General features: G+C 67.8%; 47 protein-coding genes and 1 other RNA gene (1 of these 48 running past the window's edge). 20 read left to right on the forward strand and 28 right to left on the reverse strand.

The genetic code is table 11. The features are described from left to right. Together CHB64_RS13780 and CHB64_RS13785 are read right to left on the reverse strand one after the other, a co-directional pair. Positions 1–826, reverse strand: the 5' portion of a protein-coding gene (locus CHB64_RS13780; protein ID WP_089413199.1) for a sulfite exporter TauE/SafE family protein. Its footprint begins 86 nt before the window's first position; the window shows 826 of its 912 coding nt (coding positions 1–826); its start codon is at positions 824–826; the stop codon falls past the left edge of the window. Positions 827–902: 76 nt separating this feature from the next. Next, the gene (locus CHB64_RS13785; RefSeq protein WP_089413200.1) at positions 903–3626 is read right to left on the reverse strand and encodes a tetratricopeptide repeat protein; all 2724 of its coding nucleotides are present in this window, start codon (positions 3624–3626) and stop codon (positions 903–905) included. Between the two features lie 337 nt (positions 3627–3963). Here CHB64_RS13785 and CHB64_RS13790 point away from each other — a divergent pair, with 337 nt between their 5' ends. Further along, positions 3964–5751, forward strand: coding sequence for an acyl-CoA dehydrogenase C-terminal domain-containing protein (locus CHB64_RS13790; protein ID WP_089413201.1), 1788 nt, complete (start codon positions 3964–3966; stop codon positions 5749–5751). Here the strand turns inward: CHB64_RS13790 and CHB64_RS13795 are convergent. Both CHB64_RS13795 and CHB64_RS13800 read right to left on the reverse strand, forming a co-directional pair. After that, positions 5702–6166, reverse strand: coding sequence for a very short patch repair endonuclease (locus tag CHB64_RS13795; RefSeq protein WP_089413202.1), 465 nt, complete (start codon positions 6164–6166; stop codon positions 5702–5704). The genes CHB64_RS13790 and CHB64_RS13795 overlap by 50 nt on opposite strands. Beyond that, positions 6163–7281, reverse strand: a complete 1119-nt coding sequence (locus CHB64_RS13800; protein ID WP_089413256.1) for a DNA cytosine methyltransferase — start codon at positions 7279–7281, stop codon at positions 6163–6165. The genes CHB64_RS13795 and CHB64_RS13800 overlap by 4 nt, the downstream gene beginning before the upstream one ends. A 212-nt stretch (positions 7282–7493) precedes the next feature. Here CHB64_RS13800 and CHB64_RS13805 point away from each other — a divergent pair, with 212 nt between their 5' ends. Together CHB64_RS13805 and CHB64_RS13810 are read left to right on the forward strand one after the other, a co-directional pair. Then, positions 7494–8264, forward strand: coding sequence for a hypothetical protein (locus CHB64_RS13805; protein ID WP_089413203.1), 771 nt, complete (start codon positions 7494–7496; stop codon positions 8262–8264). Between the two features lie 112 nt (positions 8265–8376). Further along, a complete protein-coding gene (locus CHB64_RS13810) occupies positions 8377–9609 on the forward strand; it encodes a tetratricopeptide repeat protein (RefSeq protein ID WP_089413204.1) in 1233 nt (410 codons plus the stop codon). A 6-nt stretch (positions 9610–9615) separates the two neighbouring features. Here the strand turns inward: CHB64_RS13810 and CHB64_RS13815 are convergent, their stop codons facing one another. Continuing rightward, positions 9616–11070: an alanine/glycine:cation symporter family protein gene (locus CHB64_RS13815; protein ID WP_089413205.1), complete on the reverse strand. Its 1455-nt coding sequence runs from the start codon at positions 11068–11070 to the stop codon at positions 9616–9618. A 168-nt stretch (positions 11071–11238) separates the two neighbouring features. On the opposite strand from CHB64_RS13815, the gene CHB64_RS13820 reads away from it, so the two are divergent. The 5 genes from CHB64_RS13820 to CHB64_RS13840 all read left to right on the forward strand — a co-directional run bounded on the left by CHB64_RS13820 (position 11239) and on the right by CHB64_RS13840 (position 14826). Next, entirely contained in the window at positions 11239–11916 is a 678-nt protein-coding gene (locus CHB64_RS13820; RefSeq protein ID WP_089413206.1) for a protein-L-isoaspartate(D-aspartate) O-methyltransferase, read from the forward strand. 78 nt (positions 11917–11994) lie between these two features. Beyond that, positions 11995–12936, forward strand: coding sequence for a glycine--tRNA ligase subunit alpha (locus tag CHB64_RS13825; protein WP_089413207.1), 942 nt, complete (start codon positions 11995–11997; stop codon positions 12934–12936). Positions 12937–13066: 130 nt separating this feature from the next. Beyond that, positions 13067–13483, forward strand: coding sequence for a DUF1761 domain-containing protein (locus CHB64_RS13830; RefSeq protein ID WP_159462512.1), 417 nt, complete (start codon positions 13067–13069; stop codon positions 13481–13483). Positions 13484–13562: 79 nt separating this feature from the next. After that, on the forward strand, positions 13563–14291 hold the full coding sequence (mtgA, locus tag CHB64_RS13835) for a monofunctional biosynthetic peptidoglycan transglycosylase (protein WP_089413209.1): 729 nt from the start codon (positions 13563–13565) through the stop codon (positions 14289–14291). A 76-nt stretch (positions 14292–14367) separates the two neighbouring features. Continuing rightward, positions 14368–14826, forward strand: a complete 459-nt coding sequence (locus tag CHB64_RS13840) for a PaaI family thioesterase (protein ID WP_089413210.1) — start codon at positions 14368–14370, stop codon at positions 14824–14826. A 17-nt stretch (positions 14827–14843) separates the two neighbouring features. Here the strand turns inward: CHB64_RS13840 and CHB64_RS13845 are convergent, their stop codons facing one another. Continuing rightward, positions 14844–15095: a DUF6356 family protein gene (locus CHB64_RS13845; protein ID WP_183233989.1), complete on the reverse strand. Its 252-nt coding sequence runs from the start codon at positions 15093–15095 to the stop codon at positions 14844–14846. 109 nt (positions 15096–15204) lie between these two features. On the opposite strand from CHB64_RS13845, the gene glyS reads away from it, so the two are divergent. Then, a complete protein-coding gene (glyS, locus tag CHB64_RS13850) occupies positions 15205–17535 on the forward strand; it encodes a glycine--tRNA ligase subunit beta (RefSeq protein ID WP_089413211.1) in 2331 nt (776 codons plus the stop codon). A 56-nt stretch (positions 17536–17591) separates the two neighbouring features. On the opposite strand, the gene CHB64_RS13855 is transcribed toward glyS, so the two are convergent. Beyond that, positions 17592–19004, reverse strand: a complete 1413-nt coding sequence (locus CHB64_RS13855) for a hypothetical protein (RefSeq protein ID WP_089413212.1) — start codon at positions 19002–19004, stop codon at positions 17592–17594. A gap of 705 nt (positions 19005–19709) precedes the next feature. Here CHB64_RS13855 and ppdK point away from each other — a divergent pair. Both ppdK and CHB64_RS13865 read left to right on the forward strand, forming a co-directional pair. Continuing rightward, on the forward strand, positions 19710–22325 hold the full coding sequence (gene ppdK / locus CHB64_RS13860; protein ID WP_375790373.1) for a pyruvate, phosphate dikinase: 2616 nt from the start codon (positions 19710–19712) through the stop codon (positions 22323–22325). 355 nt (positions 22326–22680) lie between these two features. Continuing rightward, positions 22681–23517: a cell wall hydrolase gene (locus tag CHB64_RS13865; protein WP_089413214.1), complete on the forward strand. Its 837-nt coding sequence runs from the start codon at positions 22681–22683 to the stop codon at positions 23515–23517. Positions 23518–23583: 66 nt separating this feature from the next. On the opposite strand, the gene nadC is transcribed toward CHB64_RS13865, so the two are convergent. The 6 genes from nadC to CHB64_RS13895 all read right to left on the reverse strand — a co-directional run bounded on the left by nadC (position 23584) and on the right by CHB64_RS13895 (position 29682). Then, the gene (gene nadC / locus CHB64_RS13870; RefSeq protein WP_089413215.1) at positions 23584–24432 is read right to left on the reverse strand and encodes a carboxylating nicotinate-nucleotide diphosphorylase; all 849 of its coding nucleotides are present in this window, start codon (positions 24430–24432) and stop codon (positions 23584–23586) included. Beyond that, complete coding sequence (locus CHB64_RS13875) at positions 24429–25976, reverse strand: L-aspartate oxidase (protein WP_089413216.1); 1548 nt, start codon at positions 25974–25976, stop codon at positions 24429–24431. Before CHB64_RS13875 ends, nadC begins: the two co-directional genes overlap by 4 nt. A gap of 165 nt (positions 25977–26141) precedes the next feature. Continuing rightward, positions 26142–27242 carry a quinolinate synthase NadA gene (gene nadA, locus CHB64_RS13880; protein ID WP_089413217.1) on the reverse strand — a complete coding sequence of 367 codons (1101 nt, stop codon included), beginning with the start codon at positions 27240–27242 and terminating at the stop codon, positions 26142–26144. 145 nt (positions 27243–27387) lie between these two features. Then, positions 27388–28398, reverse strand: coding sequence for an NUDIX hydrolase (locus CHB64_RS13885; RefSeq protein ID WP_089413258.1), 1011 nt, complete (start codon positions 28396–28398; stop codon positions 27388–27390). Positions 28399–28533: 135 nt separating this feature from the next. After that, positions 28534–29037 (reverse strand): protein-tyrosine phosphatase family protein, encoded by a 504-nt coding sequence (locus tag CHB64_RS13890; RefSeq protein WP_089413218.1) that lies wholly within the window; start codon positions 29035–29037, stop codon positions 28534–28536. A gap of 69 nt (positions 29038–29106) precedes the next feature. After that, the gene (locus CHB64_RS13895; protein ID WP_089413219.1) at positions 29107–29682 is read right to left on the reverse strand and encodes a YfbR-like 5'-deoxynucleotidase; all 576 of its coding nucleotides are present in this window, start codon (positions 29680–29682) and stop codon (positions 29107–29109) included. Positions 29683–29972: 290 nt separating this feature from the next. Here CHB64_RS13895 and CHB64_RS13900 point away from each other — a divergent pair, with 290 nt between their 5' ends. Continuing rightward, positions 29973–30353, forward strand: a complete 381-nt coding sequence (locus CHB64_RS13900) for a hypothetical protein (RefSeq protein ID WP_089413220.1) — start codon at positions 29973–29975, stop codon at positions 30351–30353. A gap of 429 nt (positions 30354–30782) precedes the next feature. Here the strand turns inward: CHB64_RS13900 and CHB64_RS13905 are convergent, their stop codons facing one another. Then, a complete protein-coding gene (locus CHB64_RS13905; protein ID WP_159462513.1) occupies positions 30783–31502 on the reverse strand; it encodes a carbohydrate binding family 9 domain-containing protein in 720 nt (239 codons plus the stop codon). A 268-nt stretch (positions 31503–31770) separates the two neighbouring features. Here CHB64_RS13905 and CHB64_RS13910 point away from each other — a divergent pair, with 268 nt between their 5' ends. Further along, positions 31771–34065 carry a response regulator gene (locus CHB64_RS13910; protein WP_089413222.1) on the forward strand — a complete coding sequence of 765 codons (2295 nt, stop codon included), beginning with the start codon at positions 31771–31773 and terminating at the stop codon, positions 34063–34065. 73 nt (positions 34066–34138) lie between these two features. Here CHB64_RS13910 and CHB64_RS13915 read toward each other — a convergent pair whose 3' ends face one another. Together CHB64_RS13915 and CHB64_RS13920 are read right to left on the reverse strand one after the other, a co-directional pair. Then, on the reverse strand, positions 34139–34336 hold the full coding sequence (locus CHB64_RS13915) for a hypothetical protein (RefSeq protein ID WP_089413223.1): 198 nt from the start codon (positions 34334–34336) through the stop codon (positions 34139–34141). A 135-nt stretch (positions 34337–34471) separates the two neighbouring features. Continuing rightward, complete coding sequence (locus CHB64_RS13920; RefSeq protein WP_089413224.1) at positions 34472–35218, reverse strand: YebC/PmpR family DNA-binding transcriptional regulator; 747 nt, start codon at positions 35216–35218, stop codon at positions 34472–34474. 104 nt (positions 35219–35322) lie between these two features. Here CHB64_RS13920 and CHB64_RS13925 point away from each other — a divergent pair, with 104 nt between their 5' ends. Beyond that, on the forward strand, positions 35323–36078 hold the full coding sequence (locus CHB64_RS13925; protein ID WP_089413225.1) for an SDR family NAD(P)-dependent oxidoreductase: 756 nt from the start codon (positions 35323–35325) through the stop codon (positions 36076–36078). A 20-nt stretch (positions 36079–36098) separates the two neighbouring features. On the opposite strand, the gene CHB64_RS13930 is transcribed toward CHB64_RS13925, so the two are convergent. From CHB64_RS13930 to CHB64_RS13965, 8 genes are all read right to left on the reverse strand, one after another. After that, positions 36099–36917, reverse strand: a complete 819-nt coding sequence (locus tag CHB64_RS13930; protein WP_089413226.1) for a TIGR00282 family metallophosphoesterase — start codon at positions 36915–36917, stop codon at positions 36099–36101. Between the two features lie 8 nt (positions 36918–36925). Further along, positions 36926–37519 (reverse strand): 5-formyltetrahydrofolate cyclo-ligase, encoded by a 594-nt coding sequence (locus tag CHB64_RS13935; protein ID WP_200815396.1) that lies wholly within the window; start codon positions 37517–37519, stop codon positions 36926–36928. A 71-nt stretch (positions 37520–37590) separates the two neighbouring features. Beyond that, positions 37591–37747, reverse strand: a non-coding RNA gene (gene ssrS / locus CHB64_RS13940) — 6S RNA. A gap of 45 nt (positions 37748–37792) precedes the next feature. After that, on the reverse strand, positions 37793–39088 hold the full coding sequence (locus tag CHB64_RS13945) for a serine hydrolase domain-containing protein (RefSeq protein WP_089413227.1): 1296 nt from the start codon (positions 39086–39088) through the stop codon (positions 37793–37795). A gap of 78 nt (positions 39089–39166) precedes the next feature. Continuing rightward, on the reverse strand, positions 39167–39730 hold the full coding sequence (gene rsmD / locus CHB64_RS13950) for a 16S rRNA (guanine(966)-N(2))-methyltransferase RsmD (protein WP_089413228.1): 564 nt from the start codon (positions 39728–39730) through the stop codon (positions 39167–39169). 4 nt (positions 39731–39734) lie between these two features. Next, entirely contained in the window at positions 39735–40172 is a 438-nt protein-coding gene (locus CHB64_RS13955; RefSeq protein ID WP_089413229.1) for a VOC family protein, read from the reverse strand. Positions 40173–40177: 5 nt separating this feature from the next. After that, positions 40178–40360 carry a DUF4169 family protein gene (locus CHB64_RS13960; RefSeq protein WP_089413230.1) on the reverse strand — a complete coding sequence of 61 codons (183 nt, stop codon included), beginning with the start codon at positions 40358–40360 and terminating at the stop codon, positions 40178–40180. Beyond that, positions 40357–41121 (reverse strand): pseudouridine synthase, encoded by a 765-nt coding sequence (locus tag CHB64_RS13965; RefSeq protein ID WP_089413231.1) that lies wholly within the window; start codon positions 41119–41121, stop codon positions 40357–40359. The genes CHB64_RS13960 and CHB64_RS13965 overlap by 4 nt, the downstream gene beginning before the upstream one ends. Positions 41122–41308: 187 nt before the next feature. Here CHB64_RS13965 and CHB64_RS13970 point away from each other — a divergent pair, with 187 nt between their 5' ends. From CHB64_RS13970 to CHB64_RS13990, 5 genes are all read left to right on the forward strand, one after another. After that, entirely contained in the window at positions 41309–41626 is a 318-nt protein-coding gene (locus CHB64_RS13970; protein WP_089413232.1) for a BrnT family toxin, read from the forward strand. Then, a complete protein-coding gene (locus tag CHB64_RS13975; RefSeq protein WP_089413233.1) occupies positions 41601–41837 on the forward strand; it encodes a BrnA antitoxin family protein in 237 nt (78 codons plus the stop codon). Before CHB64_RS13970 ends, CHB64_RS13975 begins: the two co-directional genes overlap by 26 nt. A gap of 5 nt (positions 41838–41842) precedes the next feature. Next, a complete protein-coding gene (locus tag CHB64_RS13980) occupies positions 41843–42292 on the forward strand; it encodes a nucleoside deaminase (protein WP_089413234.1) in 450 nt (149 codons plus the stop codon). A gap of 68 nt (positions 42293–42360) precedes the next feature. Beyond that, positions 42361–43584 carry an acyl-CoA dehydrogenase family protein gene (locus CHB64_RS13985; protein WP_089413235.1) on the forward strand — a complete coding sequence of 408 codons (1224 nt, stop codon included), beginning with the start codon at positions 42361–42363 and terminating at the stop codon, positions 43582–43584. A 74-nt stretch (positions 43585–43658) separates the two neighbouring features. Beyond that, complete coding sequence (locus tag CHB64_RS13990) at positions 43659–43967, forward strand: hypothetical protein (RefSeq protein ID WP_089413236.1); 309 nt, start codon at positions 43659–43661, stop codon at positions 43965–43967. Between the two features lie 16 nt (positions 43968–43983). Here CHB64_RS13990 and CHB64_RS13995 read toward each other — a convergent pair whose 3' ends face one another. The 4 genes from CHB64_RS13995 to CHB64_RS14010 form a co-directional block, all read right to left on the reverse strand. Beyond that, complete coding sequence (locus CHB64_RS13995; RefSeq protein ID WP_089413237.1) at positions 43984–44805, reverse strand: isocitrate lyase/PEP mutase family protein; 822 nt, start codon at positions 44803–44805, stop codon at positions 43984–43986. Between the two features lie 99 nt (positions 44806–44904). Continuing rightward, entirely contained in the window at positions 44905–45576 is a 672-nt protein-coding gene (locus CHB64_RS14000) for a YceI family protein (protein ID WP_089413238.1), read from the reverse strand. Then, positions 45569–46486, reverse strand: coding sequence for an RNA polymerase sigma factor RpoH (gene rpoH, locus CHB64_RS14005; RefSeq protein WP_089413239.1), 918 nt, complete (start codon positions 46484–46486; stop codon positions 45569–45571). The genes CHB64_RS14000 and rpoH overlap by 8 nt, the downstream gene beginning before the upstream one ends. 193 nt (positions 46487–46679) lie before the next feature. Then, the gene (locus CHB64_RS14010) at positions 46680–47729 is read right to left on the reverse strand and encodes an RluA family pseudouridine synthase (RefSeq protein ID WP_089413240.1); all 1050 of its coding nucleotides are present in this window, start codon (positions 47727–47729) and stop codon (positions 46680–46682) included. A gap of 66 nt (positions 47730–47795) precedes the next feature. Between CHB64_RS14010 and CHB64_RS14015 the strand changes: the two genes are divergently transcribed. After that, positions 47796–48197 carry a hypothetical protein gene (locus tag CHB64_RS14015; protein ID WP_089413241.1) on the forward strand — a complete coding sequence of 134 codons (402 nt, stop codon included), beginning with the start codon at positions 47796–47798 and terminating at the stop codon, positions 48195–48197. The last annotated feature ends 180 nt before the right edge of the window (positions 48198–48377 follow it).

Consider the following 48377-nt stretch of genomic DNA (forward strand, 5'->3'; position numbering starts at 1 on the left):
CCAGGAGCGCGCGCAACTGCTCCGCCTTCAGAAGAACGCCGATGCGCGCGCCGAGCTGGGCGCCGATCACGCCGCCGGCCAGCAGCAGCAGCGCCAGCACGATGTCTACGGTGTAGTTCGCGGCTGCGTGCAGCACCGTCGTGACGGCGGTCACGAACATGATCTGAAACAGCGAGGTTCCGACGACCACATTGGTCGGCATCTGCAGCAGATAAATCATGGCCGGCACCATGATGAAGCCGCCGCCGACGCCCATGACCGCCGAGAGCACGCCCACGAAATAGCCGAGAACGAGCGGAGGCAGCGGGCTTATGTAAAGCTGCGAGCGGCGAAACCGCATCGCGAAGGGCAGGGCGGCCATCCACGCCGTGCGCCGCCTGCGGCGTTTCCTGGCGCCGGGTTCGGCGCTGCGCAAAAGCTTGCGCAGGCTTTCGGCGAGCATGAGCGCGCCGATCAGGCCCAGAAAGATCATGTAAGCCAGAGAAATGAAGACTTCGATCTGACCCGCCTCGCGCAGACTGCGGAAAATCGCGACGCCGGTGAGCGCGCCGGCCGCGCCGCCGGCGACCAGAATCCAGCCCATCTGGAAATCCACAGCCTTGCGCCTGAGATGCGCCGTCGCGCCGGATACGGACGAACCGACGATCTGCGCCGCTTCGGTGCCGACTGCGACGGCGGGCGGAATGCCGTAAAAGATCAGAAGCGGCGTCATCAGAAAGCCGCCTCCGACGCCGAACATGCCGGACAGAAAGCCGACCGCGCCGCCGAGCATGACGACGACGAAGGGATCGACCGGCATTTCGGCGATGGGCAAGTAAATCTGCATGAACGCGCGATCCCGGCGGGCGCTTCCGGCTAGGCGGGTCTCGGGGCGCTTGTCAACGCCAAACGGGCGCACCGCTTCAGGAGGCCGGCGCCGGTTCGTTGGCTTCCGGGTCCGGCGTTTGAGGAGTCCAGGCCGCGACCGACTGGTCGAGGGCGCGCCGCTGTTCCGCAGGCAGGCCGCTGGCGAGTCCGTCGGCGAGCGCGCGCGCCTGCTCGTCGCCGTTCCGAGCGGCCAGCGCGTACCAGAAATAGGCCTTGGCGGCGTCCTGATAGGGCGCGTTGGCTTCGTTTCCGCCGGGGTGGTAGAGGGCGCCGAGATTGTATTGGGAATCGACGAGGCCGAAACCCGCCGCCTTCTCGAACCAGGCGATGGCGGCCTCCGGGTCGGCCGGCCCGCCCTGGCCGCGCGCGGCCATTACGCCGGCGCGGTGCATGGCGAGCACGTTGCCGCCGTTGGCGGCCCGTTCGTACCAGGCGCGGGCCGCAGCGAGATCCTGGGGCGCGCCCTGGCCTAGCTTGTAGAGCTCGCCCAGCTGGAGCTGCGCCGGCGGATGGCCGAGCGCGGCCGCCTGTTCGAGGCCCTTCAGCGCCTCGCGCGTGTCGGCGTCATTGCGGGCGTTTTTGAGCCGGGCCGCGCTTTCGCGATAGAGGGCGCGCGGATCGATCGCCGGCGCAAGCGCGGCGGCTTCGTCCCCGTCCGCCGCCGCCTGGCTGCGCGCCTCCTCCGGTCCGCCGGCGGAGCCGCCGAGGATCGAATCCTTGACAAGAAAGAACAGCGCCGCGCCGGCGAGCACGATCGCCGCGGCGAGCGCGACGGGAACCGGCCGCGCGGCGGCCTGAGCGGCCAGACGGCGCAACCCGCCTGAAATGTCGGGCTCGGACGATCGGGGCGCGTCGTCCTCATGAGCGAGTTGATCTTCGTCTTCGGCGGCGAAAGTCGACGAAGCGCGGGGCCGATCTGTCGCGCGCGCGGCGAGCCGCGCCGTGCGGTCATCGGCGCCGCCGCGCTGCCCGGCGACAAGCCGGCGCTTCATCGCGCCGAGGGCGCCGGTCATGCGCGAGAACATGCCGGGCTCGCGATCGTCCTCGCGCGCTTCGTCGTCGTTCTCGGGCGCGTCCAGGGAGGGCATGTATTTCTGCGTCCGCGCCTCGGCGGGCTCGACCCTGGGCTTGGCTTCGGGCGCAGCGTCGTCGAGCGAGAGGCCTTGCCGGACGAGGCGGCGCCGGCGCAGCTTGGCGGCGAGGGCGGCGCGCTGCTTGGGGCTCAGCCGACGCAGCGCCGCGCTGCGGGGGTCGGCCTTGAGCAAGGGCTCGTCCGCAGCCGGATCGTCCTTCTTGTCGCCGTCGGCCTGTGCGGCCTGCGGCGCGTCGCGATTTGCGGCGAAAAGCGCCCCGTCCGTCGTCTCGCGGAGACGCGCGCGCTCGGCCCGCTTCTCCGCCTCGAAGGCGGCGAAAGCCGCGTCGAGCGCGTCGTCGTCTTCCCCGGCCGTCGCTTCGGCCTCGTCCGGTTCGGGCCGGCCGCGCGCGTCATCCGTGTCGGAGAGCATCGCTGCGGCGTACTCTTCGACGCTCTTGCCGCCGTGGTCTTCTCCGGCGTCGTCGTCGAGGTCGAAGGCGAAGGCGTCCTCGTCGTCCGCCGCTTCATCGCTTTGCAGCTTTTGCTGAGGGGGGCGGCGATAAACGCCGTCGGTCTCGCCCTCCGGGGCGACGCCAATCTCATCGTCATCCTCAATCGACAGTTCGAGGGGCTCGGCGGCGTCGTCGAAGAGCGCGGCGTCCTCGCCGGCCTCGTCGATATCGACGAGTTCCGCCTCGATGTCGGCGTCCGGCTCTGTCTCTTCGCGTCGGCCCGTCTCGGCGCGCGGCGCGGCCTCGATGCGGGCGGCGAGAGCCTCGACTGCGACCTGGAGGCTGGCGATTTTCGCGTCATCGCCTGCTGCGGGACGTTCGAGCCGGTCGCGCAGCGTTTCGACGGTCTCCGAAACTTTCTGAACGGCTTCGGCGCTGCGCCGTTCCGCCGCGTCGATATGATCGGAGAGTTTTCTGATCGCCGCTTCCAGCGTGCGGATCTGGTTGCCGCCGCGCTTTATTTCGTCGCCGAGCGCGCGCAGGCGCGCCCCGGTGCGCTCGACGAAATCGGAATCGCCCGCGCCGGCGGCCTCGGCCTTGAGCTGCGCGGCCTCTGCGGCGATGCGCTCGGCGCGGGCGATGCGCGCCGACATGCCTTCGAGCGCCTCTTTCAGCGGCGCGATCGCCGCGAGCGCGTCGCCCGCGCCGGCCGTCTCCATCTTGCGGGCGAGATCGTCGAGACGCTTTTCGGCCGCTTCGATGCGCGCCTGGGACGATTTATGCGCGGCGTCGAACTGCAGCGCGGCCTGGGCGACCGCCTTTTCGAGCGCCTTGAGCGCGTCGATGCGCTGACGGTCGAACGCCTTCTCTTCGAGCCGCGCAAGGCGCTCTTCGAGCGCCGGGCTGGCGCCCCCTTCGACCGGGCGCAGCCGCTCCAGCCGCTGCAGCCGCTCGACGACGCCGGCGAGATTGCGCGCAAGGTCGTCCACCGCCGCCGCGCTTTTCGATTCCGCCGCGACGATGCGCTTCTTCAGATGCTCCACGGCGGCGACGATGTCGGCGGCCTTGAGCCCTGCGATCGGCCCGCTCGCGCCTTCCGGCGCGCCGACGGCGTAGATCGCCTGATTGAGCCATTCGCCGACGGTCATGCCTTCGCGGCGCGCGGCTTCCTTGGCGGTCTCGCGCGCGTCGCGCTCGATGCCTTTGACGCTCCATGGCGCGTTCGATTTCATGTTCGCCACCGCTTTCGTTTGGTCATTGGAGCGGCCTCCCCCGACGACACCGCGAACGCGGCGCGGATGCCTCGCCGCGGGCGGCGAGGCATCCGGTCGAGCGGTAAGGCGCTTCGCCGCGTTCGCAAAGGGTGAATGCCCTGTCGTTGAGCCATCCGGATAAAGCCCTCCCGCCCATTAACGCCGATTCGGCGCTTCACGCGCCCGCTTCGCGTCTCCTGGGGCGCCGAAAAAGGCTGCGCCGGGCGCTTTACCCGGCTCTGCTCGGGGCTAGATTGGGGAAAAGTTTTCCGCGGCGCTTCTTCGCCGCCGCGCCAAGCCGGAAGGAGCCTGCGCCATGACCAGCTACGCCGCGCCGATTCGCGACATGCAGTTCGTGCTTCACGACGTTCTGCAGCTTTCGAAATATTCGAACCTGCCGGGCTTCGCCGATGCGAGCCCCGACGTGATCGACGCCATTCTCGAAGAGGGCGGCAAGCTCGCCGCGAACGTGCTGCACCCTCTCAACCAGTCCGGCGACCAGGAAGGCTGCAGGCGCGAGTCCGACGGGTCGGTGAAGACGCCCAAGGGCTTCAAGGAAGCCTATGACGCGTACGCGCAAGGCGGCTGGCAGGGCCTGTCGGCCGATCCTGACTATGGCGGGCAGGGGCTGCCTTACGTGCTGGCGATCGCGGTGGGCGAGATGGTCTCGGCGGCGAACATGGCGTTCGGCATGTATCCGGGACTGGCGCGCGGGGCGGCCGATACGATCTACGCGCATGGCACGGACGAGCAGAAGAAAACCTGGCTGCCCAAGCTCATCTCGGGCGAATGGGGCGGGACGATGAACCTCACCGAGCCCCATTGCGGCACCGATCTCGGCCTTCTGCGCACGAAAGCCGTTCCGCAGCCTGACGGAAGCTACAAGATCTCCGGCCAGAAGATCTTCATCTCCGCCGGCGAGCACGACCTTACCGAGAACATCGTCCACCTCGTGCTCGCGCGCATCGAGGGCGCGCCGGAGGGCACGAAAGGCATCTCGCTCTTCATCGTGCCGAAATTCCTGGCGAAGGAGGACGGCTCGCTGGGCGAACGCAACGGCGTCGTCTGCGGCAAGATCGAAGAGAAGATGGGCATTCACGCCAACTCGACCTGCGTGATGGATTACGACGAGGCCACGGGCTATCTTCTCGGCGAGGAGAACAAGGGCCTGCGCGCCATGTTCACCATGATGAACGAGGCGCGCATCGGCGTCGGCCTGCAGGGCCTCGCCGTCTCCGAGGTCGCCTATCAGAACGCGGCGGCCTATGCGAAGGACCGCCTGCAGGGGCGCGCGCTGACAGGCCCGGCCGCGCCCGACAAGCCGGCCGACCCGATCATCGTGCATCCGGACGTTCGCCGGATGCTGCTCGACCATCGCGCCTTCAACGAGGGCGCGCGCGCGCTCATGTACTGGTCGGCCCTGCACGGCGATCTCGCGCATCGTTCGGAAGACGCCGAGGAGCGTCAGAAGGCGGATGATTTCCTCGGCCTGATGACGCCGGTGCTCAAGGCCTATTTCACCGAAAAAGGCTACTGGCATGCGACCAACGCCCAGCAGGTGCTCGGCGGGCACGGATACATCCAGGAATGGGGGATGGAGCAGTTCGTGCGCGACGCGCGCATCGCCATGATCTATGAAGGCGCGAACGGCATTCAGGCGCTCGACCTCGTCGGGCGCAAGCTCGCCAGGGACGGCGGGCGCGCCGTGCAGGCCTGGTTCGCCGAGCTCGATCAGTTCGTGAAGGACAATCGCGGCGACGATCTGAAGCCGTTCATCGACGGGCTCGCGAACGTCAAGGCCGATCTCGCCGAAGCGACGCAGTGGCTCGCGATGAACGGCATGAAGGACCCGAACAACGCCGGGGCAGGGTCCATGGACTATCTTCATCTCTTCGCGCTGACGGGCCTGGCTTACGCCTGGGCGATGCTGGCGAAAGCGGCGATCGAGAAGAAGAAAGCCGGCGAGGCGGACGAGTTCCACGAGCGCAAGCTGACCACCGGACGTTATTTCCTGGCGCGGGTTCTGCCGGACGCCAAGGCCCACCTCGCCAAGCTCAAGAGCGGCGCCGAGCCCGTGATGGCTCTGCCGGCGGAGGCGTTCTGATCGCGCGGGCGAGGCGGCGGGCCGTCGCCTCGACGTCTTTCATCTCGCACTCCCACACGACGAAGACGCGCCAGCCCGCAACGGCGAGCTTTTCGGCCGCCGCGGCGTCGCGCGCCCGGTTGCGGGCGATCTTGGCCGTCCAGTAGGCGCGGTTCGACTTCGGCGCGCGACTTCCGCGCGCGCAATCGTGTCCGTGCCAGAAGCATCCGTGCACGAACAGAACGGCGCGACGGCCGGGAAAAACGAGATCCGGCCTGCCCGGCAGGTCCTTCGCGTGCAGCCGGTAGCGCAGGCCCAGACGGTGCAGCGCCCGGCGCAGCGCCATCTCGGGCCGGGTGTTCGCGCCTTTCACCGCGCGCATCACCGCCGAGCGCTTTTCGGGCGTGAAGACGTCGGTGCGCCTGTCGCCCGTCACGCCGCCTGCGCCTCCTGCGCGAGGAGGGGCGTCAGGATCGCCTCGCCGATCCAGCGCACGACCGGAACCGAAACCCCGTCGCCGCACAGCTTCAGGGCCGCCGTCGTCTGTTCCGGCAGGCGGTAATCCTCAGGCAACCCCATCAGCCGCGCCGCCTCGCGCGGGGAAAGCAGCCGCGCGAAAACGCGCCCGTCTTCGATTTTCACAAGCATCTGACGCGAAGAGCCGCCCGCCGGGGTGCGCAAGCAGCCTGCAAGCCCGTCGAAACGCGCCTCGATGCGCTGGACGCGCGCGCCGTTTTCGATCCGTATACGGCGGAATGCGGCCCCGACATGACGGTCGCCGGAAGCGCGCAGGGCTTCCACCGTCGCGCGCTGGCGCGCGCTCATCATCGACAAAGCCGCCGCCCCGCGCGCGGCGCACCAGTCGGGCGCATTTATGTCGACGAGATCTTCAAGCCGCATATTCGGCCGCGCCGTCGGGCGCGCGGCGAGCCAGCGCCAGCGTCGCGTCGCCTTAGAAGAAAGCGCGCCGAGGCTCGCCCGCATCGCGGCGGGGGAGAAGCTGTCGAGGGGGGGCGCGCTCCGGCGCCGAGGCGCGCATTCCTGGGCGAAACCGAAGATGAAGAGCCGCGGACGGGACTGGGGAGAGAACCAGCGCGCGTCGATCGCCATGGCCGATACGACGTAGCCGCCGCCGGCGACGGTTTCGATGACGCGGCGAAAATCGGCGCCGCCGTTCGAGGTCATCAATCCGGCGACGTTTTCGATGACGATGAGCCGCGGCGCGCGCCCGGCCCCCGAGAGCGCTTCGATCAGACGCCAGAACTGAAAGAAGAGGCCCGAGCGCGCTCCGGCGAGCCCCGCCCGGGCGCCGGCGAGAGACAGATCCTGACAGGGAAAGGAGGCCCAGGCGAGATCAGCGCGGACCGCCGGGAGGTCTTCGAGCTTCAGAGCGGCGATATCCGCCTCGATCAGCGTCTCCCCTCCGAAATTCGCTCTGTAGGCGGCGCATTTGGCCGGATCGACGTCGTTGGCGAACGCGCACCGCCAGGCCGGGCCGAGGCCGAGGCGCGCCATGCCGCCGCCGGCGAAAAACTCAAAAAAGGTCCGCATATGGCGCAACTCTTCAGCCTGCCCCGTTTTCGCCTCATTCCCGCCGCATTTCGGCGCGGATTCACGCTCCGTTCCGGGGCTGGCGCGCAGCATCGGCGGAATCGGGGCCGCGTTCAACGCCGTTTGACGCGCTCGAGCGTTGACCGGCCTGCGCAAGCGGGCCAAACTGCTGACGGGGCTGCATGGGGCGTCGCAGTGTCGGGAGACGCGACATGCCCTTATATCGATTTCTCCGCCGACAATTCTTTCAGGGCGGGACCGCCGCGGCGGCCGCGGTTCTTCTCGCGATGACGGCGCCGTCGGCCGCGGCCGCGCCGGGCTCGCCCGGAAGCGTTCTCGCCGCAGCGCTCGACGGGGCGGCCGAGCGGCTCGCACAGGGCGCGCGCATGCAGAAGCCTTCTCTGGTTCTCGCCGCTGACGATAGGGACGAGCGCCGCGAACGGCGCGGCGACGGGCGCGAGCGGCGTCGGGACCGCGCCGACGATCGTCGCGACCGCAGCCGCGACCGGGCCGACCACCGCCGGGACCGCAGGGAAGACCGATATGAACGCCGGCGCGACCGCGCCGATCATCGTCGCGACCGGCGCCATGACCGCTATGACCATCGCCGCGACCGGCGCTACGCCTATCATGACGACTGGCGGCGCCGGCAATACGACCGTTATCGCGACCGTCATTATCGCCGGCATTACGATCGCGGGCGGCGCTATTCATACGGTCATCGTCACGGCCGCGGGCCGCGCCGGGGCCACGGCTATTATTGCAACGACCATTTCGTCTTTCATTATTTCGCCGGTTACGACCCCTATGGCTGGCGGCGGGCCTATCATCGCGGCTATTACGCGCCGCGGGGCTGCTACGCGGTCGAGCGAATAGAATACCGGCGCGGCCGTCGCGTGCTGCTCGGCGCGATCCTGTGCCACGATCCTTACGGCTATCCGTATATTAAGTCGGGCAGCCGCTATGTCGTGCGTTATTACTGACGGGCGAAGGGCGGGGATCGCAGCGCGCCCGCCCTGTCGCCGCCCGCGTTGACCGACAGGCCGACTCTCTTGAACCCTTGGAAGGCGTCATTTTTGCGACTGGCCGCGCCGCATGTTCCGACGTTTGCTTTATCTTGCGCCTCTGGCGCCCGCCGCCGCGCTCATCGGCTTCGCCGCCGTGAGCGCCGCCGGCGCGGCGGCGGAAGGGCGTGCGACCGCGCAAGAGGCTGCACGCGCGGCGGCGCGCGCGCCCAACGAGCTGCGAGACGTGCAGGTGGGCGAACGCGGCCGGCTGATGCGCGTGGCGCTGATCTGCCGGCGCGCCTGCGACGTCGCCGCCCGGCGGGGCGGCGCTTTCTTCCTGCCGGGAGTCGACGCCGCGCTCGAGATCGACCTCAAAGGGCGCAGCCGGCTCGCCGAGGCGCTCGCCTTCACGGCCGAAGAGGGCGGCAGCGCGCTCGCCGTGAAAAGCGCCCGGCCGATGGCGCGCGCCGCGATCCGGGACTGCGTCATCGACGGCGCGCGCGCCTCCTGCATCGACATCGAATTCGCCGACGGGGCCGCGCGCGGCGCGGCGCAGGCGGAGAAGGCGCAGGCGGGGAAGAAGCAGGCGAAGACGGCTGCAAGCCGTCCGGTCGCGGAGGAGCTTGCGCCGGCCCCGACGCTGAAGCCTGCGCCGGCGACGGGCGCCGCGCCCGATCGCCCGCCCGCGCAGACGGCCGCGCCTTCCGCGCCGGCCCTGCGCGAGGCGCCGGCGGACGGCGCCCTCGTCTTCGCGGGCTACGCCGCGCCGGAGCGTCTTGATCCGCCGGCGTCCGGCGCGCCCGTGCGGACCGCCGGCGCCGGGGCCGCTTCCTCCGCGCCGCAGGGCGCCTCGTCCGCTCCCGGAAAATCGGCCGAGATGCCTACGCTCGCCGCGCTCTCCGTGCCGGCGCCGCCGGCGGATTCGGAAGGGCCCGCCCTGCGCGAGGATCGCGCCGCCGTCTTCGCGCCGCGCGAGATCGACATCGCCCGCGAGGCGGAGCGAATTCTGGGCAAGCGCGTGGGCGTGGCCGAATGCGAAGGCGCGCAGGCGCGTCTTCGCAAAGACGCCTGGGCGCTCGACGCCATGGTCGATGTCGGGTTCTGCAAGGCCGCCGCCGGCAAGCTCGAGGAGGCCGACGGCGTGTTCATCCGCCTGCTCGCCTATACGCCCGACAATTACGAGGCGCTGGTCGGCCGGGCGTTGATCGCGGCGAAATCGGGCGAGCGCGCCCTCGCCCGCAAATATTTCCAGGACGCGCTCACCGCCCTGCCGCCGATCGAGGAATCGAACCGGATCGTCAACGCGATGGCGGCGCTGTGAGCGGGCTCACGCGCCGCTGTTCGCGCGCAGCGCGGCGAGGCGGGCGGCGTCTTCTTCTTCAAGCGTCCACGCCTCCCGGTCGATGTCGAGATCGGCGAAGCGGTCTGGATCGAACGCCGGCTCGCGGCCGTCCTTGAGCTGACGGTCGAAGTCGCGCATCACCCTCAGCCCCGTAGGGAACAGCAGAACGAGCGCGAAAAGGTTCACGAGCGCCAGCACGGCCATCGTCACGTCGGCGAAGCCGAAGGCCGCGCCGAGATTGACGCTGGCTCCCGTAATCACCAGCCCGAGCGTGATCGCGCGGAAGATATTGAACACGAACGGCCGGTAGCTCGTGAAAAAGTCGATCGCGGTCTCGCCGAGGAAATAATTGTACATGATCGAAGAGAATACGAACAGCGTGAGCGCCAGGGCGACAAACTGCTCCGCCCACGGTCCGATATGCTCTGCGAGCGCGAGCTGGGTAAGCACCACGCCGTCGATGTCTGGATCGTTCGCGTCGAGCCCCGACAGGATGATGATCGAAGCCGTGCAGGAGCAGATGATGATCGTGTCGATGAACACGGACAGGGCCTGTACGATTCCCTGTTGCGCCGGGTGCGGAACATAGGCGACGGCGGCCACGTTCGGCGCCGAACCGAGGCCGGCTTCGTTTGAGAAGAGCCCCCGCCGGACGCCGTTGGTGATCGCCGCGCCGATCGCGCCGCCGGCGGCCTCCTCAAGTCCGACGGCGCCGGCGATGATTGTCCACAGCGCGCCCGGAACCTCGGGCGCATTGAGGACGAGCACGACCAGCATCATGAGGATGTAGCCGGCGGCCATCAGCGGCACGACGAATTCGACCACGTTGGTGATGCGTTTCACGCCGCCGAAAATGACGACGCCGACGAGCGCGGCGAGCGCGAGGCCCGTCGCCAGCCGCGGCGCGCCGAAGGCGCTCTCGATGGAGTTGGTCAGCGCGAAGCTCTGCAGGACGACGAAAGCGCAGCCGAAAGTGACGAACAACAGCGCGGAATAAAGCCCGGCGAGACCGATCGCCCCCGGCCCCAGGCGGCTCCTGAGGCCGTATTTGATGTAGAAGGCCGGCCCGCCGCGGAAATTTCCGTTGGGCTCGCGGCGCTTGTAGAGCTGGCCGAGCGCGCATTCGAAATAGCTCGTGGCCATGCCGACGAGCCCGACAAGCCACATCCAGAAGATCGCGCCCGGCCCGCCCAGCGTGATCGCCACGGCGACGCCGGCGATGTTGCCGGCGCCCACCCGGCCGGCGACCGATAGCGCGAGCGCCTGGAAGGAGGTCGGCTGCGCGGTCTTGTGGCGGAAGGCCTGGCCGAAGATCCCCCACATCCGTCCGAAATGGCGCACCTGCACGAAGCCGGAGGCGATGGTGAACAAAAGCCCCACGGGGATCAGCACATAGACGAGCACCTTGCTCCACAGGAGGTCGTTCAGAAAGGCGATCATCGGCGGTCCCCTCGGATCGTAGTCTTGTTGCGGCGCGGCAGGCCGTTCATCCGTCATCGACCTGACACGATTGGGCAGGGGCCTGCAACTACGCGCCTATTGAAGCCGGCCCCGGTCGCGCCAACATAAACGCCGCCGGACGTTTGTCGGCCTTGTGCGGAGACGCTCATGTCGGATCTCGACCCGCGAGCGTTGGGCGCGCGCCGTCAGGCGATGATATCGGCCATCGCCGCCCACGCCGATTTCTGCGCTGACCGGACGGGCCGGGAGAGCCTGTCCGAAGCCGTCATGCAGGCGATGGCGCGCGTTCCGCGGCATCTTTTCGTGCCGGCGGAGATGCAGCCTTTCGCCTATGAAGACACGCCTTTGCCGATCGGCTGGGGCAAGACCATCTCCCAGCCCTTCATCGTGGCGCTGATGACCGACCTTCTGGAGCTGGAGGAGGAAGACAGGACGCTGGAGGTCGGCACGGGCCTCGGCTATCAGGCGGCGGTGCTCGGCGAGCTTTGCGACGCCGTCTTCACCGTCGAGCTGATTCCGGAGCTCGCCGCGGAAGCCGAGCGGCGCCTGCGCGAGGCGGGCTATGGCCACATCCGGGTGCGGACCGGGGACGGCTCGCGCGGCTGGCCGGAGGAGGCTCCCTTCGACAAGATTCTCGTCGCCGCCGCGCCGGCGCAGATCCCGGGCGCGCTGCTCGATCAGCTGAAGCCCGGCGGACGCATGGTTCTGCCCGTAGGAGGCGAGGACAGCCAGGAGCTGACGCTGGTCGAAAAGGACGTCCGCGGCGAGATTCGCGAACGCGCCGTCCTGCCGGTGCGCTTCTCGGCGCTGACGATCAGCCACTGACGGACCGACGGCCGCGCCTTGACCCGATCCGGGCGGGCCTCTAGCGTCCGCGCGCCGAAAAGCCGCGCGACGATCCTCATGCCGACAGCCGAGAAGAAGCCGTCCTTTCAGGAGCTCATTCTGACCCTGCAGGAATATTGGGCCGGAAAGGGCTGCGTCATCCTTCAGCCCTACGACATGGAGATGGGGGCGGGCACGTTCCATCCCGCGACGACCTTGCGCGCGCTCGGGCCCAAGCCTTGGAACGCCGCTTACGTCCAGCCCTGCCGGCGCCCGACCGACGGGCGCTACGGCGCCAACCCCAACCGGTTCCAGCACTATTATCAGTTCCAGGTGGTGCTGAAGCCTTCTCCCCCCGACATTCAGGAGCTTTATCTCGGCTCGCTGGACGCCATCGGGATCGATCGTTCCGTACACGACATCCGCTTCGTCGAGGACGACTGGGAGAGCCCGACGCTCGGGGCCTGGGGCCTCGGCTGGGAGGTCTGGTGCGACGGCATGGAGGTCACCCAGTTCACCTATTTCCAGCAGGTCGGCGGCTTCGATTGCCGGCCGGTGACGGGCGAGCTCACCTACGGGCTCGAACGCCTCGCCATGTACGTGCAAGGCGTCGACAACGGATTCGACCTCGTCTTCGGCGGGGCGAAGCCCGACGGGACGCCCTTCACCTATGGCGACGTCTTCCACCAGCAGGAAGTGGAGTTCTCTGCCTATAATTTCGAGCTGGCGAACACGGACTTTCTGTTCGACCAGTTTCGCGAGGCGGAGGCCCAGTGCTTGGCGATCATCGAGGCCGGCGAGAAGACGGGAAGGTCCTATGCGCTGCCGGCCTATGACCAGTGCGTCAAGGCCTCGCACCTTTTCAATCTGCTCGACGCGCGCGGCGTCATATCGGTCGCCGAGCGTCAGTCCTATATCCTCCGGGTAAGGACGCTCGCCAAGGCGTGCTGCGAGGCCTGGCTGAAAAGCCCGCAGGGGCGCGCCGAAGGCGCCGGCGTCGTCGATTACGCTGCAGGCTGAGCGGACCGCCGACGCGCGCCTGGAGCGGCGAAATTCGCGCCCTGATTGTCAGCAAACAGTCGCTTTCTTCCGAATTGCGCGAGCGCGCAAATCCTCGTACCATATGCGTACGCTGAGCATGGAGGCGGATATGCCCAAGCTGTTTGGTCTCAATGTCCTTGCCGTGCTGGTTGCGTCCGTCGTGTTCTACCTGATCGGCTGGCTGTGGTATGGCGTCCTGTTCAAGGATCTGTGGATGGCGCTGATGCGCGTCACGGAAGCCGAAGCCGCCGCCAGCAGCGGCCCGATCTGGTACGTATACGGTTTCGTCATCACCGTCCTTCAGGTGATCGGAATCGGCCTTGTGATGAAGTGGAAGAACGCCGCCGGACTGAACGCCGCCGTCGTGACGGCCGTCATCCTGTGGATCGTGTTCGCCCTGCCGTTCTCGGGCTACGCCTATGTTTACTCGGTCGCGCACAGCGAGAAACTGCTGCTGATCGACGCCGGCCATCTGCTCGTCGGCTGGGTCGTCAGCGCGGCGGCGCTGGCCTTGATGAAAGCCTGAGCGCTTTGGGTTATGAAACGGGAAGGGGCGGGCCCTCGCGCCCGCCCTCTTCGTTGGGGCCTGTCTTTTCTGAACGGCGATGGCGCAAAAGACCCGTCGAAAAAAGAAAGCGACGCCGCTGTCGCGGCGGCTTGCGCGCGCGGCCCGCGTCGCGGGCTGGGCGGGGCTGTTCGCGCTGCTGGGCTCCCTCCTGTGGGCGGCGGCCTATCGCGTCGCGCCGCCGCCGGGCACCTTCGTCATGCTCGAGCGCAAGCTTTCCGGCGACCGCATCGTTCATCCGTGGACGCCGCTTGAGGAGATCTCGCCGCATCTCGTCCTCGCCGTGATCGCCGCGGAGGACTCGCGCTTCTGCCTGCATCAGGGCTTCGACCTCGACGCGATCGGGACCGCGCTCGAAGAGGCCCGCGACGGCCGGCGCCGGCGCGGCGCCTCGACCATCTCCCAGCAGACCGCCAAGAACGCCTTTCTGTGGAACGGCGGCGGCTGGCCGCGCAAGGCCGTCGAGGCGTGGTTCACGGCGCTCGTCGAGACCTTCTGGACCAAGCGCCGCATCATGGAAGTCTATCTCAACGTCGCCGAATGGGGCGACGGTCTGTTCGGCGCTGAAGCGGCCGCGCAGGCTCGCTTCGGCAAGCGCGCGAAGGACCTGACGCCGCGGGAGGCCGCGCTGCTCGCCGCCGTCCTGCCGAGCCCGAACAAATGGCGGGTCGATCCGCCCGGCCCCTATGTGCGCGCCCGGGCGGCGATGTTGCGCAAGCGCATGGAGATCGTGCGCCGCGACGGGCTCGCCGCCTGCGTGCTGGGCTGAGCATGTGCGCGCGCCCGTCGACAGGCGCGCCGGCGCGCCATAGTCTCGCGCCCCGGAAAGGCGAGGCGAGAGGGTCATGGCCGGCGTCACCAGCGAGCGCCACACGGACATCCTCAACGGCTACAAGGCCGGCGAGTCGCGCTTTCGCGAATGGGCGAAGAGCGCGCTCGGCGACATCCGGCTGGTCTCGTGGTCATGGGGGCGCCTTTCGATGCGCTGGGAGATCGACGATCGCTTCATCATGCCCGACGGCGTGATGTTCGGCGGCCATGTCGCCGCGGTCGCCGATCACGTCGCCGGCCTCGTCACCATGAGCGTGCTCGCGGACAATCGGGAGCGCTTCCGCACCTCGCGGCTGGAGACGAACTTCTTCCGCCCGATCATGCAGCCCTTCGCGACCATCGAGGCGCGGGTGCTGAACGCGTCGCGCAACCTCATCCATGCGGAGGCGGACTTTCTCAACGCGGAAGGAAAACTCGCCGTGCGGATCGCCGCCGTGCAGGTCCGCCGCCCGCTCGCGTCTGCAGAAGGATGACCGGGAAAGCGCGCGTTTCAGCAGTCCGCCGTCCGGCCCGCGCCGCGCGGCGCGTCTATCGACAGGCGGCGGCGCTCGTTCATCTCCGCATGGAGCGCGCGCACGGTGTCGGACGCCGTATGGGTGAACAGGAAGGGGAAGACCCCATGGGCGATGCAGGCCAGGCCCCCCGCCGCCATCCGGAGCCCGAAGCCCACGGCGCATGCGAGATGGGCGACGTAGCTTTCTCCCACGGACTCCGGATGGGCCTTGAACAGACGCGCGACCACGGACGGCTCTCCCAGAAAACGTAAACAATTTGATAGTTTTTCTATTCTTTCGTCCGAAACCTTTCAAGTCCGTTGCGCGCTTGCGGGACGCCGCCTAGAAGGCGAGCCCATGCCCGAGCTGTTGCTAGAGCTTTTTTCCGAGGAAATTCCGGCGCGAATGCAGGCCCGCGCCGCGGCCGATCTTGAGCGGCTGGTCAATCAGGCGCTGATCGACGCCGGCTTCCTGCCCGAGGGGGTGAAGGCCTTCGCCGGCCCGCGCCGGCTCGCCCTGGTCGCCGCGGGCCTGCCCGGGCGCCAGCCGGACCGGCGGGAGGAGAAGAAAGGCCCCCGCGTCGGCGCGCCGGACAAGGCGGTCGCGGGGTTCCTCAAGGCCGCCGGGCTTTCCTCCCTCGACCAGTGCGAGATCCGGGAAGACAAAAAGGGCGCCTTTTACGTCGCCGTGATCGAGCGCAAGGGCCGGCCCGCGGCCGAGGTGATCGCCGAGGCTCTTCCCGACGTCATTCGCGGCTTTCCCTGGCCGAAGTCGATGCGCTGGGGGGAGGGCGAGCTGCGCTGGGTGCGCCCGCTTCATTCCATCCTGTGCAGCTTCGACGGCGAGGTCGTGAACTTCGCGGTCGACGGGATCCGCGCGGGCGACCGCACGTTCGGCCACCGCTTCATGGCGCCCGGCGCGATTCAGGCCCGCAGCTTCGACAAATACCGCGCCGCGCTGAAGCGGGCCTGCGTGCTTCTCGACGCGCAGGAGCGCAAGGAGCGCATTCTCGGCGAGGCGAAGACCCTGTGCGCGGCGCAGGGTCTTGAACTCGTGGAGGACGCGGGCCTCCTCGACGAGGTCGCCGGCCTCGCCGAATGGCCGGTCCCGATGACGGGCGCGTTCGATGAAAAGTTCCTCGCACTGCCCGACGAGGCGCTGAGCGCGACCATGCGCGGGCATCAGAAATATTTCTCCGTACGCGATCCGAAAACGGGCCGGCTCGCCAACCGCTTCGTCTGCGTCGCCAATATCGAAGCGCCTGACGGCGGGGCGGCGATGCGCGCGGGCTATGAGCGCGTGCTGACCGCGCGGCTCTCCGACGCCTGGTTTCTCTATCATCAGGATCTGAAGGTTCCGCTCGAAGAGCGCGTGAAGGACCTCGACAAGGTCACGTTCTTCGAGGGGCTGGGAACGATGGGCGACAAGGCCCGGCGCGTCGCGGCGCTGGCGAAGGAAATCGCGCCCGCCGTCGGCGCCGATCCGCAGGCGGCGGAGAAAGCCGCGTTGCTCGCCAAGGCCGATCTCACGACCGGCATGGTTTACGAGTTCCCCGAGCTGCAAGGGGTCATAGGGCGGTATTATTATCTTGCTCAGGCGAAAGACTTTTTTGATCCACGTTCTCGCCTCCTAGAGATGGATAAAGCGATCAATGCGTTAGGGACGATTGATCCAAAAAATCCAGCGCATTCTATGATGTTGCGGGCGAGGGAAATGGCCGCGCGTGGCGTTTCTGTACAAGCGCGGGCGCTAACGAGCGGTGTGTCAGGTGTATACGAGCGCATTTCCACCGTCGCGGACGCCATCCGCGATCATTACAGGCCCGCCGGGCAGGACGACGCGGTTCCGACAGCGCCGGTCTCCGTCGCCGTCGCGCTGGCGGACAAGATCGATACGCTCACAGCGTTCTGGGCGATCGGCAGGAAGCCGACCGGGTCGAGCGATCCGTTCGCGCTGAGACGGGCGGCGCTAGGGGTGATTTTGATCCTGCTTGAGGGAGCATCGTCAGACATTTCCTCCGCGGCGCGCATAGGGCTTGACGACGTTACGCGCCGGCATGCCGGGCGATTGATCGGCGCTCCCGCAGCAACCGGCGGAACCGACCTGGACGGACCGACAAGAGCGGATCGCTGGGGTAATTTCACCTCGCAACCGACGCTCCTCGCCTTCTTCCACGACCGCCTGAAAGCCTATCTCCGCGACAGGGGGCATCGCTACGACCATGTCGATGCGGCGCTGGCCAAGGCCGACGGGACGCCGGAGGACGATCTCGTGCTGATCGTCCGCAAGCTCGAAGCGCTCGAAGCGTTCCTCAGGACAGACGACGGCGAAAACCTGGCGGTCGCGTTCAAGCGCGCGGCGAACATTCTGAAGGCGGAGGAAAAGGCCGACGGGCGGCCCGCCGACGCGGCCGCGATCGATGCGTCGAAATTCGCGCAAGACGAGGAGCAAGCGCTCTACGACGCGCTTCTCGCCGCCGAGGAAAAGGCGAAAAGCGCTGTCGCGGAAGAGCGCTTCGAAGACGCCATGGCCGCGCTCGCCGGCTTGCGCCGGCCCGTCGACACTTTTTTCGATCATGTCACGGTGAACGCCGACGATCCGGCCCTGCGCGCCAACCGCCTCGCGCTGCTCGCCCGCTTCCGCGCCGCGACGGCGGCGGTCGCGGATCTGTCGAAGCTTGAGGGGTAGTTCGTAGCGCGTAGTACGTAGAGGGCGCCTTCTTTCCACGCGCTCCGCACTACGAACTAATCTTTGAACCCCGGCGCGCGCTCCGCGCTGGGGAAGAACAGATACGCCAGCATCAGCACGTAAGCGGCGTAATCCCAGGCGATGGCCAGCGCCCAGACGTCGGAGAAGATGTTCGCGTTCTTCAGCACCGCGTCGCGCGGCGTGATGGTCGAAAGCGGCGCGACGGCCTCCTCCTCATAGACCACGCTCTGCGTGCGCGAGACGCGCTCTTTCTCCGCCGTTTTCTCCGCGTCTTGGGGCTCGAACCATGACGCGAAGATCGCAAGGCCGCGCTCGGGCGAAAGCGCCGCCGCCGAGGGCAGGGGCCGAGGCGGCTTGGCGAGCTTCTGCCGGCGCACCAGCGTCGCCAGCGCCGATTCGACTTCCGCCGCGTAGCGATCGATGGCGGCCGCCTGCGCCCGGCCGAGTCGCGCCCCTGCGGCCGGCTTCGGGTTCGCGCGTCCGAAATTGGCGAGCTGCTGGTCGAGCAGGGTCTCGACACGCCGGTCGCGCCGCCAGCGGTTCAGGATCTCGACGAACTCGTCGAAGGCGGTTTCGAACTCGCGCGCCCACTGATCGTAATTTTCATGGGCGTTGCGGCTGAGCATGCGCTTCAGCGCGTCCGTCCTGTCGGCGCAGACGCCGGGCTGGTAAGGGCTGAGGCCCGTGGGGTCTTCGCCCTCGATGATGGCGACGACGCTCGCCTCGAGCTGCTGCAGCCATTCGACGACGCCATCGAAATAATTCGAGACCGCGCCGGCGCCGGCCGCGCCCGACTGGGCGCCGCGCTCGCGCTCGTTGCGCGCGACCCGGCTGACGTCGGCGATCGACAGGCGCAAATCTTCGAGAAACAGATAATCCTTAAGCCGATGCGCGGTGATGCCGGCGCATTCGGCCTGCAGCCGGGCGAGCTCGAAATTGTACGTATGCCGAACGGCGTCGACGCCGCCGACGCCGACCACCGTCGTCCACGTAGAGACGAAAAACAGAATGAGCGCGAGGGTCGGGATAACGACGAGCAGCTTCACCGCCCGCTCGGCGAAGGCGAAGGCGGCGCCTATCGGCCCGTCGCCAAGTCCGCGCAGCCAGTCGCGATGGCGCGCGAACTCCGCCCCGCCGACCCAGATCGCCACGGCCAGAAAAAAGACGAAACCGCCGAAAGCGGGCGGCAGCAGCGCGTTGCGGAAGAAATCGTCCGTCTCCTGAGAGGTGATGAGGCCGAAGCCGATGGCCGAGGCGACCCCGCTGAAAAGGCCGGAGACGACGGCGACCACGATGAACAGGCGATGAAACAGCGACGCGCCGCGCAAACGCGACGAAGAAAGAATCGTCCACGCCGCAACGCCCATCAGCACAATGACGATCGTCGCGCCGGCGAGCGCCGCGCCCGCCCCGCCGCCGAAGAATCCGGCGTCCGCGTTCCCCGCCAATCCCCTCTCCCGATCCCCGCAGTCAGGCTCTTCGCGCCGCTTCGCGCGGCGTTTTTCGGGACGCAACAGCACGCAACGGCGAATCGGTAACAGCTTGGAACGCGCGAATAAAGCCTGGGGCAGGGGGGAGGGGGACCGGCTGGCCGGGGGCGAAAGTTTCCACCTTTTTGTGCATGGCGCCCCTAGAAAAATCAAAGACTTGGTCGAAAAGCGGGGAAAGTTATCCCCGCCCTTCCGGCAGGTCGTAGCATGGGCCCCGTCAGGTCTTCCCCCGCCTGACGCGCCGGCCGCTTCGGCGACGCGCTTCCTGCGCGGCGCGGAGAGCCGGCGCAGGCGGCCGCGCTCGCGCGGCGCGACGCCCCCTCCCGCCCTGCGGGGCGGCCGCCTCATGCGGGGAAGAGGGCCGCCGGCCGCGCTGCGGCGAATTCCGCCTTGGCCTTGGGCCGACGCTGGCCTAAGCCGTGCGGGCGCAGGTCTTGCACCGATGCAAGGATGCAAGGCCGCAAGGCGCGAGGCTGGAGGAGGAGGCCGGACGGGCCGGCGCGCGGCGCCGGCGCGGCCGGGAGAAGGATCGGAGCCAGACGGATGACGACCGCGTCACAAGCGGCGGCGACGGCCGCTGCAGGTCAAAAGGACGGGAACGCCGAAGCCGGGACGAAATGGGTCTATCGCTTCGGCGCCGGGCGCGCGGAAGGCGACGCCTCGATGAAGAATCTGCTGGGCGGCAAGGGCGCAAATCTCGCCGAGATGTCGAATCTCGGTCTGCCGGTGCCGCCGGGCTTCACCATCACCACCGAGGTCTGCGCCTATTACTACGCCAACGGCCGGCGCTATCCGGACGGCCTTGTGGACGCGGTGAACGACGCGCTCGCCGAGATCGGCCGCCAGGTGGGCCGGACCTTCGCCGATCCGAAAAATCCGCTCCTCGTTTCGGTGCGCTCGGGCGCGCGCGCGTCCATGCCGGGCATGATGGACACGGTCCTCAATCTCGGCCTCGCCGACGATACGGTGAAGGGCCTCGCCGCGCTCTCCGGCGACGCGCGCTTCGCCTATGACAGCTATCGCCGCTTCATCCAGATGTATTCCGACGTCGTGCTCGGCGTCGAGCATCACGTCTTCGAGGAGATTCTGGAGGCCTACAAGGAGCAGAAGGACTATTTCCTCGACACCGAGATGAAGGCCGAGGACTGGCGCGCGGTCATCGATCAATACAAGGCCGCCGTCGAAAAAGCCCTCGGCAAGCCTTTCCCGCAGGATCCGCACGAGCAGCTCTGGGGCGCGATCGGGGCGGTCTTCGGCTCCTGGCGAAACGAGCGGGCCGAAACCTATCGCCGGCTGCACAACATCCCTGAAAGCTGGGGTACGGCGGTCAACGTGCAGGCGATGGTCTTCGGCAATATGGGCGAGACCTCCGCGACGGGGGTGGCGTTCACCCGCGACCCCTCCACGGGCGAGAAAGCCTATTACGGCGAATTTCTCGTCAACGCCCAGGGAGAGGACGTGGTCGCCGGCATCCGCACGCCCCAGGCGCTGACCCGGCGCGCGCGCCTGAGGGCGGGCGAGGAGGCGCCGTCGATGGAAGAGGCGATGCCGGAGGCTTACGCCGAGCTCGCCGCCATCTTCGACAAGCTCGAAAAGCATTACCGCGACATGCAGGACATCGAATTCACGGTGCAGGAAGGCAAGCTGTGGATGCTGCAGACGCGGACCGGCAAGCGCACGGCGAAAGCCGCGCTCAGGATCGCCGTCGATCTCGCCAAGGAAGGGCTCATCAGCGAGGAAGAAGCGGTGATGCGCGTCGATCCGCGCTCGCTCGACCAGCTTCTCCATCCCTCGCTCGACCCTGACGCGCCGCGCGATCTTCTGGTCAAGGGCCTGCCCGCCTCTCCGGGCGCGGCCTCGGGCGAGGTCGTCTTCTCCGCCGACGAGGCCGAGCGTCTCGCCCAGGAGGGGCGAAAGGTCGTCCTCTTCCGGGTCGAGACCTCGCCGGAGGACATTCACGGCATGCACGCAGCCGTCGGCGTCGTCACCGCGCGCGGCGGCATGACGAGCCACGCGGCGGTGGTCGCGCGCGGCATGGGCCGGCCCTGCGTATGCGGCGCGGGCGATCTCAGGATCGACGAGAAGGCCGGGACGTTCGCCGTCAACGGCCGCATCGTGAAGAAGGGCGAGACCGTCACCATCGACGGGGCGGCGGGGGCGGTCTACGCCGGCGCCGTGGCCACCGTGCAGCCGGAGCTTTCCGGCGATTTCGCCGAGCTCATGCAATGGGCCGACCGGGCGCGCCGGATGAAGGTGCGCGCCAACGCCGAAACGCCCCAGGACGCCGAGACCGCCCGCGGCTTCGGCGCGGAGGGGATCGGCCTGTGCCGCACCGAGCATATGTTCTTCGACGCCGACCGGATCGTGGCGGTGCGCGAGATGATTCTCGCCGAGGACCGGCCTGGCCGCGAGGCGGCGCTGGCCAAGCTCCTGCCCATGCAGCGGGCCGATTTCGAGGCGCTCTTCAAGGTGATGCGCGGCCTCCCGGTGACGATCCGACTGCTCGACCCGCCGCTGCACGAGTTCCTGCCCCATTCGGACGCCGAGATCGACGAGGTGGCGAAAGCGTCCGGCATGGACGCGGCCAAGCTCAAGACGCGCGCCCAAAAGCTCAAGGAGTTCAATCCGATGCTCGGCCATCGCGGCTGCCGGCTCGGGATCTCCTATCCCGAAATCTACGAGATGCAGGTCCGCGCAATTCTGGAGGCGGCGGTCAACGTCGCAAAGGCGACGGGCGAGCGCGCGACGCCGGAGATCATGATCCCGCTCGTGGCGATGCGCGAGGAGCTGGCCGTGCTCAAGAAGCGCATCGAGACGGTGGCCGAGGCGGTGTTCGCCGAGGCCGGAACCCGGCTCGACTATCTCGTCGGCACCATGATCGAGCTGCCGCGCGCGGCCCTCGCCGCCGACGCCATCGCCGAAGAGGCGGCCTTCTTCAGCTTCGGCACCAACGATCTCACCCAGACCACCTTCGGCCTGTCGCGCGACGATTCGGCGTCCTTCCTGCCGGAGTATCTGCGCCAGAACATCCTCGCGCGCGATCCCTTCGTGACCCTCGACCGGGAAGGCGTGGGCGCGCTGATCGAGATCGCGGCCGAAAAGGGCCGGAAGGCGCGGCCGGACATCAAGCTCGGGATCTGCGGCGAGCATGGCGGCGACCCCGATTCGATCGCCTTCGTCGAGGGCGTGGGGCTCGATTACGTGTCCTGCTCGCCCTATCGCACGCCGATCGCAAGGCTTGCCGCCGCGCAGGCGAGTCTTTCGAAAAGCGCGCGATGAATCAACGGATTGTTAGGTTAACGTCTCTCGCGGCTGTGGAAATTTCTTTTATAAATCAAACTCTTAATCATCGCGCCGATTTGGTTAACAAAGGGTTAAGGCGCGCATTTTTCATTTGCGCGCTCACCCTGCGGGCGCCATATAACCCCTGCAAGGCGCGATTCCGGACGGGGGTGCGGGCGCGTCTTTTGCATCTCTTGGGCGTTGCTGGCGCGGGCTGAAACGCCGGCGCGGCGGCGAAGCCGGGGGGCGAGACGAAAACCGGCGCAGAACGCGCCGTTACTCGCGGACCGGAAACGGCCGGATCAGGCGCAGTGTTGCGTCGGGACGGCCGAGCAAGGAACGAGCGTAACGGATGACCACGCTTGGGCGACAGAACGGACGGACCGGCGCGCCGGGCGCGCGTGACGCGGCCGACGCGCATGACGCGCCCTGGGGCGACGTCAATCTGACGGCGCGCAGCCTTCTGGCCGCCGCCGCCCTGTCGGTCTGTGTGGTGCTGGCGGCCCTGAGCGGCGCCGCCACGGCCGAACGCGCGGCGGCCGTGCGCGCCGCAGATGCGGCGCTCGCCGAGGACGCCGCGCTGTTCGCCGAATACGCCGCCTTTCTGGCCGGCGAAACCGCGCGCGCGCGCGCGCGCCTCGACGCTCCGCGAGTGAAGCCCGCCAAGCCCGTTCGCGCGATCCTCGCTCATTACGACCCGGCCGCCGATCTGGTCGACTTCGATTTCACCCAGCTCGAAGTCGCGCGCATCGACGCCGAGGAGCGGCGCTGTCTCGCCCAGGCGATCTATTACGAGGCGCGCTCCGAATCGCGCATCGGCCAGCTCGCGGTCGCCGACGTGGTTTTGAACCGCGTGGCGAGTCCGCTTTACCCGAACAGCATCTGCGAGGTGGTCTATCAGGGTTCCGAGCGGCGCACGGGCTGCCAGTTCACCTTCACCTGCGACGGCTCGATGAAGGCCCGCCTCAACCAGCGCAAATGGGCCGAAGCCGAAGATCTCGCCGGGGCGATCCTTGCGGGCCTGCGCGTTCCGGTCAGCCGCAACGCGACGCATTATCATGCGGACTACGTCTCCCCGCCCTGGGCCGAGCGTCTGACGCCGACCGCCGCAATCGGAACGCACCGGTTCTATCGGTTCCCGACGCGCACGACGGTCGCCTCCGCCGCGCCGGTCGAGGGCGCGCGGTAAGCGGAATATCCGTATAGGGATTTAATAACGGCGCTGCGCTTCAGGGCGCGGCTTTGACGGCGCGCGTCAGACGAAATCGAGTCCCAGATCGAGCGCAGGCGCGGAATGCGTGATCCAGCCGGACGAGATATAATCGACGCCGGTCTCGGCGACGGCGCGCGCAGTGTCGGGCGTGACGTTCCCGGATGCTTCAAGCGCGGCGCGGCCCCTGGTCATATGGACGGCGCGCTTCATGTCGTCCACGGACATATTGTCGAGCAGGATCGCGTCTGCGCCCTCGGCGAGCGCGGTCTCGAGCTGGGAAAGTCTGTCGATCTCGATCTCGATCCTGACCATATGGCCGGCGGCCGCGCGCGCGGCGCGCAGGGCCTGGGCTACGCCGCCGGCCGCGGCGATGTGATTGTCCTTGATCATCATCGCGTCATAAAGGCCGAAGCGGTGGTTGAGCCCGCCGCCGCAGCGAACGGCGTATTTTTCCAGCGCGCGCAGGCCCGGCGTCGTCTTCCGCGTGCAGACAATTCGCGCCTTCGTTCCCGTGACCGCCGCGACCAGCGCGGCGGTCGCGCTTGCGACTCCCGACAGATGGCCGAGAAAGTTCAGCGCGACGCGTTCGGCGGTCAGGATCGCGCGGGCCGCGCCTTCCACGGCGAACACGGTCTCGCCCGGCGCCGCGCTTGCGCCGTCGCCGCGTTCGACCTTCACGTGAAGGGTCGGGTCGATAAGGCGAAAGACCGCGCGGGCCGTCTCGACGCCGGCGATGACGCCGGCCTTGCGTGCGGCGATGACGGCCCGGGCCTGCGCGCGCGCGGGGATGCAGGCGTTCGTCGTAATGTCGCCGGCCTCGCCGAGATCTTCCTTCAGCGCGCGCGCGACGATCTCCTCGACGATGAAATCGGGAAGGAGCGGGGTCGTCATGGCGTCTCTCCCAGGTCGGCGCCGGAGCCGTCGGCGGCGATTTCCGTATGGAACGGTTCTTTCTCCGTTTGCGGAAAGTCCTCGCGGAAATGGGCGCCGCGGCTTTCCTCGCGCATTAGCGCGCCCTGGGCGATCAGCTCGGCGGCGATGAGCGCGTTTTTGAGGCCGCTGGTCGTCTCGGCGGCCTCGTCCAGGCGGCGGATCGTCTCGATCGCGCGGGCGAGGCTCTGCTTCGAGCGGATGAGCGCGCAACCCTCCGCCATCGCCGCGCGCAAGACTCCCAGCGCTGCGGCGGGGGCGGGTTTGGGCGCGAGCGCGAAACGGTCGGCGGGCGCGGCCGCCCGCCGGGGGGCGCGCAGGTCTGCTTCGCGCAGGTCGTCTGCGATGCGTCCGCCGAATACGATCGCCTCGAGAAGCGAGTTCGAGGCGAGTCGGTTCGCGCCGTGAACGCCGGTCGAGGCGACTTCGCCGACCGCCCGCAACCCCTCGACGCCCGTCCGGCCGTCGAGATCGGTCTTCACCCCGCCCATGTGGTAGTGGGCCGCCGGCGCGACCGGCATCGGCGTCGTGCGCGGATCGATTCCGGCCTTGCGGCAGGCGGCGAAGACGGTCGGGAAAGCCTCCGGGAAGGCCGCGCCGACGGCCTCGCGCGCGTCGAGAAAGGCGCCGCGGCCGGCCTTGCGTTCGGCCTCGACGGCGCGCGCCACGACGTCGCGCGGAGCGAGGTCGCCGGCGCGGTGATAGTCGGTCATGAAGGCCCGCCCCTGGCGGTCGACAAGCCGCGCGCCTGCGCCGCGCAGCGCTTCGGTCGCGAGCGGCGCCGGGTCCGCGCCGATATCGAGCGCGGTAGGGTGGAATTGCACGAACTCCGGGTCGCGAACGACCGCCCCGGCGCGCGCCGCGATGGCGAGGCCATGCCCCTGCGCCTGCACGGGATTGGTGGTCACGGCGTAAAGCCCGCCGAGGCCGCCGGTGGCAAGAACGATTTCAGCGGCGGCGATCTCCATGCGCTCGCTGCGCGCGATGTCGACGGCGAGAACGCCGCCAACACGGCCTTCCTGATCGAGGAGCAGGTCTTCGACGACGATCCGTTCACGGAGCGCAATATGACCAGCGGCTCGCGCAGCCTTGACGAGGGCGCGCATGATCGCCGCCCCGGCCTGATCCCCGGTCGCATGCACGATGCGGTCGCGGCAGTGGGCGGCCTCGCGGCCGAGCCGGAAAGACCCGTCCGCAGCGCGGTCGAAGGGAACGCCGAGCCGCGCGAGGTCCTCCACCGCCGCCGGTCCTCCGTCGACGAGGACGCGCGCGGCCGCCGGGTCGACGAGGCCGGCGCCGGCCTCCATCGTGTCGGCGAAATGCAGGTTCGGCGTGTCGTCCGGCCCGACGGCGGCGGCGAGCCCGCCCTGCGCCCAGGCGCTCGAGCCGCCCTCGCCCAGGGGGCGGGCGGTGAGCACCGTCACGGGGCGGGGGGCGAGCTTGAGGGCCGTGTAAAGCCCTGCGATGCCGGCGCCGATGATGAGGATGTCGGACGGCTTCGCCAAACCTAGCTCCGCTCAGTTCTTCGAGGGCGGGACGTCGGCGGCCGGCAATCGGGAATCGGCGATCGGACATAGACCGAGAGCGGATGCGGCTGCGTCATCGTCAGGCTCCCTGGCGTCCGGTCGCCGTTTGCAGATTATGGAAAGTTATCCGCGCTCAAATCAACCCTAAACCCGCGCCTCGATCGCCGACACCTCCGGCGCATGCTGATGGCGGTACATGGAGCGGCGCTTAAGCGGCAGGGCGATCATGCGCTCGATGGCGCGGCGCGCGCGCGCGGCGACCTCTGGGTCGACCGTCACCTCGTGGGTCATGGTCTCGAGCGAGCGCAGGATGCCCTGAAGCGTGATGCGCTTCATATGCGGGCAAAGATTGCAGGGCCGCACGAACGTCACGTCCGGGTTTTCCAGGGCCACATTGTCCGACATCGAACATTCGGTGATGAGCACCACGTTTTTCGGCTGGTTCTCTTTCACATAGTCGCTCATGCCGCTCGTAGAGCCGGCGAAGTCGGCCTCGGCGAGCACGTCCGGCGGGCATTCCGGGTGAGCGAGCACCACGACGCCCGGATGCGCCTCGCGAATCTCGCGGATGTCCTCGGCGGTGAAACGCTCATGCACCTCGCAGGCGCCGGCCCAAGTAATGACCCGGATGTCGGTCATCGCCGCGACGTTCCTGGCCAGATACTGGTCCGGCAGGAAGATGACGGCGTCGGAACCGCGCTCGGCGCAAATATGCTCGACGACCTCGACGGCGTTGGAGGAGGTGCAGCAGATGTCGGATTCGGCCTTCACCGCGGCGGAGGTGTTCACATAGGTCACGACCGGGACGCCCGGGTATTTCTGCTTGAGCAGACGCACGTCCGCAGCGGTGATCGATGCGGCGAGCGAACAGCCTGCCCGCAGGTCGGGGATCAGCACCGTCTTGTCCGGGCAGAGAATCTTCGAAGTCTCGGCCATGAAGTGGACGCCGGCCTGAACGATGACCTTGGCGTCGGTCTTCGCGGCCTCCTTCGCGAGCTGCAGGGAGTCTCCGGCGAAGTCGCCCACGCAGCGAAAGATCTCCGGCGTCATGTAATTGTGAGCGAGAATGACGGCGCCGCGCTTTTTCTTCAGTTCGTTGATGGCGGCGATATAGGGCGCGTGGAGCTTCCACTCCGCCTCGGGGATGGCTCCGGCCACGCGCGGGTAAAGATGGTCCGTCGCCTCCTTGACCGCCTGGGTGTAGGGAAGGGCCGGCGCTGCGGGTTCTTGGCCGAAAGCGGGCATAAGCGCCTCCTTAATAATACTCCGGCGGAGCATATATGGGGCCTAAAAAATGGCCCTCAAGGGCAACGGCCGGCAGCTTATCGCCGCAAAGAGGTCCGTCAATAAAAATTCACGAAGCGCGGCGGCCCGCCGCGTCGCAGGGCGCTCAAGTCCGTCCCAGCGAAAAAGCGGGCGCAAGGCGCAGACGCGGGATGGTCAGTCCCTTCCCGGCCCGGTCTTTCAGGGCGAGGCGGTTGGCGCGGAACAGCGCGGCAGGTCGGCCTCCGGTTTGCTGGGCGGTGCGCCGCGTGCGTATGACGAGCCCCGACTGCTCCGCCGAGCGGCGGAAGTTCTGCTTGTGCAGCTCGAAGCCGACGATGGCCTCGACGATGCGCTGGAGGGTGAGCAGCGTGAACTCGGGCGGGGTGAGCTCGAAAATGATCGGACGGTATTTCAGCTTGCCGCGCAGGCGGCCGATGGCGGTCGCCAGAATCCGACGGTGGTCGGAGGCCATGTCCGCCCCGGTTCCGGCAAGCGCGCGCGCTGGCTGCAGATTGCGGTCGCGCGCGGCTTCGGCGACGAGGCCGGCTTCGTACATGAGCTCATAACGGTCGAGGGCGCGCTCCTCCTCCCAGCCGGCGCCGTCGAGGCCGAAGGCGAGACGGATGCGATCGCGCCGGGCCGCGGCCGCATCGCGCGCGCGCGCGCCGCCGGCCCAACGCGCCAGCGCAGGCAAAATCGCATCGCCGAGACAGGGAGGCTCGCCGTCGCGCCAGTCCTCCCAGGGAAAGAACTCGTACCAGTCCCGCCAGGCCGCGTCGGCGGCGTCGACCGCTGCTGGCTCCGGGGCGAGCGCCAGATAGCCGACCGAGACGATCCGATCGCCCGCCGCGCCGCCGGCCAGCGCCGCCAGCGGCGCGTCGCGTCCCTTGTCGCCGAAGGTGTAAAGTTGCTCGACATAGCCGAGGCTTACCTTGGTCTGCTTCTCCACCCATTCGCGCAGGCCGATCTCAAACGTGCGGTGACGCTCCGGATCGAAGGGGCCGTATGGCAGCCGCCAAAGGCCGTTTTCGCTGCGAACGCATAAAACCTTCGGCCGCTCGCGTTCGACGACAGCGAGCACCGCATTGAGGCCGATCGCGACCCGCGCCGGATGAAGCTCGGAAAGCGCGTTCATTCTCACCGCATAGGCCAGAAGCGAGAGGCGAGGGAAGGGAAAGAAAAATGCGAACGGGCGACTGAAAGCAAGTAGCCGGCGCCGCCAGGCCGCCGGCAAGGCGGTTATCGGCCGATTTCGCTTTCTCGACGCTGTTCAGGCCAGCCGCAGCGTCACCATCGGCGCGCGAATGGTCGGGATCGGCGGCGGCAGATCCTCGATCGCTTCGATCATCCGCCCGTCGCGGCCCATCAACTCGTCGGCGTAGGCGACCAGCAGCGGGCAGGGATCGGCGAAGGGGGCCGCCGCGCGCAGGCGCGAGGCGAGGGCGGCCTCCGCCGCATTGGGCTCGCGCAGGCACATCACCACGAAAGCGGCGGCCGTCGAGCGGGAGACGCCCCGGCTGCAATGAACGAGAATGTCGCCGCGCCCGTCCCATTTCCGGACGAAGCGTACGATGTCATTCGCCCGTCGGCGCGCGGCGGCGTTGATCGATTCGCCGCAGGACTCCCGGTCGACGTAAAGCTGAAGATGCCTCTCCGCCGGCAGGGCGTCGAAACAGGGCACGGCGTCGTCGTCGGAGAGGAGAGAAATGACGCATGCCGGCTTGTATGCGGCATAGGCGCGGCAGGCTTCCGACAGGGAAGACACGATCAACATGCGCTTCTTTTAGCGCTCACGCGGGGCGGGCATAAAGCCGGGCCGCATCACAGCCCGTTGAAAGGGCGATCACATTTGCGCCGGCGCGTCGAGCGCGGCGCTCAATTCATGAAAGCGCCGGAGATAGGCGGCCTGCGCGTCCGCCGTCGACATGATTTCGAGCGCAAGCGGCGCGACGCCCCGCGGCGCGCCGAAGAACCGGCGCGCTTCGACGGTGTCGAAGCCGGCCAGCTGCGTCGCCTCGAAAAAAGCGCTCGTCTTGTCGGCGCGCTTGATCGTGCGTTCGACCGTTTCAGGCAGGACGGCGGGCAGGCCGAAGCGCAGATGGATCGCCTCCTGGAGGCGCCGCTCAATTCGCTTGTAATGATCGCCGAGGGCGGATTTGAACGGGCTGATCATGTCGCCGATGACGAACTCCGGCGCGTCATGCAGGAGCGCGGCGAGCCGCCAGCGCGCCGGCCAGCCTGGCTTTATCTGCACGCAGAACGCCTCCACCAGAAGGGAGTGCTGGGCGACCGTGAAGGGCAGCGGGCCGGCGGTCTGGCCGTTCCAGCGCGCCACGCGCGCCAGGCCGTGCGCGATGTCCTCGATCTCCACGTCGACCGGCGAGGGATCGAGCAGATCGAGCCGGCGGCCCGACAACATACGCTGCCAGGCGCGCGGCGGCGCGTCGGCTCTGGCGGGACGGGCGGATAGGCGGGATCGTGTCAAGGTGCGTTCCGTTCCGAAAGCGCTCCGCCTAGCAAAGCCCGGCGGGGGCGCGCAAGCGACGCGGTCGTCGAGCGCCGTTCGCGACGGAGCGCGGCTGGCGCGCGCCGAGCCGTCTTGCCCTGCGTCGCGCGGCGACGCATCCTCGCAGAAAGTGACGCGCGTATTGCAGAAAACCCGCGCGCCGAGAAAGATCCGGTCGCGCCGCCCGAAGAAGGGGAAGAGCGATGACGATATCCGATATGACGCAAGAAAGCGAAACGCGCCGGAGCGGCGGGGGCATGACGTGGCTGTGGCTGCCGCTGATCCTGATTTTATTTGTAGGCGGCGCGTTTTCGATCGCCGTTTACATGCATGAGCCGTCCTTGAGCGCGGGGGAGGCGTTTGCGGTCGGATTCGGCGGGCTGGCCGCGCTGATCGCAGGCCTGTTCGCATCCGCCGTCGGCGTGATCGTCGGGCTTTTCGGCGCGTTGATTGGCCTTGTGGCCGCGGGCGGCGCAATCGCTATGACTCTCTTCATTATCGCATCGCCGATTCTGGCGATCGTGCTTCTGTTCCTGCTGCTGCGTCGGCGCAAGAACGAGTGTCCTGACCCGAGCGTTCACTGACGGCCGCTGTCGATCATCAGAATCGCAGCCGATGACCGAAGCGGAGCGCGAGGCTCGAGACTTCGGAGCGAAACGCGCCGGGGAACTTGTCGCGTTCGAGAATCGCCGAGTGTCTGAAAGAAAGATCTCCCGTTCCGGCGCAGGCTCCCAGCGCAAGCGGCTGAACAGCGTGAACTCTTCGGATATGTTGTCGTACTGAACGTCAGTCTTCAGCGAGAACGTCGGAGAGAAAGCGAGCGTCGTTGCGATCGTCGCGACATGGATGACCGCTTCGCCAGCCGGCAGAGAGAATTTCGAATATTCATATTCGGCGGCGAGGCGGACATGCCGGCTCGGCTTGGCGCTTTATGCGGCCTCGATCGCCAGGATGTCGCCGTCGTAAATCTCGCCCCAGCGCTTCGACGCCCGCCGCATAGGCCCGCGCTTCGGTCAGATCCAGCTCATATTGGGTGAAGCGATATTCGTCGCCTCGCCGGCGAGGTCGTCATGGGTGAGGACGACGCCGATTCGCGTGCGGTCGATATTCGCCCAGCGTATTTCTTCGTTCGCGCGGCGAATGGTCCGCACGATCTGGAAGTTCCAGGCGTCGAGCGAAGCGTCGAAGGAGTTGGATTGAAACGGAATCCTGAACTCTGCGACCCAACCGTCTTCGGCCACGCGCGCTGCCGCATTCCATACCGTGTCCAATTCGTCTCTGAAGACGTTGTCGTTTTCTATGAGCGCGTCGCTGCGCGCGCCGTTCGGATTGGTGGCGAAGAAATAGCCGTCGCGGAACGTGCCGAAGGAATCGATGATGATCCGAATCGCGTCGTCGTCCTGAATAGGCGGGTCGCGTTCGAGCAGATTGCGGCGAATCCGTCGAGGTTCGTCGTCATAGACGTAAACGCCCACATAAAGATTGCGCGCATCGTACATCACATAGGCGCGGGCGGGCTGGCTTGGCGGCGCGCCCTCCGTCGGCTCGATCTGATAGAAATCTTCGATCGGGGCGGCCGTCGCCCAAGCCGGATCGCGCAGGCTCCCGTCGATCACTGGCGCTTCGTCTTCGCCGATGCGGGCGGCCTCAACCTGCGGCGTATAATCAGCGAATGAGCGGGCAAGTTGCGCCTGCGCCGCCGACGCGACGAGCGCGCCGAAAAACGCAGCCATGATAACGTGCCGAAACGCCGTCATGGCGTCCCGGAACGGGACGCCGGTCCGTTTCGTCTGTGCCGAAATCGATTATTCATTGCGCCCCTACGCCATGCCCTCGCTGAGGTGGTTATGATCATAAAGATTAACGACCTCTTGTTCGCGGCCAAGAGGCCCTGGGCGGCGAACGGGACGTCTCGCCGCGCGCCTTTCCGGCCGACATCAAGAGAAGGTTAACCGGCCCAGCCTATGGTCCCCGGAATCGCGCGACGGGGGAACTCCATAGATGGCGCCGGGGATCGAGGAAAAGCCGCCTGCGGAACGCAAGGGAATCGTGGTGCGATCCGACGAGGAGGATCCGGCCCTCGCCGCGCTTCGCATGATCACCTCGACCCATGCGGTCCGTTATTTTCACATCACGCTCTGGGGCGTTTTCCTGTCGAGCGTCGTCAGTCTACCGACGGCTGCGATCTGGTACGCGCTGACGATGGCCGCCGGCTACGCGCGCTCGCTCGTCGAGGCGCGCATCCGCGCCAGGCTCAAGTCGAATCAAAAAGCGTCGCAGCGCGCCTATGCCTTCGTGGCGATGGCCTCATGCATGTTCTGGGCAGTTGCGCCGGCGCTGGCCTGGACGAGCGCTCATCCGTTTGGTCAGGCTGCGGGGCTGTTCCTGGTGCTTACGGGATTCGCTCTCGGCCTTTCGCAGTTCCGCTCGACGCCTCTCAACGCGCTGATCGTGACCTCGCCCTACAGCGCCGTTCTTCTCTGGTTCGTCTATGACAGTTTCGGCGGATCGGGGTTCTGGACCGTGTCGGCGGCCGCGCTGGTGCTTTATGCGACCGTTTCCTACAATCTGATGTTCAGTCAGCTTCTGCAGAAAGAAATGCAGCGCGGCGCGGCGGAGCGCTCGCGCCTCATCGAGGAACTGCAGGCGGCCCGAATCGCCGCCGAGAAGGCCTCCGAAGCAAAATCGATGTTTCTGGCCAACATGAGCCATGAAATCCGCACGCCGATGAACGGCGTGCTCGGCATGGCCGAGCTTCTGGCGCAGACAAAGCTGGACACCCGACAACGCCTCTATGCGGAAACGATCCACAAGTCCGGCGCGGCGCTTCTCACGATTATCAACGACATTCTGGACTTCTCGAAAATCGAGGCGGGCAAGCTCGAACTCGATCCTCAGCCGTTCGACCTTCGCGCCGCGATCGAAGACGTCGCTGTCCTGATCGCGCCGCGCGCGCAGGAAAAACGCCTCGAAGTCGTCGTCCGCTTTCAGCCGGATCTGCCATGCAATGTCGTCGGCGACAGCGGGCGCATCCGCCAGATCATCACCAATCTCGCCGGCAATGCGGTGAAATTCACCGGCGCCGGCTACATTCTCATCGGAGTCTCGGGCGAGGAAAAGGATGGGAAAGCGCTTATCCGCGTCGAGGTCTCCGACACGGGAGTGGGCATCGAACCCGAAAAGCTCGACCGCATCTTCGATGCGTTCCAGCAGGCCGACTCAAGCACGACGCGCAAGTTCGGCGGCACGGGCCTCGGGCTGTCCATCTCCAGGCGGCTCGTTGAAGCGATGGGCGGGGAGATCGGCGTGACGTCGCAGCTCGGGCGCGGGTCGACCTTCTGGTTCACCTTGACGCTTTCCGTGCATGACGAGGCGGTCGCGCCTGCTCCGGTCGCATATGACGCGCAGGGCGCGCGCGTGCTGATCGTGGACGACGTGGAGGTCAATCGCCATATCGCCGCCGAGCAGCTGGTCGCCTGGGGATTCTCTGTCGACGCAGCCGAAAGTGGGCCGGCGGCGCTCGAAATGATGCGAGCCGCCGCGCGATCCGGCGCGCCCTACGCCCTGGCGATTGTCGATTACTTCATGCCCGGCATGGATGGCGAGATGCTCGCGCGCGCGATCCGCAACGAGGCGGCGCTCGCGGAAACGCCAATTCTCGTGCTGACGTCAGTGGATCAGCAGGGGGATGCGCGGCGATTCCGCGAGATCGGCGTCGACGGCTATCTGGTGAAGCCGGCGCGCTCGACGCTCCTGTTGCAGACGATCATGAACATCCTGTCCAGCAGAGGGTTGGCGGGCGCGGCCGAGGAAGAGGAAGAGGAAGAGGAAGATCTTCCGAAGAACGATGGCCAGATGACTGCTGCGGATGAACTTGATGGCAGGATTCGCATCCTGCTCGCCGAGGACAACGAGGTGAATCAGCTCGTCGTCAAGCACATGCTCGATGCGGCGCGCCACGAGTTCATCGTCGTCGCGAACGGACGCGACGCGGTGGCCCGCTATCGGGAAGCCGCCGGCGCGTTCGATCTCGTGTTGATGGACGTCTCGATGCCTGAAATGGACGGCTATGAGGCCTCCCGAGCCATTCGCGCCCTCGAAGCTGAACAGAATCTGCCGCGCACGCCCATCATCTGTCTGACCGCGCATGTCATGTCGCAGGACGTCGAGCGCAGCGAAGCGGCCGGCATGGACGATTTCCTGGCGAAGCCGGTCAGCAAGGAGCGGCTCGAGGCGGTCGTCGCGCGCTGGGCAGGCGGCGACGAAGACGCGAAACAGGCCGCGCAGGTGGCGTGAGGTTTCAGCCGCGCGAGGGTGAGGCCTTTTCCCTAGTCCGGCTCCCCCGGTCCGCCATGTCGCTCGCCGCGCCTTACCGCCGCCGCGCCGCGTTCTTTTTCCACACGACGATGAAATAGCCGATCAGCAGCAACCAGAAGGGTATGACGTTGCTGGGTTTGTCGACGAAAAGCGTGGCGGCGATCATCACCCCGGCCCAGATCGCTGCGACGATGGCGTAAATGCGCCGCGCCTTTCCGGCGCTGTCGCGCCGGCCGGTTCTTTCGGCCATCCGTTCATTCCTCTGCGCTGAGGCCGTGCGTCGGCGTCAGCCCGCTGCATGATCGCGCCAGCTTGGCCGCATTTCGCGCTTCGAGCGAGACCTGAAGCGATCACAATGAGGAGAGAGGGGCGCGAAACGGAACCGTCAGCCGGCCAGCCGCTCCAGCTCTTCCGTCGCGATATCGTAATTGGCGTAGACGTTCTGCACGTCGTCGCAGTCGTCGAGCGCGCTGATCATTTTCATCAGCGTTTCAGCGGGTTGGCCGGAAATCTCCACGAGGGTCTGCGGCTTCCAGATCAGCTTGACCGCGGCCGCCTCGCCGAACTTATCCTCGAGCGCGCCTGAAACCTCTGCGAGCCGGTCGGCGGCGCAGTAAATCTCATGAGTTTCACCTGAAGACTGAACGTCATCGGCGCCGGCCTCGATGGCGGCTTCCAGCATCGTCTCCTCGTCGGCGGCGGCGGCCGGATATTCCACATAGCCGACCCGGTCGAACATGAAAGAGACCGAGCCCGTCTCGCCCAGATTGCCGCCGTTCTTGGCGAAGGCCGCGCGCACTTCGCTCGCGGCCCGATTGCGGTTGTCGGTCAGCACCTCGACGATGACGCCGACGCCGCCTGGCCCGAAACCTTCATAGCGGATCTCCTCATAACCGCCGGCGTCGGCGCCCGTGGCCTTCTTGATGGCGCGATCGATGTTGTCCTTGGGCATGGACTGCGCCTTGGCGGCCTGGATGGCGAGGCGCAGGCGCGGATTGAAGGCCGGATCCGGCGCGCCGAGTTTGGCCGCGACCGTTATCTCCTTCGATAATTTCGAGAAGATCTTGGAGCGCCTGGCGTCCTGACGGCCCTTGCGGTGCTGGATGTTCGCCCATTTGGAATGTCCGGCCATGAAAGCCCTCGCTCTCGTCCTTGCGCTGGGAAGACTGGGCGTTTAGCCCGTCCCCGCGGGCGAGTTCAAGCCGGCGCGGCCCCTCGCCCGGACAGGAGGCTGCGATGAGACTCGATCTTGCGGGAAAGACCATTCTGCTCACCGGCGCCTCGCGCGGCGTGGGGGCGGCGACGGCCCGGCTCTGCGCGCAGGCCAGGGCGCGCGTCATCGGTCATGCGAGCCGGGAGAGCGCGGAATCGGCCGCTCTCGTCGCCGCCGGGATCGTGGCGGACGGCGATTTTCTGTTCGAGGACCTGCGCGCGCCGGGCGCGGGCTTGCGTCTCGCCGTGCGCGCGATCGAGCGGGCGGGCCGGCTCGACGGGCTCGTCAACAACGCCGGCGTCTATCAGGCGACGCCGCTTGACGGCGCGCAGGAAGCCTGGGATTCGGGCTGGGAGGACACCCTCGCGGTGAATCTGCGCGCGCCGGCCGATCTTGCGCGCGCCGCCGTCGCACATTTTCGCAGGCAAGGGGGCGGGCGCGTCGTCAATATCGCCAGCCGCGCCGGCCATCGCGGCGACGGGCCGGACCACGCCGCTTACGCCGCCTCGAAAGGCGCGCTTCTGTCCATGACCAAGACCTATGCGCGCGCCCTCGCCGGGGAGAACATCCTATTTTACGCGATCGCGCCGGGCTGGATCGAGACCCGCATGGCGCCGGAGGACGTCGCAGCGCGCGCAAAGGCGGTCGGCGAGATTCCGCTCGGGCGCGTGGCGAGCCCGGAAGAGGTCGCCGCCCTCGCCGTCTTTCTGCTGAGCGACGCCTGTCCGTCGGCGACCGGCGCGACCTTCGACGTGAACGGCGCTTCCTATGTGAGGTAGGCGCGCGCGAGCGCCCGCGTTCAGGAAAAGTCGGGGCGCGCTTCGCGCAGCCGGCCTCCCAGCCGGACCGGTTCGATCCGGCGCGCGAGCCCGGCGTCGGGGTCGACCTCGACGATGACGCCGCACACGGTCGCCGCGCCGCTCGCCGGCTCCATCCGCCCGCTGGGTATCTTGGTGACGAAGCGCTGCAGGGGTTCGGCCTTGTCCATGCCGATCACGCTGTCATAGTCGCCGCACATGCCGAGGTCGGTGACATAGGCGGTTCCCTTCGGAAGGATCTGATCGTCCGCTGTCGGAATATGGGTGTGGGTGCCGAAAACGAGACTTGCCCGCCCGTCGAGATGATGGCCCATGGAGCATTTCTCGCTCGTCGCTTCCGCATGGAAGTCGACGATCACCGCGTCCGCGCCATGGCCGAGCCCGAGCTTTTGCAGCTCGCGGTCGACCGCCGCGCACGGGTCGTCGCAGGGCGGCATGTTCCGCTGGCCTTGCGCGTGGACGACGAAGACGTTGCGTCCGTTCGTCGTGCGAAAGATCCCGACGCCGCGGCCGGGAGCGGCGGCGGCGTAGTTCACCGGCCGCAGCAGGCGCGGCTCCCGGTTGTAATAGTCGATCTCCTCGCGCTGGTCGAAAGCATGGTTGCCGGTGGTGATGACGTCCGCGCCGGCTTCGAAGAGCGCTTCGCAGATGCGCTGCGTCACCCCGAAACCGCCTGCGGCGTTCTCGGCGTTGACCACGACGAATTCGAGCTCATAGGCCCGGCGAAGCCTGGGCAGCTGGTCCAGGAGCGCGCGCCGGCCGGCGCGGCCCATGACATCTCCGAACGCCGCCAGTCTCATGCCGCCCGTTACGCCTTTCCAACGCGGATCGCCTCGCGCTCTGTGATGATCCAGTCGAGGCGCTGGTCTAGGGGCGAAAGCGGCAGGGCGTCAACTTCCTGCGCGCCATAGGCGTAGCCGACGGCGAGAACGGGCCTGCCGGCGCGCAGGGCGGCCAGGCTCCGGTCGTAATAGCCTCCGCCATAGCCGAGCCTGCCGCCTGCGCGGTCGAACGCCAGAAGGGGCGCGACGACGATGTCGGGCGCAAGCGCTTCGGCCTTCTCGTCGGGCGCGCATATGCCGAACGCCCCTTTGACGAGAGCGTCGCCGGGGCGATAGCGCCGAAAGCCGAGCGGCGCGTCGCGGCGCGCGACGACCGGCAGGGCGAGCGCCGCGCCGCGCGCGGCGAGCGCTTCGGCCAGCGGCGCGGTGTCAAGTTCGTCCCTGATCGGATGATAAAGCGCCACGACGGCGCCTTCGGGAACGGCGACCGCCTCGAGAAAGTTCTTTGCAGCATGACGGGCCGCGTCGGGCCTCGCCTTCGCGGCGGCGCGGCGTTCGGCCTTCATTTTCTCGCGCAGAATGCGCTTCGGGTCGAAAAACGGCGCGATGGGCGGGAACACGCCGGCTCCTCGGGGCTGGCCGGGGCGCGCGAAAGCAAAACGCCGCTGCTTTCGCAAGACCGCCGGATGAAACTGGAGCCGCCCTGGCCGTCGGACTGTTATTCGCCCTGGACCCTAAGGACCAGGTGGGCGCCGCATGATGGAAACCACGGTTTCCGCCAGAGGCGGCTCCCATTCTATGAGCTACGGCCCCGGGGAATGTCGTCCTGACGCGCCGGGCAGCGAGGGCGAACATAAGAAGCCGCCCCTGGCGCGTAAAGGGCGGCCGGCGCGTTATTCGAGCGCGCCGAAGGCGATCGCCTTGACCAGTTCGCCGGCGCGCGATCCGGGATCGCGCGGGCCCGGCTCGCGCTGGGCCATCACCGCCACGGCGAGATCGTCGGCGGGGCTGATGAAAAAGCTCGTGTCGTAATACCCGCCCCAGCCCCACTGGCCGGGCGCGTCGGTCGAGCCGGTCAGCCCCGGACTCCGGATGATATAGCCGCCTAAAGCGAAGGTCGTGTTCGACCGTCGCCATTCGTCGAAGGTCGCCTCGACCGGCGCATGCGGTTCGAGCATCAGACGGACGGTCGCCGGCGACAGGACGCGCGCGCCGTCGAGTTCGCCGCCATTGAGGAGCATCAGGCAGAAGCGCATATAGTCGCGCGCCGTGGCGACGAGGCCCGCGCCGCCCGAGGCCCAACCGAACCCGCCGGCGTTGGGGTCGGGCGCGAAGTCGCCGCCTTTCGAGGGAACGAGCCGGCCTTCCTCGTCGAAAGCGTAGACCACGGCGAGGCGATCCAAATCCGACTCGTCGAGGAAAAATTCCGTGTCGCTCATGCCGAGCGGCTCGAAAAGCCGGGCGCGCATGAACGCCTCAAGCGTCTGCCCCGAAGCGACCTCGACGATGCGGCCGGCGATGTCGGTTCCGTAGCTGTAGCGCCAGACCTCGCCAGGCTGCTCGTAGAGCGGCAATTCGGCGAGCCGCGCGACGCGCGCGGCCAGATCGCCCTCCATGAAGTAAAGGTTGTTGTCGAGATAGAGCCGTCCGAGATCGGTCTCGTAATCGAAGAGATAGCCGATGCCGCCCATATGGGTCAGGACGTGATGAACGGTGATCGGCCGCTTCAGAGGCTCGGTCGGAATCTCGCCGTTTTCATCCCTTTCGTGGGAGAGGGCGACGCGGGCCTCGGCGAAGGCGGGGATGTAGCGCGAGACAGGATCGGAGAGCAGCACTTCTCCGTCCTCGACGAGCTGCATGAGCGCCGCGGTGACGAGCGGCTTCGTCATGCTGGCGATGCGAAAGCGGGTCGCCTGGCTCATGGGGACGGCGTTCTCGCGGTCGGCGAGGCCGACGGCGGTCTCGTAAACGATCTTTCCGCGATGGGCGACGACGGCGACGAAACCGGCGCGCTTGCCGGCGTCGACCTCATCCTGAAGAACCGCTTCGATGCGCGCGAGACGGTCCTGGGAAATTCCCCGCGCCTGATCGACAGACGCCGCCGCGCTTTCGGGAGCCGGCGTTTCGCCCGCGCAGGCTGTCAGAGCGATGGCGGCGAAGGAAGCGAGGATGGCGGCTTGAAGGCGCATAGGACCCCCCAAAAGGTTGCGGAAAGACGGCGCGCATTCGAAGCGCTTCGCCCGGCGAGGTCAATGCCGGAAACGTCGTCAGGATCTGAAGCGATAAATTCCGATCTGCGCCTCGCCGTAGCGGCGCCGGTCGATTTCCTCGAAGCCCTGGACGGCGACGGGAGATTCGTCCTCGCCCTGTTCGACGACGGCGAGGGCGCCCGGCGCGAGCCAGCCGCCCGCCTTCAGCGCCTCCAGCGCCGGCGGCGCGAGGCTCTTGCGATAGGGCGGGTCGAGAAAGGCGATCGTGAAAGGCGCGCCGACGCCGGCGGGCTTCGGGCCCAGCGCCGTCGCCGAGCGGCGATGAATGCGCGCGCAGCCGAACAGCCCCAGCGCTTCGATATTGTCGCGGATGGCGCCGCGGGCGGCCGCGTCCGTCTCTACGAACAGGCACCAGACCGCGCCGCGCGAGAGCGCTTCCAGCCCGAGCGCGCCCGAACCGGCGAAGAGGTCGATCGCCCGCGCGCCGTCGAATGAAAAGTCTTCGCGATGAGAGAGAATGTTGAACAACGCTTCACGCGTTCTGTCCGCAGTCGGACGGGTGTCGGCGCCTTTCGGCACGACGACCCGTCTGCCGCTGAACCTGCCGCCGACGATGCGCATGGGGTCAGCCCTTCGCGGCCGCGTCCGGATAGGCCGGCCCCTTGATCTCGACCTCGTTGCCTTCCGGATCAAGCACGTAAATCGAGGGGCCTTCGCCCTCCGCGCCGTAGCGGTCGCCGCCCTGCGTGACCGTCGCGCCGTGAGCCTCGAAATGCGCGCGCAGGACCGCCTCGTCGAAGCTTTCGACCGCGAGCGCGAAATGATCGACGTTGCGCCCTTCGACGCCCGGCGCCGCGCCGCCTTTCGCGCCGAGGGGGCCGTCGAGCGCGACGAGGTCGATGAGGGCCGAGCCGGCGCGCAGGTGATAAAGCCCGAGCGCTGGCTGTTCATGATCGAGCGCGCACCCCAGAACGTCGCAATAAAAGGCGATCATGCGCTTCACGTCGCGCGCGCGCAGAACAATGTGGTCGACGCCCTTGATCTTCAGCGGCGGCTGCGGCATGGGGTTTATTCCTCCTTGTCCAGACGATGACCCTCGACATGGCGCGCAAGCCGATCCCGCGCCGTCCTGTCGCGCTGTTTGTCGGCTTTCGTCCGGCCGTATTTCAAGCGGTTCTCCGCCGCGCGTCGCTCATCCGCCTCGCGCGCTTTCTTCTTGCGAAAACGGTTGAGGTTGACGATGTCGCTCACAGGCCGATCTCCGCGCAGATTTTTTTGCCAAGTTGTTCGCGAAGCTGTTTCGTCGGGATCTCCTCAATGGCGCCTTTCTTCAGCGAGCCGAGCTGGAAGGGGCCGTAGGCGACGCGGATGAGCCGGTTCACTCTGAGCCCGAGATGATCGAGTATCTTGCGCACTTCCCGGTTCTTGCCCTCGGCGATGGAAATGGTCAGCCACGCATTGCCGCCCTGGCGGCGGTCGAGGCTCGCCCGGATGGGACCATAGCGCACGCCGTCGATCTCGATTCCGTCCTTGAGCGCCGCGAGATCGGCCTCGCCGACCTGGCCGTAGGCGCGCGCGCGATAGCGCCGCACCCAGCCGGTCGAGGGCAGTTCGAGGCGCCGAGCGAGGCCGCCGTGGTTGGTCAACAGCAATAGCCCCTCCGTCGCGAGATCGAGCCGGCCGACGGAAATCACGCGGGGCAGCCGGTCCGCCGCCGCCTCGAATACGGTCGGCCGGCCCTGCGGGTCCTTATGGGTCGTCACGAGGCCCGCCGGCTTGTGATAGCGCCACAGGCGCGCAGCTTCCGGCGCGCCGACGCGCACGCCGTCGACGCGCACCTCCATGTCGGGCGTGACCTTGAAGGCGGGCGTGGTCAGCGTGTTTCCGTCCACTGTGACGACGCCCATTTCGATCAGGCGCTCGGCCTCGCGGCGCGAGGCGACGCCGGCGCGGGAGAGGAATTTGGCGATGCGTTCGCCGGAACCGAGCGGTTGCGGACGTTCAGCGGACATAGGAGACGATCTGTTGCGGCTTCCCTATGTAGCGATGGAACCGGCGTTCGCAAACCGCAGCCGCGCCGCCGGACGGGCGGTTCGGCGAAGGCGGGGCGCGGCCAGGGTCGCCTTGAGGATGTGTACACATTCGTGTATATGATGGATATGGCGTCCTCGAAATCAGGAACGCTTGGAGGACGCCCGCATGGCTCGGCGTTTCGAATGGGATGAAAACAAGCGGCAGGAGGTATTGAAAAAACGCAAGATCGACCTTCTTGAGGCGGCCCGCATGTTCAACACGCCGGAGAAGATGGAAGTCTGGGTCGATCAGCGACAGGAAGAGACGCGCGTGAACGCCATCGGAGAGGTTGCGGGCGTCTGGTATGAGCTGGTTTACGCCGAACGCGGCGACGTGATTCGTCTTATCACAGCATGGAAGTTGAATGAAAAAACCAAAAGAAAAGCTCAAGCGCGCTACGCTCGAAGAGCTCGACGCGATGAAGGAGCGCGGCGAGATACATGATCCCGCGCCGGACGCGCCGGAGTTCGATGTTACGCCCGGTTTCTGGGAGCGCGCCCAGCCGTATGTTCCGCAGGGAAAGTCGTCCGTTCATCTGCGCGTCGACAGCGACGTGCTGGAATGGTTCAAGTCGCAGGGACCGGGGCACCTGACGCGCATGAACGCCGTCTTGCGCAGCTATTACGAGGCCCGGCGCAAGAAGAAGTCAGCCTAGGCGCGATGAACGACAAGGACATGATGCGCCGCGCGCTCGCCGAAGCGCGCGCCGCCGCCGAAGCCGGCGAGGCGCCGATCGGCGCGGTGCTCGTCGGCGAGGCGGGAGAGATTCTCGCCGCCGCCCATAACGCGCCGATCGCCAGCCATGATCCGACCGCCCATGCGGAAATACGCGCCTTGCGCCTGGCGGCCGAAAGGCTCGGCAATTACCGGCTGCCGGGGACGACTCTCTATGCGACGCTCGAGCCCTGCGCGATGTGCGCCGGCGCGATCAGCCATGCGCGCGTGGCGCGGCTCGTCGTCGCGGCGAGGGATCCGAAGGGCGGGGCGGTCTGGCACGGACCCCGCTTCTTCGAACAGCCGACCTGCCACTGGCGGCCCGAGATCGCGGAGGGGCCGTTCGCCGCAGAATCGGCGGCGCTGCTGCGCGACTTCTTCCGGGCGCGCCGGTGAGCAAGCTGCGCCGCGCGCTTTTCCCGGCGCGCCCGCGCGCTATGCTGGCGCAGAGGAAGGAGCCCGCCATGGATTTCGAATACTCTGCCCGCTGCAAGGAATATCTCGCCCGCATCAGGGATTTCATGGAGCGCCATGTCTATGAGGGCGCGGAGATTTACGAACGTCAGCACGCTGAGTTCGGGCCTGGCGAGGGCCGCTGGAAGATCCCGCCGATCATCGAAGAGCTCAAAGCCAAGGCCAGGGCGGAAGGGCTGTGGAACCTGTTTCACCCCGATCCGAAATGGGGCCCCGGCCTTTCCAATGCGGATTACGCTCCCCTCGCTGAGCAGATGGGCCGCTGCCACATCGCGCCGGAGGTGTTCAACTGCGCCGCGCCCGACACCGGCAATATGGAAGTGCTGATGAAATACGGCTCGCCCGAGCAGCAGGAGCGATGGCTCAAGCCGCTGCTCGACGGCGAAATCCGTTCCGCTTTTCTGATGACCGAGCCGCAGGTCGCCTCCTCGGACGCGACGAACATCGAGACCGACATCCGCCGCGACGGCGACGACTATGTCGTCAACGGCCGCAAATGGTGGTCGTCGGGCGCGGGCGATCCGCGCTGCAAGATCTTCATCGTCATGGGCAAGACGGACAAAAACGCCGAGCGCCACAAGCAGCAGTCGATGATTCTCGTCCCGGCCGATGCGGAAGGCGTGAAGGTCGTCCGCCATCTGCCCGTTTTCGGCTATGACGACGCGCCCCACGGGCATATGGAGGTCGTGCTGGAGAACGTCCGCGTGCCGAAGGAGAACATCATCCTCGGCGAAGGGCGCGGATTCGAGATCGCGCAAGGCCGGCTCGGGCCGGGCCGCATTCATCATTGCATGCGCACCATCGGCGCGGCCGAGGTCGCGCTCGAAAAGCTTGTCAGGCGCATCCTCACGCGCGAGGCGTTCGGCAAGCCGATCTACAAGCATTCCATCTGGGAGCAGCGGGTGGCCGAAGCGCGCGTCGATATCGAGATGGCGCGGCTTTTGACGCTCAAGGCCGCCTGGATGATGGACAAGGTCGGCAACAAGGCGGCCCAGGCCGAGATCGCCATGATCAAGGTCGCCGCGCCGCGCGTGGCGCTGAAAGTGATCGACGACGCGATTCAGGCCCATGGCGGCGCCGGCGTGACGACGGATTTCGGCCTGGCGCAGGCCTACGCCCATATCCGCACCTTGCGCCTCGCCGACGGGCCGGACGAGGTTCACTGCCGCGCCATCGCGCGCATGGAGTTCAGGAAATATTCGAACGCGCTTTGAGCGTTCCAGTTCAAGGGCCTGCCTCGTTCGTGTTATTGGTCGTCTGGCGCGTGCAGCCTGCGCGGAGGCCGGTCATGGACTTTATCGACGACGCAGCGTTCTGGGCGGTTCTGGCCGCCGTCGCCATCGTCGCCTATCTCGTGGGCCGCATGAGCGGCGCCGGCTCGCCCGAGGACCGCGCCGAGCGGCGCATGCGCGAGCGGCAGGAGGCCGAAAACGCCTTCTCCAACATGGCGCCGAGCGCCCAGCAGGAAATCGACCGGCTCATCGCGGAAGGACGCATGCTCGAAGCGATCAAGCGCTTCCGCGAAGAGACGGGGCTCGGCCTCAAGGAGTCCAGGGACGCCATCGACTATCGCCGCGCCGCGATAGGCCAGGCGTAAGGGCGCGCCGCGCGGCTCACGCGAGCGCCGCGCGCACCGCCTTCGCCCCTTCGGCTGGGGGAAGAAGCGGCTCGAAGCGCCCCTCGCGCAGCATCGCCGCGGCGGCTTGCGCCATCGCTCCGTAGGCGAACCAGGCGGCGAGACCGCCGATGCTCACGCGCGCCGCGCCGGCCTCGGCGAGCTCGGCGAGACTCGCCCCGGCGAGTTTGCCGATCGCCAGAACGTTGACGGGCTTTGAAACGGCGGCGCAGACGGTCCGCACAGCCTCGATGTCGGGCAGGCCCGGCGCATAAAGAACATCCGCGCCGGCCGCTTCGAAAGCCTGCAGGCGGGCGATGATCTCGTCGAGATCGTCCTGTCCGTGAAGAAATCCTTCGGCGCGCGCCGTCAGCACGAAACCGTGGGGCGCGGCGCGGGCCGCTTCGACCGCCGCGGCGACGCGCTCGACCGCGCGCGCTCGCTCGATGACGGGGGCTTCCGGATCGCCCGAGGAATCCTCGATCGACCCGCCGGCGAGACCGGTCTCGCCGGCGAGCCGAATGGTTTCGGCCGCGTCTTCGGGCGCAAGGCCGAAGCCGTTTTCGAGATCGGCCGAGACCGGAACGTCGACGGCCGCGGCGACGGCGCGGGCGTGGGCGAGGGCTTCCGCGCGCGCGACGCGATAGTCGTTGCGTCCCAGGGTAAGCGCGAATCCGGAAGAGGTCGTCGCGAGCGCGCGAAATCCGAGGCTTTCTAGAACGCGCGCCGAGCCCGCGTCCCATGGATTGGGCATGATGAAGGGCGCGTCCTTTTTATGCAGTGTACGGAATGTTTCGACTTTTTCTGCGGTCGTCGGCATAGGGGGATGCTCCTCCGGGCGTTGGAAGCAAAGGCTGCGATCGTCATCGTGCCGGACGGGGCGGGGATCCGCCGCCCGATTCTTGCGGGCGCGGCGGGTTCATCCGTCCGCGCCGCGACGGAGGAACTCCGCCTCGATCTCGATGGTCACGGCGTCGCCGACGAGCTCGCCATATCGGTCGATCCCGAAATCGCTGCGATTGATCGTTCCGCGCGCCGAGAAGCCGACGACATACGCGCCGCGCAGCATGTCGCGCGCCCCGCCGTTGAAGACCACGTCGAGGCTCGCCGGCTTCGTCACGCCCTTTAGCGTGAGCGTTCCGGCCACGCGGCCTGCATTCGCATCAGTAATTTCAACCTTCGTCGAGCGAAAGACCGCCTGCGGATGATTTTCAGCGTCGAACCATCGCGCGCCCTTCAGGGTTTGGGCGAATTCGTCATTCGCGACGTCCAGGCTGGCGATGTCTATGACGGCCTCGACCCGCGCCGCCGCGGGATCGTCCGTATCAAAATCAAGCGCGGCGTCGAAGCGTTCGAAGCGGCCGACATATCGGGAAAAGCCGAGATGGCCGACCTTGAAGACGAGCGCGGCGTGGTCGGGGTCGAGCCGGTAGGCGCCTGCGCGCAACGCTTCCGGCTCGGCGCCGACCTGCGGCTTGACGAGACTGGCGCAGGAGCCGGCGAGCAGCGCGAGCGCGGCGGCGAGGAGAGGCGCCCCGAGGCGCAGCCGCCTTCCTGCGGCGGGCGGCGGGGCGGGCGCGCCGTCACGCATCGACGGTTTCTTCCTTGGGCTGGCGCGCCTCCCAGTCCATGCGCTTCATCGCCTTTTGCAGCTTTTCGAAGGCGCGGACCTCGATCTGGCGCACCCGTTCGCGGCTGATGCCGTATTCCTTGGACAGCTCTTCGAGCGTGGCCGGATTATCCTTCAGCCGCCGTTCGGCGATGATGTGCTGCTCGCGTTCATTGAGCGTGGCGAGGGCCTTTTCGAGCAGGCTCATGCGCAGCTCGTATTCGTCCTCGTTGGCGAGCTTCAGTTCCGGGTTCTCGGCGTTTTCGTCGACCAGCCAGTCCTGCCACTCCCCGCCGCCGTCGCCGTCGCCGCGCAGGGGCGCGTTGAGCGAAGTCTCCTGACCGGCCATGCGCCGGTTCATGGAGATGACGTCGTCCTCGGTCACGCCGAGCTTCGTGGCGATATGCTCGACCTGCTCAGGGCGCAGATCGCCTTCCTCCACGGCGTCGATCTGGCCTTTCAGCTTGCGCAGGTTGAAGAAGAGCTTCTTCTGCGCGGCGGTCGTACCGATCTTCACCAGCGACCACGAGCGCAGGATGTATTCCTGAATGGCGGCGCGGATCCACCACATGGCGTAGGTGGCCAGACGGAATCCCTTGTCGGGGTCGAAGCGCTTGACCGCCTGCATCAGCCCGACATTGCCTTCGGAGATGACTTCGCCCAGCGGCAGGCCGTAGCCGCGATAGCCCATGGCGATCTTGGCGACGAGCCGCAGGTGGCTGGTCACGAGCTTCTCGGCCGCCTCCGGGTCGCCATGCTCGCGGAACCGCTTGGCGAGCATGTACTCCTCGTCCTTGTCGAGCATCGGAAATTTCCGGATCTCGGCGAGGTAGCGGGAAAGACTTCCCTCCGGCGTCAGGGCGGACGTCGCTGCGGCGAGTGCGTTGCTCATGTCAGGCGCTTTCTTTCCCCTCCGGCGCGCCATAGGGGCGGGGCGCCGAGAGGCTCATATATGTGCTCATACGCGCAGGCCAAGGCTTCGGTTCGCGTGATTTCGCCGCCCTGGCGCGGCCCGATTCCGGACCAGCCCATCCTATCAGCCCGGGCGCGGCGCGGCGAGCCGGGCGATGGCCGCAGACGGGCCCTCACAGCGCCCTCAGCGCCGCGACGAGCGCGGCGAAATCGGCGGGCGGGGCGGCCTCGAAGCGCAAGGGCTCGCCGGTCGCGGGATGGACGAAGCCGAGGACGCGCGCGTGAAGGGCCTGCCGGCGAAAGGCGGCGAGGGCCGCGATGGCGCGCTCGGCGGCCGCGTCGCCCGGCTTGAGGCCGGCCAGGCCCGGCCCGCGGCCGTAGACCGGATCGCCGATCAGCGGATGGCCGATATGGGCCATATGGACCCGGATCTGATGGGTGCGCCCCGTTTCGAGACGGCACTCGACGAGGCTCGCCAGCGCGTCGCCGGGAAGGCGCGCGCGCCCGCGCCCGAACGCCTCCGTGATGCGGTAATGAGTCACCGCATGGCGCGCGTCCGGGCGCGCGTCGCCGTCGCGGACCACGGTCATCTTCTTGCGGTCGGCGGCGGCGCGGGCGAGGGGCGCGTCCACGGTCCCGACGCCCGGCCGCGGCGCGCCGATCACGACGGCGTCATAGGCCCGCTCGATGTCGCGCCCGGCGAAGGCGGCGGCGAGGCCCTGATGGGCCGCGTCGTTCTTGGCGACGACGATGAGGCCCGAGGTGTCCTTGTCGAGGCGGTGGACGATCCCTGGCCGCGCGACGCCGCCGACGCCCGACAGGCTGTCCCCGCAATGGGCGATGAGCGCGTTGACGAGCGTGCCGGTCCAGTTGCCCGCGGCGGGATGGACGACGAGCCCGGCCGGCTTGTTGACCACGACGAGGTCGGCGTCCTCGTAGCGGATGTCGAGCGCAATCGCCTCGGCGCGCGGGGCGGCCGGGGCGAGGGGCGGGACGGTCAGGCGATAGCGCTCGCCGGCGCGGATCTTCCAGGACGGGTCGTCGAAGACCGCGCCGTCGCGTTCCAGCGCCCCCCCTTCGATCAGCGCCTTGAGGCGCGAGCGGGTGAAGCCGTCGAGGCGCTCGGCCAGCCATTTGTCGAGACGCGCGCCGGCGTCCTGCGCCGCGATGAGGAAGTCGCGCGTCTCGCCTGCCGGCTTGTCGTCGTCCTCGCGCGCGGTCATAAGCCTCGCCGTAAGAGCCTGCGTCCCGATGGCGCCGATGCCCGAGCCCGCCGCCGGAGTCAAACCATGCCCGCTGAAAACGCTCCCGATTCCCGCCGCGAGGACGCCCCGCCGAGCGGCGCCCTGCCCATCGCCAGCGTGATCGGCGCGCGCAACCTTCTGATCATCATCATCACCATGCCGCTGTTTTTCCTCGGCGCGTTTCTGGCCGCGCTCTTTATCTTCGGGCCGAAGGAGGCGCGCGAGGCCGCGCGCGCCGACGCGCCGGCGCGCGCGGCGTTCCCCGAACCGCGCCAGCCGATCGCGCTGCCCGCCGGCGCGCGGGTGAGCGCCATGACGCTCGACGGCGACCGGCTGGCGCTGAGCGTCGAGACCGAGGCGGGAGCGAGCCGCGTCATCATCTACGATCTCGCCGCCGGAGCCGTCGCGGCGGAGATTCCGCTGGAGACCGCCGACGGGCGGCGCTGAGCGCGCGCCGCCAAGGGGCCGGCCCTTCGCGCAAGTGGCGACGGCGGGGCGGCGAATCGCACGAAACGGCGCGGCGGCGAGTCGCGCTGAGTCTGGCGCCGCAAGGGCTTCGGGCCGGTTTCGAACGATTCGGCTTTGCGCGAATCGCGCGGTTTCGCCCCGAAGGGGCGCGCGCGGGCG

The sequence above is a fragment of the Amphiplicatus metriothermophilus genome (genome assembly GCF_900199215.1).
Taxonomy (GTDB): Bacteria; Pseudomonadota; Alphaproteobacteria; order Caulobacterales; family Parvularculaceae; genus Amphiplicatus; species Amphiplicatus metriothermophilus.

What these genes read in the sequence shown, in the direction of transcription:
- CHB64_RS13785 (WP_089413200.1), bottom strand. Translation starts at nt 3,626, where the DNA reads ATGAAATCGAACGCGCCATGGAGCGTCAAAGGCATCGAGCGCGACGCG.
- CHB64_RS13805 (WP_089413203.1), top strand. Translation starts at nt 7,494, where the DNA reads ATGCCCTTATATCGATTTCTCCGCCGACAATTCTTTCAGGGCGGGACC.
- CHB64_RS13820 (WP_089413206.1), top strand. Translation starts at nt 11,239, where the DNA reads ATGTCGGATCTCGACCCGCGAGCGTTGGGCGCGCGCCGTCAGGCGATG.
- CHB64_RS13965 (WP_089413231.1), bottom strand. Translation starts at nt 41,121, where the DNA reads ATGTCCGCTGAACGTCCGCAACCGCTCGGTTCCGGCGAACGCATCGCC.
- CHB64_RS13840 (WP_089413210.1), top strand. Translation starts at nt 14,368, where the DNA reads ATGGCCGGCGTCACCAGCGAGCGCCACACGGACATCCTCAACGGCTAC.
- CHB64_RS13810 (WP_089413204.1), top strand. Translation starts at nt 8,377, where the DNA reads ATGTTCCGACGTTTGCTTTATCTTGCGCCTCTGGCGCCCGCCGCCGCG.
- CHB64_RS13975 (WP_089413233.1), top strand. Translation starts at nt 41,601, where the DNA reads ATGAAGGAGCGCGGCGAGATACATGATCCCGCGCCGGACGCGCCGGAG.
- CHB64_RS13945 (WP_089413227.1), bottom strand. Translation starts at nt 39,088, where the DNA reads ATGCGCCTTCAAGCCGCCATCCTCGCTTCCTTCGCCGCCATCGCTCTG.
- CHB64_RS14000 (WP_089413238.1), bottom strand. Translation starts at nt 45,576, where the DNA reads ATGCGTGACGGCGCGCCCGCCCCGCCGCCCGCCGCAGGAAGGCGGCTG.
- CHB64_RS14015 (WP_089413241.1), top strand. Translation starts at nt 47,796, where the DNA reads ATGCCCGCTGAAAACGCTCCCGATTCCCGCCGCGAGGACGCCCCGCCG.
- ppdK (WP_375790373.1), top strand. Translation starts at nt 19,710, where the DNA reads ATGAAGAATCTGCTGGGCGGCAAGGGCGCAAATCTCGCCGAGATGTCG.
- nadC (WP_089413215.1), bottom strand. Translation starts at nt 24,432, where the DNA reads ATGACGACCCCGCTCCTTCCCGATTTCATCGTCGAGGAGATCGTCGCG.
- rpoH (WP_089413239.1), bottom strand. Translation starts at nt 46,486, where the DNA reads ATGAGCAACGCACTCGCCGCAGCGACGTCCGCCCTGACGCCGGAGGGA.
- CHB64_RS13970 (WP_089413232.1), top strand. Translation starts at nt 41,309, where the DNA reads ATGGCTCGGCGTTTCGAATGGGATGAAAACAAGCGGCAGGAGGTATTG.
- rsmD (WP_089413228.1), bottom strand. Translation starts at nt 39,730, where the DNA reads ATGCGCATCGTCGGCGGCAGGTTCAGCGGCAGACGGGTCGTCGTGCCG.
- CHB64_RS13915 (WP_089413223.1), bottom strand. Translation starts at nt 34,336, where the DNA reads ATGGCCGAAAGAACCGGCCGGCGCGACAGCGCCGGAAAGGCGCGGCGC.
- CHB64_RS13990 (WP_089413236.1), top strand. Translation starts at nt 43,659, where the DNA reads ATGGACTTTATCGACGACGCAGCGTTCTGGGCGGTTCTGGCCGCCGTC.
- CHB64_RS13815 (WP_089413205.1), bottom strand. Translation starts at nt 11,070, where the DNA reads ATGATCGCCTTTCTGAACGACCTCCTGTGGAGCAAGGTGCTCGTCTAT.
- CHB64_RS13905 (WP_159462513.1), bottom strand. Translation starts at nt 31,502, where the DNA reads ATGGCTGCGTTTTTCGGCGCGCTCGTCGCGTCGGCGGCGCAGGCGCAA.
- CHB64_RS14010 (WP_089413240.1), bottom strand. Translation starts at nt 47,729, where the DNA reads ATGACCGCGCGCGAGGACGACGACAAGCCGGCAGGCGAGACGCGCGAC.
- CHB64_RS13800 (WP_089413256.1), bottom strand. Translation starts at nt 7,281, where the DNA reads ATGCGGACCTTTTTTGAGTTTTTCGCCGGCGGCGGCATGGCGCGCCTC.
- CHB64_RS13995 (WP_089413237.1), bottom strand. Translation starts at nt 44,805, where the DNA reads ATGCCGACGACCGCAGAAAAAGTCGAAACATTCCGTACACTGCATAAA.
- CHB64_RS13895 (WP_089413219.1), bottom strand. Translation starts at nt 29,682, where the DNA reads ATGTTGTCGGGCCGCCGGCTCGATCTGCTCGATCCCTCGCCGGTCGAC.
- CHB64_RS13790 (WP_089413201.1), top strand. Translation starts at nt 3,964, where the DNA reads ATGACCAGCTACGCCGCGCCGATTCGCGACATGCAGTTCGTGCTTCAC.
- CHB64_RS13910 (WP_089413222.1), top strand. Translation starts at nt 31,771, where the DNA reads ATGGCGCCGGGGATCGAGGAAAAGCCGCCTGCGGAACGCAAGGGAATC.
- glyS (WP_089413211.1), top strand. Translation starts at nt 15,205, where the DNA reads ATGCCCGAGCTGTTGCTAGAGCTTTTTTCCGAGGAAATTCCGGCGCGA.
- CHB64_RS13825 (WP_089413207.1), top strand. Translation starts at nt 11,995, where the DNA reads ATGCCGACAGCCGAGAAGAAGCCGTCCTTTCAGGAGCTCATTCTGACC.
- CHB64_RS13920 (WP_089413224.1), bottom strand. Translation starts at nt 35,218, where the DNA reads ATGGCCGGACATTCCAAATGGGCGAACATCCAGCACCGCAAGGGCCGT.
- nadA (WP_089413217.1), bottom strand. Translation starts at nt 27,242, where the DNA reads ATGCCCGCTTTCGGCCAAGAACCCGCAGCGCCGGCCCTTCCCTACACC.
- CHB64_RS13930 (WP_089413226.1), bottom strand. Translation starts at nt 36,917, where the DNA reads ATGAGACTGGCGGCGTTCGGAGATGTCATGGGCCGCGCCGGCCGGCGC.
- mtgA (WP_089413209.1), top strand. Translation starts at nt 13,563, where the DNA reads ATGGCGCAAAAGACCCGTCGAAAAAAGAAAGCGACGCCGCTGTCGCGG.
- CHB64_RS13885 (WP_089413258.1), bottom strand. Translation starts at nt 28,398, where the DNA reads ATGAACGCGCTTTCCGAGCTTCATCCGGCGCGGGTCGCGATCGGCCTC.
- CHB64_RS13925 (WP_089413225.1), top strand. Translation starts at nt 35,323, where the DNA reads ATGAGACTCGATCTTGCGGGAAAGACCATTCTGCTCACCGGCGCCTCG.
- CHB64_RS13830 (WP_159462512.1), top strand. Translation starts at nt 13,067, where the DNA reads ATGCCCAAGCTGTTTGGTCTCAATGTCCTTGCCGTGCTGGTTGCGTCC.
- CHB64_RS13955 (WP_089413229.1), bottom strand. Translation starts at nt 40,172, where the DNA reads ATGCCGCAGCCGCCGCTGAAGATCAAGGGCGTCGACCACATTGTTCTG.
- CHB64_RS13900 (WP_089413220.1), top strand. Translation starts at nt 29,973, where the DNA reads ATGACGATATCCGATATGACGCAAGAAAGCGAAACGCGCCGGAGCGGC.
- CHB64_RS13890 (WP_089413218.1), bottom strand. Translation starts at nt 29,037, where the DNA reads ATGTTGATCGTGTCTTCCCTGTCGGAAGCCTGCCGCGCCTATGCCGCA.
- CHB64_RS13980 (WP_089413234.1), top strand. Translation starts at nt 41,843, where the DNA reads ATGAACGACAAGGACATGATGCGCCGCGCGCTCGCCGAAGCGCGCGCC.
- CHB64_RS13865 (WP_089413214.1), top strand. Translation starts at nt 22,681, where the DNA reads ATGACCACGCTTGGGCGACAGAACGGACGGACCGGCGCGCCGGGCGCG.
- CHB64_RS13985 (WP_089413235.1), top strand. Translation starts at nt 42,361, where the DNA reads ATGGATTTCGAATACTCTGCCCGCTGCAAGGAATATCTCGCCCGCATC.